Below are 46,871 nucleotides of genomic sequence, written 5' to 3'. Positions count from 1 at the left end.
AGTCGCCATTATTGCCTGTATAAGAAAGCTCGTAGTGATCATAAATTCGATGGTGAGAGATGGTGTCATGTGGAACCCTAAAATGGTTTAACATTAGGAATTGACACCATAGTCACTTGTTAGCTGAATTATAAATGGGTACTGATGACTTAAAGGTATTTTATCAACACTTGCCCCCCTTCATTCCGACCCCTTCATTCCTTCATGATTCTTTAAACTATTTCCTTTATGCAGTAAATAAAATCCAATTGATGTTATTGTTAAACCGAATATCCCCATTAAACTTACACTTTCTTTGAAAACAATGTAAGCAATTATCATTGTTGTGGCAGGGACAAAATATTGCAACGCGGAAACTCTTGTTGCTTCTCTAGTTCTAATTAGATAAAACATCATTCCATAAGCAAGGATAGAAACAACAATGGCAAGCCAAGCTACTGAAAATAAGAAATTAATTCCTAAATCCGCATAAAAGTTTTCAAATTTCCATGCTAGCGGAATGAGTAAAATAAGGGTAACAGTTGCTTGCCAAAATAACGAAACCATTATTGGTAATTCCTTTTTTTGTTTTGAGGAGTTTTTTCTTTCCATAATAGTTATAAGAGTTAGACTTACAGTTGCTGCCAATGGTAATAGATAGACCCACAAAGGAGTACCACTAAAAACTCTGTCACCGCTTACAAAAATACAAACTCCAACAAAACCAGTAAGTACCCCAAGCCATTCTAATTTAGTATTTTTCTCAGCAAGAACCCCCGCAGCAACTAATGCTGTCAAAATAGGCTGAAGGGCAGCAATTAACGCTGCTGAACCTGCATTCATTCCATACTCAAATGATTTTAATATACAAACTAACCAAAAAAAATGTGCTAAGAACCCTAAAGTGAGAGTATGTATAGTTGGTAATTGCCATTGCTTTTTGTAGCCTATAATTAAACCAACAATCAATACAACCAAGGCATATCTATAAAAGAGTATTGTAAATGTGCCTGATAAAGGAATGCCTATTTTAGCCCCGACGTAACCTGAACTCCAGAGAACAAGGAAAAGTAGCTCATCTCTTTTTAAAAAATTCATTTTATAAGCTCCTCCACTTAGCTTCAATGTCGTCAATTTCCAAATATACTTGCTGAAAGTGACGATTACCTGATGTAAGGTCGAATGATTTTCTTCCGTGTGTAATACGGTGATTATTTACTAGTAATAGTTCGCTAGGCATTAATTTTAACTCTATTTTGATTTTATTTAATATGTTCCCAAAGCAGGCGAGAGCTGAGAAGCACGCTTTTAAACCTTCATTGTCGATTCCAATAGTGTGGTTAATCGTCCAATTTGCATACCTGATAATTCCAATAGTCCCATCACCTAAAATTTCAATTACTGGTTTAATACTCCGTGTATCATGTGTTTTTGAAAATAATCGGAACCCAATTTGTTGTTCAGTTAGCGTTTTGTAATGATGAGGATAATTGTTTTTTAATATAAGTGCTCCTTTTAAGGCAATGAAAAGCAAAAACACTAGGTGGCCATCTATATCCCTAGCAATCAGTATGCAGAGGTAGATCTACCAGAGTAAAGCCTTGAGTATAGGCATCTTTTTTAATAACAATATCAGCTATTCTGTCAAATACAATCTCGCGAACACAACCAAGCTGGTAGGCAAATTGTTCTACAAAGTTTTTTTCTATGGGAGCATTGCATAACTTAACAATTCCTTGACTAAGAAAGGTTTCTAACATTTCCTTAAGGTATTTATTGTCTGATTCTATTTTTTCATAATCAAAAGAAAACAAATTATAATTATCTTTCCAGGGCTCTTCCTCTATAGTGTGAGATTGGAATCCCTTTATATTTTTTATTATTTCAACTGAGTAAGCTGAAGAGTGATCATCTGACCAATCGATATGTAATATTGTTTGGTCAGATGTTGCTTTTAGTGGATAAACATCAACATCGAAATTTTCAATTTTATGTTTTCGTTCAAAAGTTTCTTTTATATAGCATTCAGAACACTAGCATGCATCTCGTAAAAGAATAAATGGAAATTGATACAGCTGTCCTTTGATAGTAATAAGTATATTTCCTTCTTTTTTTGCTATTTGGCACTTCATAATAGGTAGCTCCTTTTAAGTTAGCGAGAGTTTAAAATTCAGTTAACGCTCGCATAAATTGCACAGTAAATTTGGCAACTTTTTTGTGGTTTTTTACAAAAAAGGTGACAAGTTTACGGAGTCAGATTTAATGCGCTTGTTAAACAAGCACTACGCACTGGCTAATAACAGTGTGTGTTGCCTGTTTAGATTAGTTTAAAACGGAAGGAGGATTTGAATACGCTTCCGTTGCGATTTGTCTAACGGCACACCATGCCGAATATGTTAATACTCAAGTTAACGCAAACCTTCTATTGGCACCAGAACAAAAACGCTGGTATGTGAATATTACACATAAATAGTAGCTGATAACTCTTTAGTGGCTTGATATTGGTATAGCCACTGGCCTCAATAAAATATAATTTCTAGTGCGATTTAACTACTAAGCGGTTATACAGTGGCGTAGCCATGGTTATAACCGTCTGTTGAACGGCCGCTTTATTTATAGGGAATTTGCTTTTTCAAGATCAGCGACGTCCCTGTTTATATCGCGGTGTTTTTTTGTACTCTCAGAGGTTTCTTTTCAAAAACCTTCGTGTTTTTAGATTTTTTTGTATTGCTTTTTTATACTTTTACTCGCATTCATGGAATTAGGCAAGACTCCACACTGCTTTTCGTGTTTCAAGAAGATGTCATTGAATCTAACCATTTATCCGGCCTAGCGGCCTAGTGAGCTTTACCCCTCCCTGACCCTTGAAAGACATAAGGGGAGGGAACATTACAGATTCAATTAATCAAAGAGGTAGATTTGTCGGCCTGAAGGCGCGACCTACAAAAAAGCGATGTTCAATTAAATTAAAAGGCTTCTGTCTTTTCTGCGCTGACGACGACAGTAACGCAAGCAGAAAAGACGAAGATTTTGCTGAGTATGATTGGTTGGGGCGTGACCAAGTGTGTTCTGAATTGAAAGGGGTTTCAAATTTTCCAGTCATCTATTGTTGCATACACCCTTACCATGTCGGAAGACGCCTACGGCTTTTCCAACCTACCTGCCGACGACAGTGACCCAAGCAGAAAAGGCGAAGGCTTTTCTGCGTGTGATTATTCGGCTTTGTGAGGGTTGCGGGTGTTGTCAGACTGACTACTGATATGGTTTTTTATGTAGGGAGGGGTAAAAAGCCGCTTGAGTAAGCGGCTTCCATGTATTTACTGTATGAATTAGTGTGATTTTTTCGTTTTCACATCCAACCATACAGCGAGTAATAAGATCGAGCCTTTAACAATCAGTTGCCAGAATGTAGGTACGTCTAGCATGCTCATGCCATTGTCCAAGCTTGCCATGATCAACGCGCCCATGATTGCGCCAAACACCGTTCCTATGCCTCCAGCCAAGCTGGTGCCACCAATTACACAGGCAGCGATGGCATCGAGTTCCGCCATGTTACCCGCAGAGGGGGAACCAGCGCCCAGTCGTGATGTCAGGATCAAGGCGGCGATGGCGACCATCATTCCGTTGAATCCAAAGACCCACATTTTATTCCATTCAACATTTACCCCAGACATACGAGCCGCTTCAATGTTGCCACCGATTGCGTACACTCGACGACCAAATGCGGTTCGCTTAGCAATGTACGTGGCCAATAAAATCAAGCCGCCCATTACCAGTATCGGAGTAGGAATGCCACGATAGTTCTCTAATGAAACCAACAACCCAAGTAACACTGCCACAACAATAAACGCTTTTGTGTACTCAAACTTTGCCTTGGTGTTTTCTAATCCATGGTTCACTCGCGCTTTACGACGGGAATACACCTGCGCTACAAGCCCAAGGCACAAAACGCCAATAACGCTAACACCCCAGCCCGATGGGATGTAACTCTGCCCAATAATAGACAAATCACTGGAGGTCGGTGCGACAGTCGCACCATCGGTTAACCCCACTAAAATACCTCGAAAAGCCAACATACCCGCTAACGTAACGATAAAGGAAGGCACTCTTTGATAGGCAACCCACCAGCCATTAAACAAGCCCAACACCAAGCCCGAGCACACCGTAATCAAGATGGTTAATGCAATCGGTAGATGCAACCACACATCCAATATGGCGGCGACGCCTCCTAATAGACCCATCATAGAGCCCACGGACAAATCAATTTCAGCACTGATGATAACGAACACCATGCCAATGGCCAGTACACCCACAATCGCGGTTTGACGAATTAAATTGGAAATATTACGCGGTGTAATAAAGGCACCTTCCGTTGCAATCGAGAAAAACACAATGATAAGCAGCATTGCCGTTATCATCGCGAGCAGTTGCAGCTGGCTTGTTTTGATTGTTTTAAACATTCTATACACCTTCTTTTATAGCGCAGTTCATTATCATTTCTTGAGTGAGCCCTTGATGGTCAAATTCACCTTTGAGACTTCCTTCGTGCATCACCAACACTCGGTCACTGATGCCAATAACTTCAGGCAATTCAGAAGACACCATAATGATGGACACCCCCTCTTTTACTAAGGCATACATCAATTTATAGATTTCATATTTCGCGCCCACGTCGATACCACGAGTCGGTTCATCCAGAATCAGAATCTTAGGGTTGGTTAATAGGCATTTAGCAATGATCGCTTTTTGTTGATTACCGCCACTGAGGTTTTTAATCGGTAATTCAGGTGATGCGGTTTTTACTTTTAATCGAGAGATGTAGTCAATGATGTCCTGAGATTCTCGGCTTTCATCAATGCTGCCAACGTTTATGCCGCCAAAAGACGTAACGTAATCACGTAACACGGACAAGCTGATGTTTCTGCCAACCCCCATAATAGGAACAATACCATGCCGTTTTCTGTCTTCAGGAACCATGGCGATACCAGCAGCTAACGCCTCTCTTTGAGAACGAATACTTAATGGTTTGCCATCCATTTCAATCGTCGCGTTATAGCGTCCGTCGTAACAACCATAAATGCATTGCATCAATTCGGTTCGGCCTGAACCAATCAAACCTGCGATCCCAAGGATTTCGCCGCGTTTAAGAGAAAAGCTGACGTCGTTTACTTGAGGAACCGACGCCCCCGCTTGCATAGCATGGGCGTGCTTTACCTCTAATACCACCTCACCAATGTCGTGCTCTTCTCTTGGAAACAGCTCTTCTAACTCACGCCCAACCATCATGCCGATAATGTCATTTTGCGTCAGTTCGTTGGCTAATTTGGTACCGATATGATCTCCATCACGGATAACCGCCACCCAGTTCGACAAAGATAAGACCTCATCCAACTTATGGGAAATGTAAACACAGGCGATCCCTTGTGACTTTAAATCCTGCACAATGTCTAAGAGTATTTGAATTTCATTGCGCGTCAGTGACGACGTAGGCTCATCTAAAATCAACAGCTTGACGTTTTTATTAAGGGCTTTGGCAATCTCTACCAATTGTTGTTGCCCAACGCCCAACTCCCGAATCAAGGTACTGGGCGATACATCCAGTTTCACCCGTTTCAATACATCCCGTGTAGTGCGATACATTTCTTCATCATTTAACCGAGTAAAGCCACCCAATTCATTGCCTAAGAAGATATTTTCCAAAATCGACATGTCTTTAACCAATGCCAATTCTTGGTGAATAATCACAATGCCTAGGGCCTCAGTGTCTCGAATCCCCGTTGCTTTAACAGGTTGGCCTTCAAAGAAAATCTCTCCTTCGTAAGAACCAAACGGCCAAACGCCACTGAGTACTTTCATTAACGTGGATTTGCCTGAGCCATTCTCACCACAAATAGATAAGACTTCTCCGCCAGACAATGTGATGCTGACTCCATTTAATGCTCGCACACCGGAAAAACTTTTCACGATGTTACGCATTTCTAATAGTGGTTGCGTCATATTGTTCCCCTATGAAAAATACAGGCATCCACTTGAATACCTGTATTGCGAATTAATTAAGGGTTATAAACGTCATCACGAGTATGGAAGCCGTCTGCAATGACTGTGCTGTCTAAATTGTCTTTAGACACAGCAACCGGTGCAAGTAACACAGCATCAACGTCTTTAGTGCCGTTGTTCACATAACCTGAGGATGAAATTGTTTCATTTCTCGCCAATTTCATCGCCATTTCAGCACTGGTTTTCGCCAGTTTTGCGATCGGTTTGTACACTGTCATGGTTTGCGTGCCTTTCACGATACGACGCATAGCGGCAAGGTCCGCGTCTTGTCCTGAAATTACAACCTTCCCATCCAGACCTTGGGCCGCAAGAGCTTGAATTGCACCACCAGCGGTTCCGTCGTTGGATGCAACGACCGCATCGATGTTATTGTTGTTGGCAGTTAAGCCATTTTCCATAATGTTCAACGCCGCTTCCGCTGACCAACCCATTGCCCATTGGTCGCCCACTACATTGATTGCTTTTGAATCGATTGCAGGTTGCAGTACGTTCATTTGGCCTTCACGAAACATCTTCGCGTTGTTGTCTGTCGGTGAGCCACCCATTAGAAAGTAGTTTCCTGTTGGTGTGCGTTTCAGTAATGCTTCTGCCTGCATTTCGCCTACTCGAACGTTATCAAACGACACATACAAGTCGATATCAGCAAACTTAATCAATCGATCATAGGCCAATACTTTGATGCCTTCGGATTTTGCTTCAGCTAAGACATTGCTAAGCACTTCGCCATTTTCTGGCACAATCACCAACACATCCACGCCGCGAGAAATCATGTTTTCAATTTGAGAGATTTGAGTTCTTACATCACCGTTAGCGGATTGGGTGTATACTTTTGCTCCCAGAGATTCAGCGGCTTCGGTAAATAAGTCTCGGTCTTTCTGCCAGCGCTCTAAACGTAGATCAGACATCAACAAACCAATTTTCTCACCAGACGCCATAGCAGGACCAACAGCGCACGTAGCAGCAAGCAAACCAATAGAAATTAACTTTTTCATTTTCATTCCTTTTATTCTTATTAAGTGAACGATTCTCCCAAAAGGAGTGATTAGAATGTAAAACGAAAGCGCGATGGGTAAAATTATCTTTTTTTTGTATTTGGTTAGTTTTTTTTGCAGCATTTTTTCTTTTTATTTATAAAAAACATTCTAAAAAACGGCTATTTAGCAACTTTTTTGTAATTTATTTCATTTGTTACATTTCTATTGAAAACCATTTTTTTCCCATTTTCAGTAAAAAAACCCATTTACACAGGGTTTAAAATCACTATACTCAATTCAGATCGAGTAAAAAGACTTAGCGAAATAGCGTTTTAAGTCTTTTTTTGAAGATAGAAATGTAATCGATTACATAAAATAAAACCTACACTAATAAAAATAATGATGAGGTTAACCTTATGAAAGCCTTAAAAGGTCCTGCGCTGTTTCTTGCCCAATTTGCCAGCGATGAAGCCCCCTTCAACTCATTTGAAAATATCATCGAATGGGCATCCAGAATCGGTTTTAAAGGTGTGCAAATCCCAACATGGGACCAAAGATTGTTTGATCTAGATCGCGCCGCAAGCGACCTAGACTACTGCCGTTCACTGCAAGACACGCTTGCAAAATACGACATGGTTGTCACCGAATTATCCACTCACTTACAAGGGCAATTGGTTGCAGTTCACCCTGCCTATGACGATATGTTTGATGGTTTTGCCCCTGATCATGTGAAAGGCCATCCCGATGCCAGGCAAAAATGGGCCGTTGATCAATTATTCAAATCTGCCCAAGCGTCAAAAAATCTTGGTCTTACTAATCATGTTACCTTTTCGGGGGCACTACTTTGGCCTTACCTCTACCCTTGGCCCCAAAGACCAGCTGGATTGGTTGAAGAAGGCTTCAAAGAACTGGCCAATCGCTGGCTGCCTATTTTGGACGAATTTGATCGCTGTGGTGTAAACGTATGCTATGAAATTCACCCAGGGGAAGATCTACACGATGGGGCAACGTTCGACTTGTTTCTCGAAGCCACCAACCATCACTCAAGAGCGAACATTTTATTTGACCCCTCTCACTTTGTGTTGCAACAACTCGATTATTTGGCCTTTATCGATATCTACCACGAACGCATCAAAATGTTCCACGTAAAAGATGCAGAATTTAATCCCACAGGCAGACAAGGTGTGTACGGCGGCTACCAGAGCTGGATAGACCGAGTGGGACGCTTTCGTTCTTTAGGCGACGGTCAAGTGGATTTCAAAGGCATTTTCTCCAAGCTTACTCAATATGATTTTGATGGCTGGGCAGTCATTGAATGGGAATGCTGCATGAAACACCCTGAAGCAGGTGCAGAGGAAGGCGTTAAATTTGTTAACGATCATTTGATTCGCATTACCGAACGCGCTTTTGATGATTTTGCCTCTAGCGGCATTGATCATGCCATGAACCGTCGCATTCTTGGCTTAAATTAGCTCAGAAAAAAACAATAGCATCAAGAATGAGAGAGACAATATCATGACATACAAACGCATTCGAATTGGTATGGTTGGCGGCGGAGACGGCGCTTTTATTGGAGCGGTACATCGCATCGCGACACGCATTGATGATGGCTTTGAATTGGTGGCTGGGGCGCTGTCTTCCAACCCTGAAAGAGCACTTACATCGGCGTTAAAATTGGGCATCAATAAAGAACGCTCTTACCCATCATTTCAAGCAATGGCGGTCGCAGAAAAACACCGTACCGATGGCATTCAGGCCGTTATTATCGTCACACCAAATCACATGCACTTCCCTGTAGCTCGTGCTTTTTTAGAGCAAGGCATTCACGTCATTTGTGATAAACCTGTCACGAAAGATTTAAGCGAAGCGCTAGCATTAAAAGAGTTAGTAAACCAATCTGGTGCTTTTTTTGCACTTACCCATAATTACACAGGTTACCCATTAGTAAGACACGCAAAGCACCTTGTTGATACGGGGGTACTGGGCGATTTACGCGTTATTCAAGCGGAATATCCTCAAGACTGGCTCACAAACAAGGCCGAAGATTCGGACAATAAACAAGCCAAATGGCGAACTGATCCAGAGAAGTCTGGTATGGCAGGTTGCTTAGGGGACATTGGTACACATGCCTTTAATTTAGCCTGCTTTATATCCGGCCAAAAAGTCCAAGAAGTCTCCGCCGATTTAACGGCATTTGTAAAAGGCCGTCGCTTAGATGACAACGTTCACACCATGTTGCGATTTGATCAAGGTGCCAAAGGCATGTTGTGGTCGAGCCAAGTGGCACCCGGTAATGAAAACGGTTTGAAAGTCCGTATTTATGGTGAAAAAGCCGGCATTGAATGGAGTCAAGAGTCACCAAATGAACTTTGGTTGTCGGTGTTTGGTGAGCCAACTCAAAAAATCACCCGTGCAGGCCATGGCGCTGGCGCTGAAGCAAACCGGTTATCTCGAATTCCTGCAGGGCATCCCGAAGGCTATTTGGAAGGTTTTGCCAATTTGTATCTCGACATCGCCCTTGCGATTAACGCCATTGAAGATGGCGCAGAGGTTAATTCGGTTCAAGGGCTTATTCCAAGTGTTAACGATGGAATTGAAGGCATGAAGTTCATTACGGCGGTACTGGATTCCTCTAAGAATAACAGTGCGTGGCGTACGCTTGCGAGCACCTGTACGTAGCCTGTTATTCCTTCAAACTACGTAAACGACTGAACACAGACAAGATACTGATTAGGTGAGACACTAATTAAAAAAAGAGGTAAGCCTGATGAATGTTCCCGTTATGCAAATCAAAGGCATAGTCAAAGAGTTCTCTGGCGTGAGAGTTCTGCACAAGATCACTTTAGATATTTTTTCTGGTGAAGTACTGGGTGTGCTGGGTGAAAATGGCGCAGGTAAATCGACTCTATTAAAGATCATCAGCGGCATTTACACCAAGACCTCGGGCAGTATTAAAATTGACGGCGAAGAAGTGGTAATCCAATCCTCTGCGGACGCCAAACGGTTAGGCATTGCGATGATTCCGCAAGAGTTTAATCTCATCAGCAGCCTCAATGTTTTTGAGAATATCTTCCTTGGCAATGAGATCAAGAAAGGCTTTTTACTCGATAAATCACTGATGCGCAATAAAGCAAACCAGCTATTAAAAGAATTAGAAACCGATCTCAATCCTGACTCATTGATTGAAAATTTGAGCGTCGCAGAAAAGCAAATGGTGGAAATTGCCAAAGCTTTAGTCAATGAATCGCGCATCTTAATTATGGACGAGCCAACGACCGTGCTGACTGATCATGAGGTGGACATTTTCTTTGGCCTTGTGGAGACCTTAAAACAACGCGGTGTGACCATTATTTTCATTTCTCATAAGTTGAAAGAGGTAAAACATCTGTGCGATCGCTTAGCAATTTTAAGAGACGGACATTTGATCAGTGTTGACGATGTGAGTGACATCAACGAAGAAGACATGGCACGTAAGATGGTTGGCCGTGAACTCAACCAAATCTATCCACAACGGGCAAAGCATGGAGAAGAGATCGTCCTTAAAGTTCGTAATTTATCGATTCATGGTTTGTTAAAGAACATCAATTTTGATCTTAAAAAAGGCGAGGCTTTAGGCTTTTCAGGCTTGATTGGCGCGGGTCGTACAGAAACCGCTGAGGCTATTATGGGGCTACGCAAAAAAGACTCAGGTGATGTGGAAATTGACGGACGTCCTGTCGAAATCAACACCATCTCCGATGCAGTGCAGCACAACCTTGCTTACTTGTCAGAAGATCGACAAGGCAAAGGGCTGATCATGAATTTTGATATCCCTAAAAACATCACACTGATCTCTCTATCGTCGTATGTTCGCGGACTTATTCAATATAAAAAAGAGAAAGCGGTCGCCCGAGACTACGTAAAACGCTTTGATATAAAAGCCGCATCAATTCATTCCAATTTAGCCAATCTCAGCGGTGGTAATCAGCAAAAAGTGTATTTGTCCAAATGGATGGACACACACCCAAACATTCTTATTTTAGATGAGCCGACACGCGGTATCGACGTGAATACCAAAAAAGAAATTTACCACTTTATCCGCACCTTAACAGAACAAGGGGTATCGGTCATCGTCATTTCTTCGGAGTTGGAAGAAGTAATGGGCTTATCCAATCGAGTCATGGTGATGCGATCCGGAGAGATAATGGGCGAACTTACTGGGAATGCAATCAATGAAAAAGAAATCATGTATTACGCGGCAGGCTTAAAAACCATGGCCAGAGCATAACAAAAACATTAGTAATGTACTAAAAAAACGAATGCCGACCATTATTAATAATAAATACGTAAAAACGAGGTTCCACTATGATCATGTCCCAGTTGTCGCCGATGATAACCCGCATGAAACGGCTTAACATTGCAGCTTACGCGCCTTTTATTGCCTTACTTATTCTGATCGTATTTTCTTCGATTGCGAGTGAGCATTTCCTTATGCCAAGAAACATTACCAATGTGTTAAGGCAGGTTTCCTATACGGGCATTATTGCGCTTGGCATGACCTTTGTGATCATCGCAGGTGGCATTGATTTATCCGTCGGCTCTATGGTGGCGCTGGTTGGCGTATTGTCCATTATGATCATCAACGGCGCTGGCGATGGCTGGTGGGCTGTGGCCATGGCCGTTTCATCTGCCATCGCATTGGGTGGCGTATTTGGGGCCATTAATGGTCTGATTATCACTCGTGGGAAGGTCGCTTCTTTTATTGCCACCCTCGCGACCATGTCTATTTTCCGCTCGATGACGCTTTATATCAGCGATGCGGGCGAAGTCGTTTCAGAAAACCAACACTTCTCTGACATTGGTGGCGGTTATTTATGGGCCATCCCCTATCCAGTCTGGATCTTCTTATTATTGGCTGTTGCTTACCATATTTTATTAAAACACAGCGCCTTTGGTCGTCATGTTTGCGCCGTGGGTTCCAACTCAAAAGTCGCATCCTATTCCGCTATTAAAGTTCGCTGGGTGTATTTTTTAACTTTTATGATCGCAGGGCTTTCTGTGGGTATTTCCGCGGTATTACTGGCATCAAGATTGAATTCTGTCAGCCCAGGTGATGCAGGGTTATTTTACGAATTGGACGCCATTGCCGCTGTTGTTATCGGCGGAACAGCACTTTCTGGTGGTAAAGGCACTATTTGGGGAACGGTCATTGGCGCTGTTATTCTCGGCATCATAAACAACATGCTGAACCTCATGGGCATCTCGCCCTACTTACAAGGCATGGTAAAAGGTCTCGTCATTTTAACAGCCGTTCTGGTGCAATTTAAAGGTGATAGATAATCACACGGTGCACTTTTACAGAGGAGTCGTTCTCTAAAAAAGACACAATGACTTCGTTTTTCTTTACATGTATCCCATAAAAAGAAAGGCAAGAAACCGAGCAAAATTCGCGTTTTGCTCATTACTAAATACGATATTCAACCATAGGTTCAACGGAGAATTTCCATGAAAAATAAAAATAACATCATGAGAGTGCTAACAGTGTTTACCATGCTGTTTGCCTTCATTAGTAGTAGCTATGCTGCAACATATAAAGTAGGAATCAGTGTACCCTCTGCGGATCACGGCTGGACAGCAGGTTTATTATGGTGGGCAAATAAGGCCGTAAAAGACTTAAAGAAAGAAGAAAAAGATGTTGAGTTTTATGTAGTCGCAGCAAGCTCAGGCTCTAAACAAGTCGGCGATGTGGAAGATTTGATGATCAAAGGCATCGACGCCTTAGTTATCCTGCCTCATAACCCTGCTACCTTACAAAAAGTCATTGAAGAAGCCTACAGCGAAGACATTTATACCGTGGTTGTGGACCGTGAGCTTGCCACTCCTGCTCAGCATGTTTTCATCGCGGGTGATAATCCAGGGCTAGGTCGTGTGGGTGCACAATGGCTTGCAGAAGAAATGTCAGGAGAAGGCAACATTGTTGTGATTGAAGGTCTGCAAATTCCGATCAATAAACAACGTGTTGATGCGTTTAACGAGGTAATGGCAGACTATTCAGACATTACCATTCTAGACTCTCAACCCGGTGACTGGTCTACACAGAAAGCCTTATCGGTAATGGAAAACTTTTTACAAAAACACCCTAAAATTGATGCGGTTTGGTGTCAAGATGACGACATGCTAAAAGGCGTTCTAAAAGCCATTGAAGAAGCGGGGCGTACAGACATTAAAACCGTTCTTGGTGGTGCTGGATCAAAAGACATTATTGATCTGATCCAACACGATAATAAACTGGTTCGTGCAACAGTAACTTACAGCCCATCTATGATTGCATCCGGTATTGCTCTGGCCGTACATGGCATTAAAGGCGAAAAAATAGGTCACCTATTCCATGAGCCTTCACGTGTAATTTTAGGTGCGGATTTAGTTACTAAAGAAAATGCAGCGGATTACTACTTCGCTGATGCCGCTTACTAAAAGCAACATCAACTTACTCAAGACAACATCCATTTAAGTTAAGTTAAGCTAAAAGCACATGTGTAAATCATTAGGGCTATCGCCCTAATGATTTCTCTGTTGAATCTGCCTTTTCAAATCCTGTAGCCAATATGTTTGTGTTTGGTTTTTTGTTAAGATACAGCAGATACTGATTTACCCTTATTTTCGTATATATTGACGCAAGGTAACTTCTTTTGAATTCTGTTATTCATTCATTCTTTTTGACTCTGGACTTTCATGGCAACGGTTAAAGATGTAGCAAAGCTTGCGGGCGTGTCCACAGCGACCGTTTCCAGAGCCTTAGCCAATCCAGAAATTGTCTCTCCTAGTACTCGTCAAAAGGTTGAAAAAGCCGCTTTGGACGTAGGCTATTCACCTAATGGACTGGCACGTAGTTTACGAAAAAGTGAATCGAAAACCATCGTTGTTGTACTCCCTAATATAGACAGCACCTTTTTCTCTGATGTAGTGCATGGTATTGAAGCCTTGGCTCACAAGCACGGCTATAAACTGCTCATTGGCGACACAGGCAATGAATCGTCTCGCATCGGTAGTTATTTTGAATTATTTGAGAGCAAACTGGTAGACGGCGTTCTATCCCTTTCATCGGATATTCCTGAATCCATGATCCTCAATTCACAGGGAGAGATTAAGCTTCCTATCGTCATTGCTGGTGAATACTTTTCCGACATTGCCGTACCTACCGTTCACATAGACAACAATTACAGCGCCAAAAAAGGCGTTGAATACTTAATTATGATGGGGCATCACAAAATAGCCTGCATCACAGAGAAACTTGAAAACCCCGTATTTAATGCGCGCACCAATGGCTATAAAGAAACCATGACAAAATGGAAACTGCCTATTCAAGATCATTACATCCTTGAAAGCGATTTGTCTTTTCTTGGCGGTTACAACTGCGGCAAGCAATTGCTCGCCCTCAAAAACCCACCCTCTGCGATCGTCTGCCACAGTGACGAAGCCGCTATTGGTGTATTGAAGGTTGCCCGTGAAATGAATATTAAAGTACCAGCAGACTTGTCTGTTATTGGCTTTGACAACCTTGCGTTAAGTGAATACTGCGTACCCGAACTCACCACAATCCATCAGCCACGCCAACTCATCGGAGAAACCTCTATGAAGTTGTTGCTGGACATTCTATCAGGCAAAAAACCCAACCCTGAAATGACTCTGCCAACACAACTTATTGTACGAGAAAGCTCCTGCCCACCGCCGATAGAACAACGTTTACAAGTCGACCTTTGATTAAAAATCATTACGAAAAAAACACATCATTCAAACCAGGAAATTAACCTAGAATATAACACTTTTATTAATTTTATCTTGACGTATACTTAAACAATGATAAATTTTATGAATGAATGACTTCATAAAAAAAAGGACGCTATTCTTTGAGGAACATTCTGTGCAATCTGATAATGCTATTTTTATTGAGTCTCAAATTGTTCGAAATATCAGTGTTCCTATTTGGGTTTTCGACAACGAATCTGCACGAATTATCTGGGCGAATGATGCGGCACTCGAAATTTGGGCAGCAAAGGATTTAGCAGAATTAAAACGCAGAGACTTTCAAAAAGACATGTCTACAGCCGTTAAAAAAAGGCTTAACCAATATACTGAAGATTTTATTGCGTCAAACAGTCGGTTTACCGAACAATGGACTTTGTATCCAAAAGGCAAGCCTGTTCATGTGAATATCCATTTTAGCGGTATTAGACTTGAGTCTGACCGAATAGTCACACTCTGTGAAGGGTATTTAATCGATAACATACCTCCTGAAGTCGCACGAGGATCGGATGCTCTACTTCATACTCGTTTAATGATTTCTCTCCACCAAATAGAGGGTAACACTCTCTATTTAAACCCCGCCGCAAGAAGTGCATTTATTTCAAATGAAAACGGATTAAAAGACCGTTTTGTTAATAAAATGGATTATGATCAACTCATACAAGAAATATCACAGAGTAGCGGAACAAATATTGTAACAGAAGTTCACACCGCAACAGGAAAAAGTTGGCACGATATAGAAGCTCGTCACTGCCATGATCCAGTCACTGGAAAGTTGTCGATTTTAATCAGCGCCACAGATGTTAGTAATTTAAAAGAAGCTGAAAAGTTAGCACAAACAGTGGCAATGCATGATTTTTTAACTAAGTTACCTAATCGGCATGCATTGCCCACCATTTTTCAAAAGTCCATGGCACTAGCTAAAGAAAAGAATGTACAAATTGCGTTAATGTTTATTGATTTGGATGAATTTAAAGCAATAAATGACACGTTAGGCCATTGTGAAGGCGATAAGGTTTTGATCACTGTAGCAGACAGACTGTCTCATTTATGTGGTCATAACGATTCTGTAATGCGACTTGGCGGTGATGAATTTTTATTAATAATAGAAGAAAGTCACTTTGAATCATTTAAAAAACGAGCATCACAGGTAATTCATTCTATTGCCAAGCCCATCGAATACAATAACGGCCATCTATCAATTACCCCAAGTGTCGGAATCTCTCTTTATCCTACACACTCAGATGATATACACATGCTTATGCAATATGCTGATCTTGCTATGTACGAAGCAAAATCAGCAGGTAAAAATCAATTTTTCTTTTTTGAAGAAGAGATTAAACAACACTTTGAATATGAATACGAATTGCTATCAGACCTTAAGCAAGCCATTTTAGAAAATCAACTGATATTACACTACCAACCAAGGTATTCTACAAAAACACGCAAAATTATTGCTTTAGAAGGGTTAGTAAGATGGAATCACCCGAAACACGGCCTGCTTTATCCCGACTCCTTTATCCCTCTGTGTGAACAAATTGGATTAATTGACGAGTTAGGTATTTGGGTGCTCAAGGAAGCAATACAGCAAATTACCATTTGGAGAGAAATGCAAATTGATGCTTTTGTCTCTATTAATGTCTCTATTCACCAGCTAGTAAAACCTCACTTTATTGATACATTAAAAAAAGCATTAGAGATCAATGTAGATCTAATGAATCGTTTGGAAATAGAGCTTACAGAAACAGCACTCTTTAAAAGCGATGATAAAATACTGAACAACATCAATGAAATTCGTGACGCGGGTATCAAGATCGCTGTAGATGATTTTGGCATGGGTTATTCGAACCTATCCAGATTAAAAGCACTCTCTCCTGATTACATTAAAATTGATCGCAGCCTTATTACTGACTTACCTATCAACGCTCAGTTAGCAAAAATAGTCATCGACATTTGTAAATTAATGGGCGCTGATATTATTGCCGAAGGAATCGAAACGGCTGAAGCAGCGGCATGGGTAAGTGAAAACGGATGCGATGAAATGCAAGGATTCTTTTTCAATAAAGCGTTGCCTGAAAAAGAAATAACCCCATTATTGATAAATTGAAATCGATGCCTTATTAACCAGCAGGAATATGATAACTCTACACTTTCTATCTGACTGCACACAAAAATAGGGAGCCATGTAAGCTCTCTATTTTTAGGCGACTCTGCCAATCTATAGCTATTGCGTTATGATGCAAGCTCTGGTGGCTTAATGCCTGCATTTGGCACATTTTCAAGATTTGCCATTTCTGATTGAGCATCTTTAACAGAATATAAGACAAACAAAACATTAATTATATGATGTAGAATAAGAAAAAAGGATTTAATATGCAGCATCCCTACAAATTTAAAATATTTTCGGCCTTACTATTAACTGGATCTTCGGACCTTATGGCCCAACCAATTAAAGCACAATTGAACATCGAAAGATTATCCCCTAAAGATAAAGAACTGGTTTTAGCTATGCCAGAGAGCGAAGTAAAGCAAATTTTCAAGACTGATAAAAAGAACGCTGAAAGTTTTGGGCCGATAGCGCATTTATTGACAGGGAAAAGCACAGTCAAGCCTTATTTTGGCATGTCCAGAGAGAAAAAACGCATTACAACCTTATAAACCTGAGGGAATACTTATATAAAATATCCAATGAATTAGATTCTGCCAATTCCATTGTAAATAGTCCGACAGGTAAGGGCGCTCTAATTGAGTTGAGCACTATAAAGCCAAGCTCCAGAAAAAACACTTGTACGACCAGCCCTACTGTATTTGCTGTCCAACCCAGAGAGCTTCATAAAATAGAAATGAAATGTTTCTACAATAAGAAACATACTCGGGAAATACATGCAGGCATGTTTATTGCTTACAGTACAGATTACGTAATACGCAATACTACTGGGCATCTATTAAAAGCAAGTCCATTAGGCCCTGTAACTACGATTAAGCAAACACAACTCTCTGTTGTCAGTGACTTTCTGTATGACGGTAAAAGACTCTCAATTGAGTCAATCTTAAACATCAAGTTGCGGTAAAATGGCAGCAACTATGGTTCCACCTTTAACCTTCAGGGTGACGAGTCATCTGGATGGCATTTCGCAATCGAAATTCGATATACCAATACAATAACTTCAGAATAAAGATAAAGAAACGTTTAAAAGGAATCTCAGATGTTTAAATTTTCATTACCACTATTAATTACGTCGTTTGCATTGACCGCTTGCGGTGGCGGTGGTGGCGATGGCGATGGCGGCGGTTCTAGCGATAACCATGAACCAGATCTAATCGTGAATGAACCAGATCTAATCGTGAATGAACCAGATCTAATCGTGAATGAACCAGATCTAATCATGAATGAACCAGTTACAAAACGTGTGCTTGAATATCAAAGTCAAGGCTTCGGCTGCGACGCATTAAATATTTGCGAGAAATTTAATGTCATAAGTATGAACTATGATGGTGACTACAATCGCTGTGATGCCAACACTGGAGAATGTTCAAAAAAGAGCATTTTACAACATACATTTGACAAAATAAGAGCGGATAATATTGACCAATTCGCCCATTCCAATCAAAGATATGTTGGAGCCGTTACTGAAAGCTGCAAATATTTTGGAAACGATAAAGCAGGTTGTCACTTTACTTATCAAGATGGTACTGAATCATTGTTTTTTGCCGATATGGACATAAGCCCAACGGCAGGCACCTTTTCCTATAGCTCCGCACCCACTGTTAGCGACCTTACGATAAAAGTTACGGCAAGAAACTTACTTACGGAATACAACCTATTAGACTTCACCCCTACATTGCCTGATAAACCTTATAAATGGGCTGGCATCATATCTGGCGTATCAGAGATATTAAACAACTCTTACGAACAAGACTGGGGGTTTGATTTAATCAATTTCGATAGGGTTTTTGTGGCAATGCGTACTCCTACTTGCTCAAAGACAAGCGCCTTTGAATATTCTTGCTCTTTCATAGAGCAAGTAGATATTGTGAAGCAATGTGACTTTCTAATGGGAGAAACAGATACTCCTACATGTAATGTGTATGATGAAGCAACACCATCACTTAAATCGATTATGCAGGACCAACTTAGCTTTATGGGATTCGATGCCGCGCAAGAGGTGGGTGCTAATTATTCAAAATCCTACCCTGTCACTGTTTACGACACAGCCTGTGAACCGAATCACTCTTATATTAAACACAGAGTCAACCGCATTTTATTTGATGATGGAGCACAAAAACGCCTGCTTAACCCAAATGATGCACAAGATAGAAATTTAATGAGGCTTAAAGGAAGTGATTGGGCTAATGTTGCAAGTACTCCTCACTGCTCTGGTGTTTCAAGTGTAATCACCTCTTCTAATGGGGCATATATTGATCTGCTTAACTACCCGCAGCAAGTGAAAGTGACTCCCGGAGAAACAGGTTTAGGTCTAATGAATGGTAGCTGGGGTTATTCTCTGGACAGAGGTACAGCTATAAGAGAACACATCGCAGATGGTAATTTTTATGTGTGGGCTGGTGGAAACTCTCAACAAAACCACTCCAAAGCCATAAAAGATTATCCAAATGTGGATTACATTTGGGGAACCAGTCTTGCTAAACATGCAATCATGGTAGGCAACATTGACTCTAAAAAAGAGTTATATTCGTCATCGTCTATACCTGGAGATAATGAAAAAGTTCAAGAGAGATGGATCATCGCACTGGGAACTGAGGTTCTATCCGCAGGCTCATTAGCTGGAACAGAAGATTCATATCTAAAATGGACAGGCACTTCTCTAGCAGCCCCTTTTGTATCCCGCGCTCTTGCACTAGGTAAAAGCTACTGCTCTGTATCTAGTTATGAAAACCTAGCCGACACGTTACTGGCTACAGCTGATAAATCAATTCCTAACTATGATCCTAGTATTCACGGAGTAGGGATGCTTGATGTCCGCGCTTTTTTGTATAAATTACAGACAAATTGCCCATAATCGTATTATAGTTAATGAATAGTTCTTATATAGGGCTATTAAATACGTATTAATCCATTTATTAAAAAGGAATGATTAATAGAATCTTAATACCTACCATATTGATTTTCGGGTGCACTCAAGCACTCTCAACCTAGATTGTTGCTCGGTAATTTATCATTACTGACAAGCCTAGCAACGGTCTTGGTCGCTCTGTTCTCTTCTCAGCTGATACAATAGTCCATCTTTACCCTTACCCTTACTGTCATTTGGTGGGCTATTATTGTTTTCCTCATTGATCTTTAGCGGCCACTTTTTCTCTTTTGTTTTTTTAGCGCCTAAAGAAAGACATTAGCATTCATTATTTATAAAAAACGCCACCAGCAAATAAAAAAAGATAATACCTCACGACAAACGAAGGCATTAGTATTGAGAAAGTATTCACTCAAATAAAAATCTAAATTCAAGTCAGAAGTGTGACACATCTGTTCCTTACCCATATACAGATTGAATTGAGTTAATTATTTTCTCTGTGATTTGATTATCCATGATTGTATAGGACTCGTTATGTATTTAGGCATCGACCTTGGAACTTCTGGGGTAAAAATCATCCTGTTGACGGAAGACGGGCAAGTAAAAGCCAGCCAATCCGCTCCACTCTCTGTTTCACGCCCGCACGAACTTTGGTCTGAACAAGATCCTGAAAGCTGGTGGCAGGCCACCGACACCGCTATGCTAGCCTTGGCAAAAGAACACCCATTAGCCGATGTCAAAGCCGCGGGACTTTCAGGGCAAATGCATGGTGCGACATTACTCGATAAACAAAACCAAATACTTAGACCCGCCATTCTTTGGAATGATGGGCGTTCACATGCGGAATGTCACTCATTGCAAAATGCCTGCCCTGAAGTTCAATCCATTACAGGCAATTTGGTGATGCCAGGCTTTACCGCACCCAAACTGCTTTGGGTTAAACAAAACGAGCCGGATATTTTTGCTCAAATCCATAAAGTACTGTTACCGAAAGATTATTTGCGCTTTCGCATGACAGGCGACTACGCCACCGATGTTTCTGATGCATCTGGTACATTATGGCTGGATATGGAGCAGCGCAACTGGAGTGAGCGCACGTTGCAAGCGACTGGGCTAGCCCTTGAACACATGCCAACCGTGTTTGAAGGTTCCGACATAACGGGCGCATTACACAAGGCAATAGCCGAACGCTGGAACATGCCCGTTGTCCCTGTTGTTGCAGGCGGTGGTGACAACGCCGCTGGCGCCATTGGTATGGGGATCATCAAAGAGCAGCAAACCATGCTGTCTCTAGGAACCTCTGGGGTGATATTTTCCGTGAGTGACGGCTTTACCGCCAATCCAGAGGCAGCATTACACAGCTTTGGTCACGCCATTCCAAATACATGGCACACCATGTCGGTGATTTTAAGCGCAGCAAGTTGCCTTGACTGGGTAACTAAATTAACACAATTCCCTTCTGTTGAAGCAGCACTGACTGCGGTAGAAAGCAATCAAAAAAGCAACAGCCAAGTGCTCTTTCTACCCTATTTGAGCGGTGAAAGAACCCCTCATAATGACGCCAATGCCAAGGGTGTTTTTTGGGGCATGACACATGAAACAACCCCTGTGGATTTGGTTTCGGCGGTGCTAGAAGGTGTCAGTTTTGCCTTATTAGATGGCTTAGACGCTGTGCGCTCTGCACAAAAGGTCAGTGACAGCATTGACGTTATCGGAGGTGGTGCAAAAAGCCAATATTGGCTACAACTGCTGGCGGATGTATGTAATGTCCCTATGGCGTATCGTGAAGGAGGAGAGATTGGTCCGTCTCTTGGTGCGGCTCGTCTCGCTGCATTGAGTGTGCACGGCAACGCCGTTTCTTTTGATACCGCATTAGATGACATTTGTGGCAAACCAAACCTAGTGAAAATGTATCAACCTAATCCACAAAAAACCGCCCTCTATCTTGATAAAAAAGAACGCTTTCAATCACTTTATCAAAGAGTTAAAGGCTTTTAACACGCTCAAAAATACAGTTTAAAAAGCCATACAACGACCACAGTGCTTCAGTCTACAAAAAAGTCTTGTGGTCGTTCGCCTTGCTCTAAAAAAATAGGTTATTACCGTTTATTCTTGCTTAACACTCAAAATCCCTTCAAGGTGATGATATTAAAAAGACACCACTAAAAACAAAAATTCGAGATGGTTTCGTATGTTTGAAAAACGCTATCGACTTAACTTAGTTTTCAATGCCAACAAGGTCTACGATCGACAAATAGTCAAAGGCATCGGAGAATATCTGCAAGCCGCTCAATGCGATTGGGACATCTACTTCGAAGACGATTTCCGCTACCGATTAGGCAGTCTTAAAAGTTGGAAAGGTGACGGCATCATTGCCGATCTGGATAACCCTGAAGTAGAGGCCATTTTAAGATCGACGGACATTCCGATGGTTGCTATTGGTGGGTCGTATCAGCACAAAGAGGACTACCCTCGCCTGCCCTATGTTGCCACCGACAATGCCGCTTTGGTGAAACTTGCCTACGAACATCTAAAACGCAAAGGACTACCACAGTTCGCTTTTTATGGAATGCCCAACAGTGACCACAGCCGTTGGTCAATGGAAAGAGAACACGCTTTCATAGAATACGTCAGTTCCGATGGTTATCACCCTCATGTCAATCAAGGGCTATGTACCACGGCTGAACTTTGGGAAACCGCTCAACAGAATTTAGAAAGCTGGTTACAAAACCTACCCAAACCCATTGGCATTATCGCCGTGACCGATTCTCGTGCCCGCCATTTATTGCAGGCCTGTGATCATCTCAATATTCTGGTACCAGAAGAAGTGGCAGTGATCGGCATAGACAATGAAAGCATGGCGCGTTATTTAAATCGCACCGCCTTATCTTCGGTGACCCAAGGCAGCAAACAAATGGGTTATGAAGCCGCCAAAATATTACACCGGATGCTGTTAGGCTACCCTGTTGAAAACTCCTTGGTTGTGGTTGATCCTATTGGGGTAGAAGAAAGACAATCATCGGATTATCGTGCTCTGCGTGACCCTTATGTAATTCAAGCCATGCATTACATTCGTCACAATGCTTGCAGAGGCATCAAGGTTGGTCAAGTGGTGGACAGTGTTGGCATTTCGAGAAGCAACTTAGAAACGCGTTTTATAGAAGAAGTGGGCTGCTCAATGCATGAACAACTGCACATGACCAAATTCCACCGATCTTGCGAGTTGGTCACCTCCACCAGTTTAGCGTTTGATGAAATTGCCCGCATTTGCGGCTACCCGTCGGTGCAATACATGTACACCGTCATGCGTAAAAACCTAGGCATGACACCAGGGGAATATAGAGTGTCTTCCCGACTAAAAACAGAAAATAACGAAAGAAGCTAAATCTTAAATTCAATGATCAATTAAAAACCTTAAAAAGGGCGATGTCACACAGACAATCGCCCTTTTAATTTATCTGTTTTTATGCAACCCAATGAGATTCATTAATGAAACGTATTAATGAAACCCATCCATTGCATAATGACGCTGTCAAAATTAACGGTAGATGTAACCATTCACCATATTTTCTAACATTTCCTGCTGACCAGAAACAGGTTGCGGGTCAAGATTATTCTTTGCTACGTACGCAGCTAACCCTTCAATTGACTGCTCTCCAGACAAAATCGTCTGACCTAGTGTGTCGTTCCATTTTGCGTAACGCTGATCCACATACTTGGCCAGTGCCTCACCTTCGATCATCTTAACCGCTCGCTCTAAAGACAATGCCAGCGTATCCATCGCACCAATGTGACCATGGAATAAATCTTCAAGGTCGGTAGATTGACGACGCAATTTGGTATCAAACATATAACCGCCGCTTTGGAAGCCACCCGATTTTAGAATTTCATACGTCACTAAGGTGTACTCTTCCACACTGGTTGGGTATTGATCTGTATCCCAACCTAATTGCGCATCGCCTTGGTTGGCGTCTACAGAGCCCAAAATACCTAACGAACAAGCTGTCGCAATTTCATGATGGAAGCTGTGTCCAGCCAACGTAGCGTGGTTTGCTTCAATATTCACTTTGATCTCTTTCTCAAGACCGAACTCTTTTAAGAAACCAAATACCGTTGCCGTATCGTAATCGTATTGATGTTTGGTCGGTTCAGCGGGTTTTGGTTCAATCAATAATGTGCCTTTAAAACCAATTTTATATTTATGCTCTACGACCATCTGCATAAAGCGACCCAGTTGAGCACGTTCACGCTTTAGGTCGGTATTTAATAAGGTTTCATAGCCTTCTCGACCTCCCCATAATACGTAGTTTTCACCTTTTAATACATGGGTTGCGTTCATAGCATGGAATACTTGAGTCGCTGCATAAGCAAAGATTTCAGGGTTCGGATTAGACGCCGCGCCAGACATGTATCTCGGATTAGAGAAGGCATTGGCCGTTCCCCATAATAATTTCATCCCTGTTGCGTCTTGCTTAGCTTGCAGCACATCGACCATTTCGGAGAAGTTATTGATGTACTCTTTAATCGACTTACCTTCAGGGCTCACATCCACATCGTGGAAGCTGTAATACGAAATACCCAATTTAGTGAAAAACTCAAACGCCGCATCGGCTTTCATTTTTGCCGATGCCATTTCAGAATCCGCGCGATACCAAGGTCGTTCAAAGGTATTACTCCCGAAGACATCACTGCCTTGCCAACAAAAATTATGCCAGTAACACGCGGCCATTCTTAAGTGTTCAGCCATAGTTTTACCCATCAGCACCTTGTTTGCATCATAATGTTTAAACGCAAACGGGTTCGTAGAATCCACTCCCTCGTATTTTACAAACGGAACCGTATCAAAAAAATCACTCATAGCCGTACCTCTAATCTGTTTTTAATTATTGTTTTTGCTCATGATTCATCATGATTTTTTTAAAGACAGGCATCAATTACGAAATTTCACGACGTGGTTATTGATTTTGAAAATGAAACACATAAAAGCACAGCAAACCTTATTATTCTTATGAGAGATATGAAGAATAAAATGAGTTTGGGCTTGTCGTCTGGAATTCGGTTTGGGAGGGTTCTGACTTGGCCTCTGGTTGGGCTTGGTTAAAGGCAGTAATCACCTCCAGACTGCAATTGGAACTGATCCTCATGGTGTAAGTTTTGACTGAACACAAATGTCTCCTAGTCAAAGTTTGAGTACGTATCTTATGGATATCTCTCCACTGATCGTTAAATCTAACCCTCTTTTTCATACCATCCGGAAATTAAGGCTTGAGCCACTTTTAGAAATGGCATATTTGACTTTATAGAGTGCGATCACACGGCCAGATTTCATTCGACGACGAGTCAGTAACAGGTGATTTTTAAAGGCATGGTATTGTTTGAGAATAGGAAACGTCAGCAATGTATTCGAAATGAAAAACACAAAAAAAGAGCTTACAAATCAATGTAAGCCCTTGTTTTTATTGCTTTATTTTGGTAGGGCTAGGCAGATTCGAACTGCCGACCTCATCCATGTCAAGGATGCGCTCTAACCAACTGAGCTATAGTCCTATAAACTTTGTGCTGCAAATTATACGCATAGTTTTTAGGTTGGCAAGCCCTGTTTTCCTTTTTTTAAACATTTTGAATTTATTAGACTTATTTACCGTGTGTCTCTTTATGATTAACTCAAATAATCAAATTAATCACATTTCTTGTCGTTTCGTTTAAGTCCATTACACTAGGGAAGGTGCGATTCTGCAGAAATGTTAACACCTTTCAAAGAGTCGTAACGAAATGTGGCGTTTTCTCTGAAAGACCCGCAGGGCATGGTCAAACGCCAGTATTCTTTGTTGAGTATCTCGAAAATAGGCCAGCTATTCACATTCAATACTCGCCTCGAATAGCCGGCTTTTATCCACATGCTGAGGCAAGAGGACTTATTCGCACCTTCCCTAGGTAACCAAAGTGATACTTTCGGAAAAAAGTAATCATTCAAATCCAACAAACCTTCTAGAATCCCATATTTTCTAATGCATAATCTGGCAACTCATCTTCAGATGGCACTGGAGTGGATTTGCCATCTTCCCCGAGCGCGACAAATTTGAAAATGCCTTCGGTGACTTTTTCACGAGTGCCGATCCGGCCCCGCCTTACCCATGCTTCTACGCCTATCTGCATAGAGGTTCTACCTATAGAGTGTACGTGTGTATAAACCCCTAAGATGTCCCCTACTTTCACAGGACGAATAAAACTCATTCGGTCAATTTCTACCGTTACCACTCGTGTTTGAGCACGTTGGCCAGCACAAATCCCTGCCGCAATATCCATTTGTGACATAACCCATCCTCCGAAGATGTCACCTGCTGGATTGGTATCGGACGGCATTGCAACGGTACGTGTAGTTAGTCGACCTTTCGTTTGGCTTTCTTCACTAGGCATAAATGACCTCTGATCACGTTAATTAAATAACACTCGTTAATAGTATGTGTTGCAAATAACGTGTTTGCAAAAGATACAGGTTAAAATGCGCCTACATCTTTCAGTTTTTTCTGTAATTGGCGGATTTGATCTCGATAACCCGCTGCCAATTCGAATTTAAGCTCTTCGGATGCAAGTACCATTTCTTTTTCTAAGGTTAATATGACTTTACGAACATCGGATACATCGTCCATTGTTTCAACTTTATAATCTGCTTCTATCTCAGCCACTTTTTTGGTTTTCTGACTGCGTCCTTTACCCGCACCAGGGTTGTAGGCCCCTTCCATAATATCTTCAACCGACTTAGAAATGCCTTTAGGCGTAATATTATGCTCTACGTTGAACGCTACCTGCACTTCTCGGCGACGATTGGTTTCGTTAATCGCCCTCTCCATTGAGCCGGTAATACGGTCTCCATAAAGAATAGCACGACCATTCAAATTCCGGGCAGCACGCCCAATGGTTTGGATTAAAGAGCGATCCGAGCGCAAAAAGCCTTCTTTATCGGCATCCAAAATAGCCACCAAACTGACCTCAGGAATGTCTAAACCTTCCCTTAATAAGTTAATGCCAACCAGCACATCAAATTCACCCAACCTTAGGTCTCGAATGATTTCGACCCGCTCTACGGTGTCAACGCCTGAATGCAAGTAACGCACTTGAATACCGTGTTCATGCAAATAATCGGTTAAATCCTCCGCCATGCGTTTTGTTAAGGTTGTTACCAATACGCGTTCTTTTTTCGGCAATCTTAGATTAATTTCTGAAAGGAGGTCATCAACTTGAGTTGCGACTGGGCGTATTTCTATTTCAGGGTCCACTAGCCCAGTTGGTCTCGCTATCTGCTCTACAACCCAATCTTGATGTTCTTCCTCATATTTTCCAGGGGTAGCAGACACTAAGATGGTTTGAGGCTTCATTTGTTGCCACTCTTCGAAACGCATCGGTCGATTATCCAGAGCGGATGGCAAACGAAAGCCGTATTCGACTAAATTCTCTTTACGGGAACGATCGCCTTTGTACATGGCACCCAGTTGAGGCACCGTCACATGGGATTCGTCAACGACCAGTAAGGCGTTATCAGGAAGGTAATCAAACAATGTCGGTGGTGGAGAACCTTCTGGTCGACCAGATAGATAGCGAGAATAATTTTCAATGCCAGAGCAATAACCTAACTCTTGCATCATCTCAAGATCGTATCGAGTTCGTTGTTCTAATCGTTGTAATTCAACCAATTTGTCGAGCGATTTTAACTGTGCCAATCTCTCGTCTAACTCCACCTTAATACGCTCTACTGCCTCAATAATCGTCTCTCTTGGAGTCACGTAGTGGGTTTTAGGATAGACAGTAATACGAGGCACTTTACGCAGTGTTTTGTTGGTCAGAGGGTCAATGTAAGAAAGCTGTTCAATCTCATCATCAAACAATTCAATACGAACCGCTGTGTCTTCAGAGTCCGCAGGGAATACTTCAATTACGTCTCCTCTCACTCGAAAGTTACCCCGCTCGAACACCATATCATTACGCACATATTGCAATTCAGCAAGGCGACGCAATATGTCTCGCTGGTCAATGCGCTCCCCACGATCCAAATGCAGCATCATTTTTAAATAGGATTCAGGGTCACCCAGCCCATAAATGGCCGAGACCGTCGCAACAATAATAACGTCTTCTCTTTCTAATAGGGCTTTGGTTGCAGATAAACGCATTTGCTCTATATGCTCGTTTACCGATGCATCTTTTTCAATAAAAGTATCCGATGCGGCAACATATGCTTCAGGTTGATAGTAGTCATAATAAGACACAAAGTATTCCACCGCATTGTGAGGGAAAAATTCTTTGAACTCCCCATACAGCTGGGCTGCAAGGGTTTTATTATGCGCCATTACAATGGTTGGTCGTTTCACCTGAGAGATCACATTGGCGATCGTATAGGTTTTACCAGAGCCTGTTACTCCCAATAACGTCTGATGCGCTAAACCAGATTCAACACCACTTACTAATTTTTTAATGGCAGCAGGTTGATCACCAGCAGGAGAGTAAGAAGAGACAAGATTGAACTCGTTAGACACAGTAGCTTCCTAATAAATAAATTTGACAATGAAATAAGCTTAACAAAAAATTTACTAGAATACTGTCTTTTTAAACAGTGAAAAAGTGTCGCCTCCCCCTTGAGAACATGTCTTTTGAACTCTCTATACAACAAAAAGTTCTCTTTTTTCTCTTTTAAAAACAAAACGTTCTAACCACTTTTGGGGATTTATTGAATGCAGAAAACGGTTTTTTACGAGATGGTTCACAATTCGATGTATTGGTCACAGAAGGAGACACATTACCCATTGGAGATTTAGCCTTTTCGATTCTTCACACACCGGGGCATACACCAGCTTGCGTGTCTTATGTTATCGGCGACGCGTGTTTTGTTGGCGATACCTTATTTATGCCTGATTTTGGCACGGCTCGTTGCGACTTCCCAGGAGGCGATGCCGCTACATTGTATCAATCCATTCAAAAAATATTGTCCTTACCTGACACCACACGCCTATTCACTTGTCATGACTATAAAGCCGCAAACAGGGACGTATTTGCGTGGGAATCGACCGTCGCAGAACAAAAACAAACTAATCTTCATATTAATCAAAGCATAGATAAAGACACATTTTGCACAATGAGGACACAAAAAGATGCCTCACTTTCCATGCCTAAATTAATTTGGCCTTCTGTTCAAATCAACATGAGAGCTGGCAACATGCCGACAGCAGAAGAAAACGGCGTCGCTTATATTAAAACCCCGATCAACCTTGTTTAATGATGATCGCGATTGATATTAAGACTGAACGTTTATGAATAATATCGAAAAATGGCTACCCGCGATTACGTGGTTAAAAACTTGTAACAAGCAATTCAATCTTTGACCCATTAAGCGTCTATTTGTAAAAATAATAAGAACAAAGAAAAGCATCCATCAGCTCTTCCAAGTTCCTATTATTTTATTTTCCTTAGTTTTACTGTTTCTTATAACCTTCTTATCTTTTAAGCCCTATTGTTTTCCAGAGAAAAGACCCCGTTTGAAGCGGTTATGAGTCTGTTGGTTGATTGCCTGTATTAATGACAGTATTTTGCTCATCGTTCACGGTAATAAAAGTTCTATTTTTATTCAATAACGCTCTGCCGATGCCTTTTACTTTTATGAGTTCTTCTACTGTTTCAAAGCGCCCATTCTGATCTCGAAACGCGACAATTGATTTTGCTTTAGCCTCCCCCACACCAGACAAAACAGCAGCAAATTGTTCAACGGTTGCTGAATTAATATCTAAAGGGGATACGGCATGAACATTTAAGAAAAACAAAGATAGGATCAAAACGCCCAAACGACATGTTTTTACTGCAAATTGCTGAAATACTGATTTTAGTTCTAGGATACTCATAGATAAACTCCTTTTATCTTACATTAGATTGCCCTTATTCACCTTATTGAAAAAGCCCCATTAAAAAGCTGTCACAAAGGAAAATAAAAACGATAAAACAACTTACTCCTTGTAAGTCGTTTATGAATCATAGGGAAGTTTCACCAGTGAAACAAGCCCTATCATTCATTTTGGAAGTACGCTGTTTACGCTATCACACCCAATTCCGAGTTTACACTGCGTAGAACACTAATAGGGTCAGTCGCTTGCGTAATAGGCCTACCCATTACTAAATAATGACTACCAGCTTGCATTGCTTCAGCAGGTGTCATAATACGTTTTTGATCGCCTTGAGCACTGCCTACAGGTCGAATTCCTGGAGTGACCAAACAAAAGTCTTTACCCAGCTCTTTTGACAATATGGAGGACTCTTGAGCTGAACACACAACCCCATCCATACCGGCATATTGGGCCAATCTCGCCAACCTCTGAACGTGCTCCTGTGGTGAAAAATCCATGCCTATTTCACTTAAATCTTGCTGATCCATACTGGTCAGAACGGTTACAGCAATAAGTAAAGTATTTGCACCTTGAATCGCTTGCAATGCATTCGCCGATGCTTCCATCATTTTACGTCCACCGGAAGCATGGACATTCACCATCCAAACACCGGAGCGAGCAGCTACTGATACAGCATTGGCAACAGTATTCGGTATATCATGGAATTTTAGATCAAGAAAAATGTCGAATCCTAATTTGTGTAAGTCGTCTAAAATTGCAGGACCAACACGAGTAAACAATTCTTTTCCAACTTTCACTCGGCACTGGGATGGATCAAGACGTTGTGCCATTTTCATTGCATCTTCTAATGTAGGGTAATCTAATGCAACAACGATGGGAGACTGGCAGGACATTATGTTTCCTCTGATTTTATAAAGGTGGTTTTTAACTGTATAACTATTTAAGCGGATAAACCGACTTGATTACTCGCCTTCCAATCCATGAATAGGCTTCACTGTTCCCCAATTTTTACAACTCGGACATTGCCAGTGCAATTGATGGCCGGAGAAGCCACATTGCCGGCATAAGTATTTGTGTTTCACTTGGGCTAAATGCTCAATCAATTCAAAAATAACTTGAAGATGCTCACTGCTCTTCCCCTGAGACGCATCTAGCTGCATACGAATTAATTCTTTAAAGCCTTTAATCGTAGGGTGCAATCGTAACTGTTCAATAAGAAAGGTTTCAGCGTAATGGAGATCATCACGCGCATAATGTTGAGCTATTTCCATCATTAAAGACGCAGAAGGCCTTAATTTATTTTGCTCCATTAAAAACTTTAAATAGCCCCCAGAGTTCCACACTTTGTCATAACACCCTTTCAGTTGAGGCAAAATAACAGGAATAAATTCTTTATCCTGAGTGGCGATTTGCTTTAAGTCTTTTATCGCCTCTCTAAAGCGTTGCTGTTCAATCAATATCTCAGCGGAACCAATGCCGGCTCGAACACACTTCGCATCAATATCTAGCGCTGAAATATAATGTTCATACGCTTTTTGAAATTGCTCTTTATCAAGCATTGATTGAGCAATTTCACAATGATAATGCGCAAGTCGTTTAGATACTTTTTCATTGTTTTTAATGATATTCAGCTGAGAACCTATCTGAATGGCTTTATCCCAACTTTGTTCAAACTCATACAAATCAACCAACAATGTTAATATCATTGGCTGTAATTCTGTATTAGATCCAGCAATGTTTAATAACAAGCGTTCTGCTCTATCCAACAGGCCGGCGGACATAAAGTCGCTGGCAAGTTCAAGTTGCACTAAACGCATTTCTCTTGGAGAAATTTCTGGTCGGGAAAGAAGGTTTTGATGAACATTAATGGCTTTTTGAATTTCACCTTTTTTACGAAACAAATTACCAATTGTAAGATGTATCTCAAAGGTTTCAGAATTGACGTGTAAAGAGTCGACAAAAGCATCAATCGCTTCAGAATGCTGGTCATTTAATAAATGATTCAGCCCTCTGAAATAATCTTTCGGTATTCCCTTATCTGTAACTTTTTTTGCTTCTTTTGGCTTGCGTTTGCCCAAAAGCCAGCCAAGGGCCAAGGCGATAAAAAGAACAGCAAATAAGCCAACATCAATCAATCCATTACTCCTCGCTCACATCAAGGTCTTTAGTAATTGAGTCTTTACGAATGTCATCCAATTCCGTTTGAGTTTTTGCAAGGCGTTTTTTAAGTAGTCGAACATTCCTGTCAGATCGTAATATAACAACAGAGCTAGCAACCAGAGCAACAATAGCCCCTAGAGCAAAAGCTAAAATTAAATAGAGAGCGATGCTAAATTCAGGAGATTGCCAAACAACAAAATCAAGGCGAATTAGCTGAGGGTTGCGAACAGCAAAAAAAACACCAATGACAAGTAAGGTAAAAAGAATTACTGCACCAATAATACGGTATAACCACTTTAACATGAGAAGACCCACCACAAAATTAATGAGGTCATTATGCCGCGATCAGCTTAAAAATTCGAGGTAAAAGGTAAATTTAGTTGAGTTCTGTCAGATCTGCATTCGGATCATTTACTAACTCTCGTAATTCTTTACCTGGTTTAAAGTGAGGAACGTATTTCGCATCCAATTCAACAGAATCGCCTGTTTTAGGATTACGACCGATTCGTGGCGCTCGATAATGTAAGGAAAAACTACCGAAACCGCGTATCTCGATTCTCTCACCATCCGCTAACGCCTCAGACATATGCTCCAGTATTGCTTTAACCGCTAACTCCACGTCCTTCACAGGAAGGTGTGACTGCTGATCAATAAGCAACTCTATCAACTCTGATTTTGTCATCTCAATCCTCACGCCTAAATTTTGATCATACTCTAAGACTAGCTAAATCTAGAAAGAAAGCAATAAGTTAAGTCGTTTCTAGGTACTTTTTTGCACTCTTTCTTAAGAAAAAATGCATAATATCTTCAAACTATAAACTCAACTACCTAGCATCGGCTTCAATGTGCTTTTATAATGCGTTAAATTTTTAAACCATTGGAAGAAAAATAATGAGCTATTCAAATATTCCTGCAGGCAAAGACGCGCCAAACGACATCTATGTAACCATCGAGATCCCAGCGCAAAGTTCACCTGTAAAATATGAAATTGATAAAGACATGGACGCTCTTTTAGTCGACCGCTTCATGGCTGCACCTATGTTTTACCCTGCAAACTACGGTTACATCAATAATACGCTAGCTGATGATGGCGATGCAGTAGACGTACTTGTTATGACACCTTACCCAGTTGTCCAAGGTTCGGTAATTCGTTGCCGTCCAGTTGCTGTGTTAAACATGACAGACGAAGCTGGCACAGACGCAAAATTGCTTGCAGTCCCGCATGACAAGCTAACGACAATTTATTCTGACGTTCAAGACGTAAACGACGTTCCTGAGTTGTTGCGTAATCAAATTGAGCATTTCTTTGAAAACTACAAAACACTTGAAAAAAACAAGTGGGTGAAAGTTGAAGGATGGGCAGACGCAGCAGCAGCAAAAGCCATTATTGTTGAAGGTATCGAAGTTTACAACGCTCAATAAGATTTTTCTCATACAAAAAAACCTCGTTATACGAGGTTTTTTATCTTTTATTTTCTACAACACTTTATTCCATAGAATCTAGAAAACGCTCCGCATCTAACGCAGCCATACAACCTGTACCCGCAGAAGTAACCGCTTGACGGTAAATATGATCACAAACATCACCTGCTGCAAACACACCCGGTATGTTTGTTTGTGTTGCATTGCCTTCCAATCCTGACTGAATTTTAATGTAGCCATCTTTCATGGTTAATTGACCTTCAAAGATATCCGTATTCGGTTTGTGACCAATAGCGATAAATAAACCTGCTGCGTCAATCTCTTTTAATTCACCCGTTTTATTATTTTTAACACGAACACCTGTCACACCTGCATCATCACCTAAGACTTCATCAAGCTCAGTAAACCACTCTATTTTCACATTGCCTTTTTCAGCTTTTTCTAGCAATTTATCGGACAAAATTTTCTCAGAACGAAACGTATCACGACGGTGAATAACTGTGACTGTTTTAGCAATATTTGATAAATACAGCGCTTCTTCAACCGCTGTATTACCGCCACCAACAACCACAACATCTTGATTTCGATAGAAGAAACCATCACATGTCGCGCAAGCTGAAACACCTTGCCCCATGTATTTAGCTTCACTTTCCATGCCTAAATATTGAGCGCTGGCACCTGTCGTAATAATCAAAGCATCGCATGTATATACCTTGTCACCTTCAAGACGAAAAGGACGGTTTTCTAAATCCACTTTATGGATATGATCAAAAAGAACTTCCGTTTCAAAACGCTCAGCATGCTTGCGCATACGCTCCATTAGTTCAGGGCCTTGAACGCCTTGGTCATCACCTGGCCAGTTATCCACGTCCGTAGTTGTTGTCAACTGCCCGCCCATTTGCATACCTGTAATCATCACAGGGTTCAAATTTGCACGAGCGGCATAAACTGCGGCCGTGTAACCCGCAGGACCAGAACCAAGAATCATTAGCTTAGCGTGTTTAACTTCGCTCATTTACATCACTCCTAAATTATTAAATGGATCAGAAAGTACAACTTGCTGGCTTTCCTATTTGATGCGCATTGTATCAAAAAGTAGTCAAAAACAGGACGAATTATTTCTATGGAATAAATAGGGGCTAACTATAAAGAATCAATGCTCTTGGCAAACCTTACATGCGGGGTCAGAGGTCAACTTTAACTCTCGCCATTGCCCACTAAAACCATCAAACAGTTTTAATAATCCATGTGCTACCTGCCCACATTCACTTAATATTTTTAGTGCCTCCAATGATTGCAATACACCAATGCTGCCTACAACAGGGCTAATAATGCCTGATTGACTGCAACTTAATGCTTCTGAAGAAAGATTAGGGTACAAACACTGATAGCAAGGAGACAATGCTTGGTCAAATCGAAAACTGATAATTTGCCCTTCCCAGCGAATCGCAGCCGCACTCACTAACGGCGTTTTATGAGAGTAACAAAGTTGATTAATTTGTTGACGAATCGTGAAGTTATCGGTGCAATCCATCACCAGACCTACTTTCTCAATTTGCTTAGACAACGCCGCTTCAGACAACCTTGTATCAATAACCTCTATATGAGTCGATGAGTTCAGCGCTTCGAGCTGTTGCTTTGCTGCATGCACTTTTTTCTGCCCTACATTCCTTTCTTTAAAAAGAACTTGACGCTGCAAATTGCTGTTTTCAACCACATCATCATCCACTAAAACAAGATGACCCACTCCAGCCGCAACCAAATATGAAGCGGCTATATTGCCGAGCCCACCAACACCGACCATCAATACACGAGCATCCAGCAGTTTTTGCTGTCCTATATAATCAAAATTGGCCAATAATATTTGTCGACTGTAACGATCAAGCTGAATTTCGTTCATAAATTTCACTTTTTATAACATCTTACTGTTTGTAGTAATCAATACTTTGATAAAATATTCCATTCTATTTTTAATGGGCGCCATCAATCAATGAAATTTCCCGGCCGAAGAAAACTAAAGCATTATTTTCCCGTTTCACAAGCAAAGCCTATCTTACCGCTTTCCGAGGTTCGGCCAGATAAAGACACCTACATCGTTGGTTTAGATGAAACCATTGTGGATGTCGTTGCAAGTGTAGGTGATGATTTTTTAGAACGTTATAATATCACCAAAGGGTTATCAAACTTAGTTGATCATCAAACCGCTACAAACATTTATAGCGGGCTGGTAGAAAAAGGCTGCATTTCAGATCACTTTGCTGGTGGGACCATTGGTAATACATTGCATAATTACTCTGTCTTAGCGGATGATAAATCCGTATTGCTCGGCGTGATGTCTTCCAACATAAAATTAGGTTCTCCAGCCTACCATTATATTTGTCATACCAGCAGCAAAGTAGACATGAACCACTTACAAGGGGTAGTAGGAGACATTGGTCGAGGCATTACACTTATTACGCCAGATGGCGAACGGACGTTTGCCATTGCTCCAGGGGACATGGACGAGTTAAATGAAGATCACATCCCTGAAGACATTATTGCAGGAGCGTCTGCTTTTGTCACTTGCGCTTACCCAATTAGGCATCATAGAAAACCCATCCAGAAAGCTCTAACTCAATCATTGCAATACGCTCAAAAACACCACATTCCAGTAGTCATGTCTTTGGGCACTCAACATCTGGTTACTGAAAATCATGATCAATTAATGGATATAATCAATCAATACGTTGATATTTTAGCGATGAATGAACTGGAAGCAGAAGCCCTAACCGGACACTCAGACCCATTACTTGCGGCCAATGCTGCATTAGAATACGTGGATATGGTTCTATTAACAGCAGGCCCTACTGGTTTATATCTATGTGGTTATGCTGATAACAACGCCAAACGTGAAACATCGAATCCAATAAAATCAGGTTCTTTAGAAGATTTTAATAAATACGAATTTAGCCGCCCTATTGCTAGAAAAGAATGCGATAACCCTATTAAAGTATTTTCCCACATTGACCCTTATATGGGAGGCCCGGAAAAAATCAAAAACACCAATGGTGCTGGGGATGGTGCTCTGTCTGCTTTACTGCATGACATTGCGGCAAATAACTTCCATAAAGAAGTCGTCCCACAGTCTAGTAAGCATAGGATCAACTATTTGGCTTACTCTTCATTTGCTCAAATTTGTAAATATTCAAATCGAGTCAGTTACGAAATCCTTGCACAAAACGCCCCTCGACTGTCAAAAGGCTTACCCGAAAAAGAGGACAGTCTTGAAGAAAGTTATTGGGAACGGTAGCCATAGAACAAGCTTTAGTCCTTTGTTTTATAAATGAATTCCTACATCGAAAGGGATGAAGCGTTGCCGTCTCATCCTTCTCACAGAACCGTACGCACGGATCTCGTATACGGCTCATGCAAGCTTCCACTCAACATGCACATGAACACATACTTCGCGCTCTCTTTTTCATAGCGCTTGGCCACAACATCCAACAACAATTTTGCTTCGTTAGTAGTAAATGATAGATAGCCAACTTCATCAATGGTCAATAACCTTAGAGCTTGAACAGCTCGTTGCATGGTACGGCCTCAGTCTGCTTACATTTGCTGCCCGACTTCTGTTTCGAAACGAACCACTTCAGAGCTTGGTTTACTTTCTTGATACTAATGTAAGTACTGCCGTGATAAAGATAAACTGCCTTTGCAACCCAAAGCCTTTATGCCTCTCAATAGAGCAACGGCTGATAAATGTCTGGTCTTAGCTTGAGCGATACAAGAGTGAAGAAAAGGTTGAAACGTATCCTGTATAGACTTTTTCGCTTTAGGGAGATTGGCCTGTCTGTTTTCTGCTCCAAATATTGTTTTACCATGTTACGGGAAATGCCAAGTTCTTTAGCAATGGCTTTTTGAGATTTACCTTATTGATGCAAAATCTAAATTTTCATAAGCTCTTCTTTTATGACCATAGAGTCTCTCAAAAGACTCTATGGTTATACAACTGGATCAGATTTCCATTGTTGATAACACTTCGCTATGAGACGAATAAACAATCGTCCAAGGACGTGTTTAGGATTCAAGCAGCCAGCCGTTATCTTTAAGCCGATGTGTTTAGCTGCTTAAAATAAAAAGTGTTGCACTACGAACTTGAACTCAGAAATATATAAAAAAGAGCATAAAAGGCAGGCCAAAAAAAACCGCTAAAACATTAGCGGTTTTTTATACATATCGAAACTATTTACAGCTCATCACTGCTTTCAGACAAGTAAGATGCAACACCTTCTGGTGTATTAACCATACCTTTATCGCCTTTATTCCAGCCTGCTGGACACACTTGACCGTTTTCTTCAAAGAATTGTAGCGCTTCTACTACACGTACCAATTCGTCCATATTACGACCAATAGGCTCATCATTAACAACTTGAGAACGAACGACACCCTTCTGATCGATTACAAATGAAGCACGCATTGCAACACCAGCTGGATAATAAGAATCACCTTCTTGCGCCTCTATTCCATAAGCTTTAGCAATGGCATGATCCATATCAGCAGCTAATGTATATTCTACAGCACCAATACCCCCCTCATTTACAGGCGTATTTCTCCACGCATTGTGAGTAAAATGTGAATCAATAGAAACACCTACCACTTCAACACCTAGTTTACGAAATTGCTCCATACGATGTGACATAGCAATAATTTCGGAAGGACAAACGAAAGTAAAATCTAGCGGGTAAAAGAAAACAATTGCGTATTTCCCTTTAATTGTTTCAGCTAAGTTGAAAGAATCAACTATTTGACCATCAGCTAATACCGCTGGAACTGTGAAATCAGGTGCTTGCTTGCCAACTAAAATTGTCATTCTAAGGTTCTCCGTTTTTAAAATTATAAGTTAAAAATAACTAAAAATATAAATTGTTACCTAACTATTATATAGTGAAAAACAAACGTTCAGGCGATTAAGAATATTTATAAAGGCAATATAGATTGCCTATTACCGTTTTCACATTCGCTTTATCGACAACGACTCTTAGTCGTCTGATGCAGCAACTGAATCAGTAATTAGAGTTTGAAGCTCGCCATTTCCAGCCATTTCCACCACAATATCACAGCCGCCAACTAGCTCACCTTTAATCCATAATTGCGGAAATGTTGGCCAATTTGCAAATTTAGGTAGCTCTGTACGAATATCAGGGTTTTCTAAAATATTAACAAACGCGAAACGCTCTCCACAAGACATCAGTGCTTGCACAGTTTGAGCAGAAAAGCCGCACTGAGGAGATCTAGGTGTTCCTTTCATGTACAAAAGGATAGGATTGTTGTCTATTTGTTCTTTAATTGTATCAAGTGTGCTCACGCAGAACCCCCTTATTCATAATCATTATTAATGACATCACTCGAAAAACTGACTATTCAGTCTATCTAACTTAATAACATCACACAGTGCTTTGATGGAGTTTATATGGGTTCTAGCACTAGAATACAAGCACTATATTAGGTTTTTGATTACTTTACACACTTTACTAACCTCCTCCAGTATATTACATTGGCCGATTCCCTTTTAAATAATACCTACTAGGAGCCTCATGTGTCGCCAAGGCATTTTTTAACATTAATGGATCTTTCTTCTGATGAATTAAAGCAGGTTTTGACTAGAGCGTCTGAACTCAAAAAAATGCATCGTGAAGGAACTCAGTATCAACCATTAAAAAACCGTGTTTTAGCCATGATTTTTGAAAAGTCCTCTACACGCACACGTGTATCTTTTGAGGCGGGTATGGCTCAATTTGGCGGACACGCAATTTTCTTATCTTCGAGAGACTCTCAGCTAGGCCGAGGAGAACCGATCGAAGACAGTGCTCGAGTTATTTCAAGCATGGTTGATGCGGTAATGATACGGACATTTGAGCATTCAAAGATTGCAGCTTTTGCAGCAAACTCCTCTGTACCAGTTATTAATGCATTAACAGATGATTTTCACCCATGCCAACTGCTTGCAGATATGCAAACCTATCAAGAGCATAGAGGCAGCATTGAAGGCAAAAAAGTAGTCTGGGTTGGTGATGGTAATAATATGTGCCACTCCTATATAAATGCAGCGGAGCTACTCAACTTTAACTTAGTTATTGCCTGTCCAGTTGGTTACGAGCCGAATCAACAATTAGTCGATAAGTATGCACATAGAGTTGCAGTATTAAACAATGCTCAGGATGCAGTAAAAAATGCCGATCTAGTTGTCACTGATGTATTTGCATCTATGGGGCAAGAAGACGAGCAGGAAAAACGCTTGCAGGATTTCCATTCTTTTCAAGTTAACAAAGCATTAATGTCATTGGCAAACCAAGATGCTTTATTTATGCACTGCTTACCGGCACATCGAGGAGAAGAAGTAACGACCGACGTCATTGATCATCCGGACTCGGTTGTGTGGGATGAAGCGGAAAACCGCTTGCATGCTCAAAAAGCATTACTTGAATTCCTTTTATGTTGAAATTTTCATTTTAATACTGGATATCTATATCACCGTTTTGCCACTTAGTTCAATGCGGTGATGATTGCCTTTTTACATAAGACCCCTCCATGAGCCTTATTGAAGTTAGACATTTAAAAACCTTAACGGCCCTTCGTGAAACAGGTAGCCTTGTAGAAGCAGCAGATCGAGTTCACTTGACTCAATCCGCCCTATCTCATCAGCTAAAAGACTTAGAAGAAAAGTTAGGCTGCCCACTCTTTATACGAAAAACAAAGCCAGTACGTTTTACCAGTGCGGGTTTACGCTTATTGCAACTTGCTGACGATGTCATTCCATCATTTAGAAGTGCTCGAAGAGACATACAAAGATTTGCAGAAGGAGAAAGCGGTCGATTACACATAGCCATCGAGTGCCATAGTTGCTATGAATGGCTAATGCCAACCATAGACCATTTTAGGGAACACTGGCCTGATGTTGAATTGGATTTATCAACAGCATTCAGCTTTATGCCTCTACCAGCCTTGGCACGAGGAGACCTTGACCTTGTTGTCACTTCAGATCCAATTGAAATAGTCAACATTGAATACATACCTCTCTTCCAGTATGAGTCTCAAATAGCAGTCTCTCGTCACCATAAGCTTGCTCAAAAAGAGTTTATAGAACCGCAAGACTTAAAAAACGAAATACTTATCACATATCCAATTGAATCTGAACGTTTAGATATTTTTAGACACTTTTTAGATCCAGCAGGCATTCAACCAGTAAAAATTCGTCATTGTGAGTTAACACTAATGATGATGCAGTTAGTTGCAAGTGGCCGAGGTGTGTGCTGTTTACCTAATTGGGCTTTAACAGAATACACAAACAGGCAATATGTGATCACAAAATCCCTTGGGGAAGAAGGAATTTGGTGCAAGCTTTATATCGCTATTAGAAAAGATCAAAAAGGCAGTCCTTTTATTCAAGACCTAATCAGCACAGCATCACAAACTTGCTTTAAAAACCTCAAAGGAATTTTATCTCCGGACTTATAAATTTCCCACTGTACTGACAGAACTTATCACTAGATGAAAAGTTAGAAATAAGTTCTGTTTAATTGTCCTCACTCTAACTCACATCTTTTTTATGGTAATTCCTTGACCATATAAAACTAAATTTAGCACCACCTAATGGACTATCATCGATGAGTACTGCACCACCGTGCCAAAATGCAATTTTTTGGACTATTGCCAGACCAAGACCATACCCGCCTGAAGCACGAGTACGACTGTTATCCAGTCTTTGAAAAGGTATAAACACCTTATCTCTGTCCTCAATCGCAATACCAGGGCCATCATCTTCAATGTCTACTCGCCAAGATTCAGGACAACTAAAAAAGCTAACTTTCACACTGCTTTTCGCGTATTTTGATGCATTCAATATCAAATTTTGTAGCGCTCTAGGTAAATGATGAGAGTCAGCCAGTACAATACTAGTCTCTAAATCAATCTCTATTTGAATATCAACCCCAGACAGCAGCGCTTCATTATTTTCTACGATGGAAGACATGACATGCGCCATATCAACCTTAGTAAAGTGAAGCGCTAATGCACCTTCTTCCAATTTACCGTAGGTAAGCACCTCATCAACCAATGTGTTTAACTCTTCGACATCGCCTTCAAGCCAATCGATAATCACAGATACATCATCAGACACATCATCTTTCAGTGATTCAAGGCCAAATCTTAATCTTGCAATAGGAGTCCTTAACTCATGAGAAATAGCATTAATCATCTCTCTTTGAACTTTAAGCAGTCGTTGTATATGCGAGGACATTGAATCGAAAGAATCAGCTAGCTCTTCTAAAGTACCATCACTATCTGAGATATTTTCAGGCAGAGAAACTTCGCCTCTTGCAATCTGCTTTGTGAATTTTTCAAACGTTTTCCTTTTTATTTCTAAACCGAGGAACTCTTTCCAAATTAATAACAACATCAACAGTATGGTGATCGCAACAACCCCTGTTACCAAAAAGGTTAAACTCCATCCAGTATAGCAAGGAATACCAATTGCCAGTTGAGGGTGATTTTTTTGGCTCCACACGAAAAAATCGCTTCCAGAACTTGAGTGCATAGACTGCAATCCCTCCATCACATTGCGAGGGTTTTCAATGTAATCTACGTTGATACATACTAAAGAATCTAGTAGTTGTTTTTTCTCATCCATATTATATAAAGAAGACTCTAGAAATTGCCTTAGTAGTAACTCTATCGAGTAGAACGCTGTTGAGTCCGAAAAAATGCCTGAAAATAAAACCCCCCCATCATGATAAAAAGCGACTTCATCATCGACCAATTGACTCACACTAACGACATTGTTCTTTAACACATTAAGGGATTGTTCAATCGTGAGAGGGGGCTCTATGTTATTTGTGATCCATTGATGATGGGAGGCAGAAACGCTTTCTCCGAGCATGATATTCAAAGCGCTTAGTTCAACATCGGAACACTTCAAACTACTTGAACGAGAAAACAAGTAGTTTGATTGCACAAAGTGGATAACAACAAAACTAAAAACCACAAGCGCTAACCCGCCTAATATGAGATTTCGGTAAAGTTGCCAGCAACCATTGCTCATCGATATTAGGCCTCTTTTACAAAAAGATAACCTTTACTTCGAATGGTTTTGATTTTTCTAGGGTGTATTGGATCATCTCCTATTTTGGATCGTATCCTTGAAATACGAACATCAACAGATCGATCTTGACCGTCATATTCTATTCCTCGTAATTCACCAAAAATTTCTTCACGGCTCAAAATACGGCCAGCATTACTTGCTAGTAGCCATAAAAGATCGAGTTCCGCACTGGTTAAATCAATTTCGTCACCAGAAACCCAAGCCTCACGCCTCGAGTTATCGATTTCTAAAGGGCCAAACGTCAACGTTTGACTGACTTTACCAGATGCTGAAGCAGAAATATTAGCATCCACATCTTGAGTACTTCGACGCAACAAAGACTGGATACGTGCTAATAAGACCCCTGGTTTTACAGGTTTAGAAACATAATCATCAGCACCTATTTCTAAGCCTAAGATTTGATCTACATCATCACTTCTTGCGGTTAGCATTAAAATCGGAGATTTGTATTCCTCTCGAATACTACGACATACGGTAAAGCCATCCGCCCCAGGTAACATCAAGTCAAGAATGACAAGGTCAGGTTTCGTTTCTATTATACGGCTGATAGCACGCTGGCCATCAGATTCAATTTCAACAATAAAGCCGTTCTTTTGTAGATACTCTTTTGTTAACAAAGCCAAACGTTCATCATCTTCTACTATAAGAATTGATTGAGTGCTATTTACTGTCATTTAATATCCTCTTTATAAATTTCTTAAAATAAACGTATAAGTTCACTTTTCAAAAGTAGAAAGGTACTCTTTCATTTTAAGAACACGATCTCTATTCACATTCATATCCGAATAGCCGACTCTTGATGCTGAACGAATATGAAAAACACTGTCAGCCTCAGGCCAATAAAGTTCTACATCATCAATATAGCCAAAAAACGAACTTTTAATTTCGACATAAAAGTAGCCTAACTCACTAGAAACAATACGAGCATCCCCTTGGTTTAAGAAGTATTGCTCTAACAAAAGTTGTGTCTCAAGAGCCGATTGTTTGTAAATAATAGATTCCACATAATGCATCTCATCAGATTCAAGCGCTTGTGAAGAAACACAATTTGGTGACGCTGGACAAGGCATTAAAAGCCCATCTGTCACACCTAAATTTTCAGGTCTGTCGTTATTTAAATCAACATAAAATAAAAAACCAACAAACAGCGCAATAATAAGCGCCAAAAACCAACGAATCATGTTTCAGTATCCTCCAAAGCACTCAGCTCTATTTATGCACTAACGGAATGTGCGCTTTCCAGATTTTTTAGGTTTGAATTCAGGTCTATCAGACGTTTGCCAATCAAACCCTTTTGGGCGCTTTTTAACACTTGTTTTAGATGATTGGCGTTTGGCGTCTTTTTTCTCTTGTGTTGTTTTTGCCGAAACAGGTTTCACAGGTAAGCTAACAAGAGAACATAAAGCATTTACTTCAACTTCATCCATTTCTACAAAACGACCGACTTTTGCCTTAGAAGGTAAGAATACCGGACCAAACCTAACGCGCTTTAAACGATTAACTTTTGCACCTTGAGATTCCCACATACGACGGACTTCCCGGTTACGGCCTTCCATCAAACAAACATAGAACCAACGATTGATCCCTTCACCACCACCATCAACAATATCGGTAAACTTCGCCATACCGTCTTCTAGAAAAACGCCTTTTTTGAGGTTTTTGATGTTTTCATCTGTGATTTCGCCCATGACTCGAACTAAATATTCGCGATCTATTTCTGTAGATGGATGCATCAATCGATTTGCTAATTCACCATCCGTTGTAAATAAAAGCAAACCAGATGTATTTATGTCTAATCGTCCAACAGCAATCCATCGCTCTCCTCGGAGTTTGGGCAAACGATCAAATACGGTAGGACGGCCTTCAGGATCTTTACGTGTACACACTTCACCTTCAGGTTTGTTATAGATAATGACTCGACGGCTTTCGCCTGCTTCAGATAATTTAACCGGATAATTATCCATTAAAATTTCATCTGAAACCTTAACACGATCGCCAAGCGTAGCGATTTCACCATTGACTTGAACACGACCTTCTCTAATTCGAGTTTCCATTTCACGTCGGGAACCCTGACCAGCTCGTGCTAATACTTTCTGTAACTTTTCGTCCATTACGACCTCTTTATGGGAATGCTTCTCAGCAACCCGTTTTTATGACTTGAATGCATTCTGTAAAAACTATTTCAGGCATTATAATCTGCAATCTTTGTCTTTACATCCCTCATTGAAAAATATACTTACTCCATACACTTAAATACGATGTTGTTTTCAATAAAGGCAGGTGAGTAATAGATATATGACAGCACTTTACAAAAGGCAAGAATTAAATTTAACAAACATTACAAAAAATGACGTTCAAATTGAGTTAAATGAAAAAGTGTCTTTTAGCTATTGAAAACGGTCTTAGCAGTAATCATCTAAGACCTTGTATCTATTCAAGTACAGGGCTTTTTATCCGCTATTGTAAGCACTTCCATCCTCTCGGGAATATGCCAACCTTAACACCCTATATTCCACTACTAAAAACAGCCGGATCTTGCGAGCTAACAACAAATGAACTCATTAGAATATGCCACGACAGAGGCCATTTTTATTCGGGGCTGGGACAATCAGCCTTGATTTCTACCCTCCTTTTCTGTTTTTAATTTCCTATCAAGTTCTTAAGAATGAATAGCGATTAATATAGTCTATGAATGCATTTTTTATTGTTTTGGTAACAAATATTTTTTATTGTTTTTGAGTTCAAGGTTGAAATGAAAAATATCACACCGAATAAACATAAAGAATGCATAGGTCATGTAAAAATACATTACACTCTCTATTTATTATTGAGGTATTACATTATTAATAAGAAGCGCTCAACTCCCACGTGCCCAGATTCGTTTGAACCGCCTGAGAACACCAATATGAAATACATTATTAGGTGGTCTATTACAATAGCCATTTCTACACTGGTTCTTTCTGCGTGCAGCACTTCGCCTAAAAGTGGTTTTACAACACAAGCAAATTTAGACAGACAAACTCTCATAGAAAACCAACGTCAATGGAACGAGCTATCAACACAGTCAAACAATCAGCAATCTCAACCGATTTATTTAAGCGATTTAATGAATGTTCCAAAACTGAACAATCTGATCGACATAGCCTTAAAAAACAATCCTAAAGTTTTGCAAGATTTATTAGCGTTTGAAATTCAAGCAGAGAAAAGCAATGTATCAAAAAATAATCACTTACCTACTGTAAATGCGAGCGTTGGTGCAACCAGAACAAAAAAGCAGATCACTAACTTCACGGCCAGTGCAAGTGTTCGATGGGAAGCAGATTTGTGGCAAGAATTAGCGTTAGACCAACAAGTCGAAGACACTTTATATTTACAAAGCTTTGCTTTTTTACAAGCAACTAAAGACAGCCTCACTGCTCGTATCATGCAAAATTGGTTGCAATTCATTCATCAAACTAAAATGCTTAACATTAATACTCAACTGCTCGCTTTATTAGAAAAAAATGAGTCTTTAATTTTAAATAAATTTCGCAACGGTCTAGGTAACTTAGAAGACATCAACACAGCAAGGATAGCGACCGAAAAAGTTAAATCCACACTAATAAACGATCAAGAAAACCTTGCCATTACCAAAAGATCACTTGCCACATATCTAGGTCAAAATAACCATGACGCTCTACTTGAATTAGAAAGCAACTTTGTTGCAGGGTATCCTGATGTGCTGTTTCCTTTAAGCACATTAACAGAACAAAACCTACAAAACAGGCCGGATTTAAAAGCCGCTTTTTTATCCATTAAAGCCAATGACTTAAATACCAAGGTTGCTTATAAAGCTCTATTACCTTCTTTTAGCCTTCAAGCAAGCCTAAATGATTCTGCCGAGTCGTTAAGAGATGCTCTATTTGCGTCTCCAATATGGTCTTTATTGAGCCAATTAACTCTACCGTTATTTCAAAAAGGTCAACTTAAATCCAATATAAAAACAGCAGAATTGAAAACAGCACAATCATATCAAGCCTATCGTGAGAATTTACTCAATGCAGTAACCGAAGTTGAAAACCGTTTAGGACAAGAAAAAGCCCTCTCCCAACGACACGACTTCATTCAAAGTGCGTTAGCGCACTCTCAAATAGATTTAAAACAGTATCAAAAAAAGTATCGATCAGGTTTGGTTGGCTTAAATGACTTAATTAGTGCACAACAAGCTACATTTAATCTTGAAGCCGACTTAGAAAACCTACTATTTCAACGGCTTTCTAACCGAATAGGTTTAGGCTTGGCTCTTGGACTAGGTGCAAAAAATGATTCTAAGTCAACTCACCTAACAAGTGACTATGGTGTCAATTCCTAATGTTAAACCATTTTAGGGTTCCACATGACACCATCTCTCACCATCGAATTTATGATCACTACGAGCTTTCTTATACAGGCAATAATGGCGACT

Annotated in this window: 40 protein-coding genes, 1 tRNA gene and 1 pseudogene; 18 read left to right on the top strand and 24 right to left on the bottom strand. The window is 40.7% G+C overall.

Translation table 11 applies throughout. The features are described from left to right. Window positions 1–180: 180 nt before the first annotated feature. The 6 genes from ACMUMJ_RS14715 to xylF form a co-directional block, all read right to left on the bottom strand. The gene (locus ACMUMJ_RS14715; RefSeq protein WP_414679613.1) at window positions 181–1,077 is read right to left on the bottom strand and encodes a DMT family transporter; all 897 of its coding nucleotides are present in this window, start codon (window positions 1,075–1,077) and stop codon (window positions 181–183) included. A 1-nt stretch (window position 1,078) separates the two neighbouring features. Then, window positions 1,079–1,519: a TauD/TfdA family dioxygenase gene (locus ACMUMJ_RS14710; protein WP_414679612.1), complete on the bottom strand. Its 441-nt coding sequence runs from the start codon at window positions 1,517–1,519 to the stop codon at window positions 1,079–1,081. Window positions 1,520–1,538: 19 nt separating this feature from the next. Continuing rightward, window positions 1,539–1,793: a hypothetical protein gene (locus tag ACMUMJ_RS14705; protein WP_414679611.1), complete on the bottom strand. Its 255-nt coding sequence runs from the start codon at window positions 1,791–1,793 to the stop codon at window positions 1,539–1,541. A gap of 1,515 nt (window positions 1,794–3,308) precedes the next feature. Beyond that, window positions 3,309–4,439, bottom strand: a complete 1,131-nt coding sequence (locus ACMUMJ_RS14700; RefSeq protein WP_414679610.1) for a sugar ABC transporter permease — start codon at window positions 4,437–4,439, stop codon at window positions 3,309–3,311. 1 nt (window position 4,440) lies between these two features. Beyond that, entirely contained in the window at window positions 4,441–5,976 is a 1,536-nt protein-coding gene (locus ACMUMJ_RS14695; protein ID WP_414679609.1) for a xylose ABC transporter ATP-binding protein, read from the bottom strand. Between the two features lie 56 nt (window positions 5,977–6,032). After that, on the bottom strand, window positions 6,033–7,028 hold the full coding sequence (xylF, locus tag ACMUMJ_RS14690) for a D-xylose ABC transporter substrate-binding protein (RefSeq protein WP_414679608.1): 996 nt from the start codon (window positions 7,026–7,028) through the stop codon (window positions 6,033–6,035). A gap of 398 nt (window positions 7,029–7,426) precedes the next feature. Between xylF and ACMUMJ_RS14685 the strand changes: the two genes are divergently transcribed. The 12 genes from ACMUMJ_RS14685 to ACMUMJ_RS14630 all read left to right on the top strand — a co-directional run bounded on the left by ACMUMJ_RS14685 (window position 7,427) and on the right by ACMUMJ_RS14630 (window position 23,210). Further along, window positions 7,427–8,482, top strand: coding sequence for a sugar phosphate isomerase/epimerase family protein (locus ACMUMJ_RS14685; protein WP_414679607.1), 1,056 nt, complete (start codon window positions 7,427–7,429; stop codon window positions 8,480–8,482). 43 nt (window positions 8,483–8,525) lie between these two features. Then, complete coding sequence (locus tag ACMUMJ_RS14680) at window positions 8,526–9,689, top strand: Gfo/Idh/MocA family protein (RefSeq protein ID WP_414679606.1); 1,164 nt, start codon at window positions 8,526–8,528, stop codon at window positions 9,687–9,689. 88 nt (window positions 9,690–9,777) lie between these two features. Next, a complete protein-coding gene (locus ACMUMJ_RS14675) occupies window positions 9,778–11,277 on the top strand; it encodes a sugar ABC transporter ATP-binding protein (RefSeq protein ID WP_414679605.1) in 1,500 nt (499 codons plus the stop codon). A gap of 113 nt (window positions 11,278–11,390) precedes the next feature. Further along, window positions 11,391–12,329, top strand: a complete 939-nt coding sequence (locus ACMUMJ_RS14670) for an ABC transporter permease (RefSeq protein WP_414679604.1) — start codon at window positions 11,391–11,393, stop codon at window positions 12,327–12,329. 165 nt (window positions 12,330–12,494) lie between these two features. After that, entirely contained in the window at window positions 12,495–13,463 is a 969-nt protein-coding gene (locus tag ACMUMJ_RS14665; RefSeq protein ID WP_414679603.1) for a substrate-binding domain-containing protein, read from the top strand. A gap of 258 nt (window positions 13,464–13,721) precedes the next feature. Next, window positions 13,722–14,750 (top strand): LacI family DNA-binding transcriptional regulator, encoded by a 1,029-nt coding sequence (locus tag ACMUMJ_RS14660; protein ID WP_414679602.1) that lies wholly within the window; start codon window positions 13,722–13,724, stop codon window positions 14,748–14,750. 160 nt (window positions 14,751–14,910) lie between these two features. Beyond that, complete coding sequence (locus tag ACMUMJ_RS14655) at window positions 14,911–16,899, top strand: EAL domain-containing protein (RefSeq protein WP_414679601.1); 1,989 nt, start codon at window positions 14,911–14,913, stop codon at window positions 16,897–16,899. A 329-nt stretch (window positions 16,900–17,228) separates the two neighbouring features. Next, window positions 17,229–17,450, top strand: a complete 222-nt coding sequence (locus ACMUMJ_RS14650) for a hypothetical protein (protein ID WP_414679600.1) — start codon at window positions 17,229–17,231, stop codon at window positions 17,448–17,450. A 92-nt stretch (window positions 17,451–17,542) separates the two neighbouring features. After that, window positions 17,543–17,863: a hypothetical protein gene (locus ACMUMJ_RS14645; protein ID WP_414679599.1), complete on the top strand. Its 321-nt coding sequence runs from the start codon at window positions 17,543–17,545 to the stop codon at window positions 17,861–17,863. 135 nt (window positions 17,864–17,998) lie between these two features. Further along, window positions 17,999–19,813, top strand: coding sequence for a S8 family serine peptidase (locus tag ACMUMJ_RS14640; RefSeq protein WP_414679598.1), 1,815 nt, complete (start codon window positions 17,999–18,001; stop codon window positions 19,811–19,813). Window positions 19,814–20,359: 546 nt separating this feature from the next. Beyond that, entirely contained in the window at window positions 20,360–21,823 is a 1,464-nt protein-coding gene (gene xylB / locus ACMUMJ_RS14635; RefSeq protein ID WP_414679597.1) for a xylulokinase, read from the top strand. Window positions 21,824–22,016: 193 nt separating this feature from the next. Beyond that, a complete protein-coding gene (locus ACMUMJ_RS14630; protein WP_414679596.1) occupies window positions 22,017–23,210 on the top strand; it encodes a XylR family transcriptional regulator in 1,194 nt (397 codons plus the stop codon). Window positions 23,211–23,363: 153 nt separating this feature from the next. Here the strand turns inward: ACMUMJ_RS14630 and xylA are convergent, their stop codons facing one another. The 4 genes from xylA to uvrB form a co-directional block, all read right to left on the bottom strand. After that, window positions 23,364–24,683, bottom strand: coding sequence for a xylose isomerase (xylA, locus tag ACMUMJ_RS14625; RefSeq protein WP_414679595.1), 1,320 nt, complete (start codon window positions 24,681–24,683; stop codon window positions 23,364–23,366). Between the two features lie 612 nt (window positions 24,684–25,295). Continuing rightward, window positions 25,296–25,372 (bottom strand) — tRNA-Val (locus tag ACMUMJ_RS14620). A 441-nt stretch (window positions 25,373–25,813) separates the two neighbouring features. Further along, window positions 25,814–26,242, bottom strand: a complete 429-nt coding sequence (locus tag ACMUMJ_RS14615) for an acyl-CoA thioesterase (protein WP_414679594.1) — start codon at window positions 26,240–26,242, stop codon at window positions 25,814–25,816. Between the two features lie 80 nt (window positions 26,243–26,322). Beyond that, entirely contained in the window at window positions 26,323–28,353 is a 2,031-nt protein-coding gene (gene uvrB, locus ACMUMJ_RS14610) for an excinuclease ABC subunit UvrB (protein ID WP_414679593.1), read from the bottom strand. A gap of 167 nt (window positions 28,354–28,520) precedes the next feature. Between uvrB and ACMUMJ_RS14605 the strand changes: the two are divergent. Continuing rightward, a pseudogene (locus tag ACMUMJ_RS14605) lies at window positions 28,521–29,090 on the top strand (MBL fold metallo-hydrolase); the annotation flags it as partial. A gap of 268 nt (window positions 29,091–29,358) precedes the next feature. On the opposite strand, the gene ACMUMJ_RS14600 reads toward ACMUMJ_RS14605, so the two are convergent. The 5 genes from ACMUMJ_RS14600 to ihfB form a co-directional block, all read right to left on the bottom strand. Then, window positions 29,359–29,709 carry a ComEA family DNA-binding protein gene (locus ACMUMJ_RS14600; RefSeq protein WP_414679592.1) on the bottom strand — a complete coding sequence of 117 codons (351 nt, stop codon included), beginning with the start codon at window positions 29,707–29,709 and terminating at the stop codon, window positions 29,359–29,361. A gap of 185 nt (window positions 29,710–29,894) precedes the next feature. After that, window positions 29,895–30,602, bottom strand: a complete 708-nt coding sequence (gene pyrF, locus ACMUMJ_RS14595) for an orotidine-5'-phosphate decarboxylase (protein WP_414679591.1) — start codon at window positions 30,600–30,602, stop codon at window positions 29,895–29,897. Window positions 30,603–30,671: 69 nt separating this feature from the next. After that, window positions 30,672–31,844, bottom strand: coding sequence for a lipopolysaccharide assembly protein LapB (lapB, locus tag ACMUMJ_RS14590; RefSeq protein ID WP_414679590.1), 1,173 nt, complete (start codon window positions 31,842–31,844; stop codon window positions 30,672–30,674). A 4-nt stretch (window positions 31,845–31,848) separates the two neighbouring features. After that, the gene (locus ACMUMJ_RS14585) at window positions 31,849–32,172 is read right to left on the bottom strand and encodes a LapA family protein (protein WP_414679589.1); all 324 of its coding nucleotides are present in this window, start codon (window positions 32,170–32,172) and stop codon (window positions 31,849–31,851) included. A gap of 73 nt (window positions 32,173–32,245) precedes the next feature. Then, entirely contained in the window at window positions 32,246–32,551 is a 306-nt protein-coding gene (gene ihfB / locus ACMUMJ_RS14580; protein WP_414679588.1) for an integration host factor subunit beta, read from the bottom strand. Window positions 32,552–32,760: 209 nt separating this feature from the next. Between ihfB and ppa the strand changes: the two genes are divergently transcribed. Beyond that, entirely contained in the window at window positions 32,761–33,291 is a 531-nt protein-coding gene (gene ppa, locus ACMUMJ_RS14575; protein ID WP_414679587.1) for an inorganic diphosphatase, read from the top strand. Between the two features lie 64 nt (window positions 33,292–33,355). Here ppa and trxB read toward each other — a convergent pair whose 3' ends face one another. Beyond that, window positions 33,356–34,306: a thioredoxin-disulfide reductase gene (trxB, locus tag ACMUMJ_RS14570; protein WP_414679586.1), complete on the bottom strand. Its 951-nt coding sequence runs from the start codon at window positions 34,304–34,306 to the stop codon at window positions 33,356–33,358. A gap of 138 nt (window positions 34,307–34,444) precedes the next feature. After that, window positions 34,445–35,191, bottom strand: a complete 747-nt coding sequence (locus tag ACMUMJ_RS14565; protein WP_414679585.1) for a HesA/MoeB/ThiF family protein — start codon at window positions 35,189–35,191, stop codon at window positions 34,445–34,447. Between the two features lie 90 nt (window positions 35,192–35,281). On the opposite strand from ACMUMJ_RS14565, the gene ACMUMJ_RS14560 reads away from it, so the two are divergent. Next, window positions 35,282–36,580, top strand: coding sequence for an inosine/guanosine kinase (locus ACMUMJ_RS14560; RefSeq protein ID WP_414679584.1), 1,299 nt, complete (start codon window positions 35,282–35,284; stop codon window positions 36,578–36,580). A gap of 80 nt (window positions 36,581–36,660) precedes the next feature. On the opposite strand, the gene ACMUMJ_RS14555 is transcribed toward ACMUMJ_RS14560, so the two are convergent. The 3 genes from ACMUMJ_RS14555 to grxD all read right to left on the bottom strand — a co-directional run bounded on the left by ACMUMJ_RS14555 (window position 36,661) and on the right by grxD (window position 38,635). Beyond that, window positions 36,661–36,861 (bottom strand): ATP-binding protein, encoded by a 201-nt coding sequence (locus ACMUMJ_RS14555; RefSeq protein ID WP_414679583.1) that lies wholly within the window; start codon window positions 36,859–36,861, stop codon window positions 36,661–36,663. Window positions 36,862–37,516: 655 nt separating this feature from the next. Continuing rightward, window positions 37,517–38,140, bottom strand: coding sequence for a peroxiredoxin (locus tag ACMUMJ_RS14550; RefSeq protein WP_414679582.1), 624 nt, complete (start codon window positions 38,138–38,140; stop codon window positions 37,517–37,519). A 168-nt stretch (window positions 38,141–38,308) separates the two neighbouring features. After that, window positions 38,309–38,635: a Grx4 family monothiol glutaredoxin gene (gene grxD, locus ACMUMJ_RS14545; RefSeq protein ID WP_414679581.1), complete on the bottom strand. Its 327-nt coding sequence runs from the start codon at window positions 38,633–38,635 to the stop codon at window positions 38,309–38,311. A gap of 231 nt (window positions 38,636–38,866) precedes the next feature. Here grxD and argF point away from each other — a divergent pair, with 231 nt between their 5' ends. Both argF and ACMUMJ_RS14535 read left to right on the top strand, forming a co-directional pair. Further along, a complete protein-coding gene (gene argF, locus ACMUMJ_RS14540; protein WP_414679580.1) occupies window positions 38,867–39,769 on the top strand; it encodes an ornithine carbamoyltransferase in 903 nt (300 codons plus the stop codon). A gap of 89 nt (window positions 39,770–39,858) precedes the next feature. Further along, entirely contained in the window at window positions 39,859–40,785 is a 927-nt protein-coding gene (locus tag ACMUMJ_RS14535; protein WP_414679579.1) for a LysR family transcriptional regulator, read from the top strand. A gap of 73 nt (window positions 40,786–40,858) precedes the next feature. Here ACMUMJ_RS14535 and ACMUMJ_RS14530 read toward each other — a convergent pair whose 3' ends face one another. From ACMUMJ_RS14530 to rluB, 4 genes are read right to left on the bottom strand one after another with little or no spacing between them, the layout of a single operon-like run. Further along, entirely contained in the window at window positions 40,859–42,367 is a 1,509-nt protein-coding gene (locus ACMUMJ_RS14530; RefSeq protein WP_414679578.1) for an ATP-binding protein, read from the bottom strand. Window positions 42,368–42,372: 5 nt separating this feature from the next. Further along, window positions 42,373–43,101, bottom strand: a complete 729-nt coding sequence (locus tag ACMUMJ_RS14525) for a response regulator (protein ID WP_414679577.1) — start codon at window positions 43,099–43,101, stop codon at window positions 42,373–42,375. Window positions 43,102–43,143: 42 nt separating this feature from the next. Further along, a complete protein-coding gene (locus ACMUMJ_RS14520; protein ID WP_414679576.1) occupies window positions 43,144–43,608 on the bottom strand; it encodes a DUF1499 domain-containing protein in 465 nt (154 codons plus the stop codon). 39 nt (window positions 43,609–43,647) lie between these two features. Further along, window positions 43,648–44,538, bottom strand: coding sequence for a 23S rRNA pseudouridine(2605) synthase RluB (gene rluB / locus ACMUMJ_RS14515; protein ID WP_414679575.1), 891 nt, complete (start codon window positions 44,536–44,538; stop codon window positions 43,648–43,650). 794 nt (window positions 44,539–45,332) lie between these two features. Between rluB and ACMUMJ_RS14510 the strand changes: the two genes are divergently transcribed. After that, complete coding sequence (locus ACMUMJ_RS14510; protein ID WP_414679574.1) at window positions 45,333–46,778, top strand: TolC family protein; 1,446 nt, start codon at window positions 45,333–45,335, stop codon at window positions 46,776–46,778. The last annotated feature ends 93 nt before the right edge of the window (window positions 46,779–46,871 follow it).

It is taken from the genome of Marinomonas phycocola, assembly GCF_047525455.1.
Taxonomy (GTDB): Bacteria; Pseudomonadota; Gammaproteobacteria; order Pseudomonadales; family Marinomonadaceae; genus Marinomonas.
This window is presented reverse-complemented; position numbering and strand designations above follow the sequence as displayed.

Excerpts from the sequence above, each read along its gene's own strand:
- ACMUMJ_RS14715 (WP_414679613.1), bottom strand. The coding sequence starts at position 1,077 with ATGAATTTTTTAAAAAGAGATGAGCTACTTTTCCTTGTTCTCTGGAGT.
- ACMUMJ_RS14700 (WP_414679610.1), bottom strand. The coding sequence starts at position 4,439 with ATGTTTAAAACAATCAAAACAAGCCAGCTGCAACTGCTCGCGATGATA.
- ACMUMJ_RS14695 (WP_414679609.1), bottom strand. The coding sequence starts at position 5,976 with ATGACGCAACCACTATTAGAAATGCGTAACATCGTGAAAAGTTTTTCC.
- xylF (WP_414679608.1), bottom strand. The coding sequence starts at position 7,028 with ATGAAAAAGTTAATTTCTATTGGTTTGCTTGCTGCTACGTGCGCTGTT.
- ACMUMJ_RS14685 (WP_414679607.1), top strand. The coding sequence starts at position 7,427 with ATGAAAGCCTTAAAAGGTCCTGCGCTGTTTCTTGCCCAATTTGCCAGC.
- ACMUMJ_RS14680 (WP_414679606.1), top strand. The coding sequence starts at position 8,526 with ATGACATACAAACGCATTCGAATTGGTATGGTTGGCGGCGGAGACGGC.
- ACMUMJ_RS14675 (WP_414679605.1), top strand. The coding sequence starts at position 9,778 with ATGAATGTTCCCGTTATGCAAATCAAAGGCATAGTCAAAGAGTTCTCT.
- ACMUMJ_RS14670 (WP_414679604.1), top strand. The coding sequence starts at position 11,391 with ATGAAACGGCTTAACATTGCAGCTTACGCGCCTTTTATTGCCTTACTT.
- ACMUMJ_RS14665 (WP_414679603.1), top strand. The coding sequence starts at position 12,495 with ATGAAAAATAAAAATAACATCATGAGAGTGCTAACAGTGTTTACCATG.
- ACMUMJ_RS14660 (WP_414679602.1), top strand. The coding sequence starts at position 13,722 with ATGGCAACGGTTAAAGATGTAGCAAAGCTTGCGGGCGTGTCCACAGCG.
- ACMUMJ_RS14650 (WP_414679600.1), top strand. The coding sequence starts at position 17,229 with ATGGCCCAACCAATTAAAGCACAATTGAACATCGAAAGATTATCCCCT.
- ACMUMJ_RS14640 (WP_414679598.1), top strand. The coding sequence starts at position 17,999 with ATGTTTAAATTTTCATTACCACTATTAATTACGTCGTTTGCATTGACC.
- xylB (WP_414679597.1), top strand. The coding sequence starts at position 20,360 with ATGTATTTAGGCATCGACCTTGGAACTTCTGGGGTAAAAATCATCCTG.
- ACMUMJ_RS14630 (WP_414679596.1), top strand. The coding sequence starts at position 22,017 with ATGTTTGAAAAACGCTATCGACTTAACTTAGTTTTCAATGCCAACAAG.
- xylA (WP_414679595.1), bottom strand. The coding sequence starts at position 24,683 with ATGAGTGATTTTTTTGATACGGTTCCGTTTGTAAAATACGAGGGAGTG.
- ACMUMJ_RS14615 (WP_414679594.1), bottom strand. The coding sequence starts at position 26,242 with ATGCCTAGTGAAGAAAGCCAAACGAAAGGTCGACTAACTACACGTACC.
- ACMUMJ_RS14600 (WP_414679592.1), bottom strand. The coding sequence starts at position 29,709 with ATGAGTATCCTAGAACTAAAATCAGTATTTCAGCAATTTGCAGTAAAA.
- pyrF (WP_414679591.1), bottom strand. The coding sequence starts at position 30,602 with ATGTCCTGCCAGTCTCCCATCGTTGTTGCATTAGATTACCCTACATTA.
- ACMUMJ_RS14585 (WP_414679589.1), bottom strand. The coding sequence starts at position 32,172 with ATGTTAAAGTGGTTATACCGTATTATTGGTGCAGTAATTCTTTTTACC.
- ihfB (WP_414679588.1), bottom strand. The coding sequence starts at position 32,551 with ATGACAAAATCAGAGTTGATAGAGTTGCTTATTGATCAGCAGTCACAC.
- ppa (WP_414679587.1), top strand. The coding sequence starts at position 32,761 with ATGAGCTATTCAAATATTCCTGCAGGCAAAGACGCGCCAAACGACATC.
- trxB (WP_414679586.1), bottom strand. The coding sequence starts at position 34,306 with ATGAGCGAAGTTAAACACGCTAAGCTAATGATTCTTGGTTCTGGTCCT.
- ACMUMJ_RS14565 (WP_414679585.1), bottom strand. The coding sequence starts at position 35,191 with ATGAACGAAATTCAGCTTGATCGTTACAGTCGACAAATATTATTGGCC.
- ACMUMJ_RS14560 (WP_414679584.1), top strand. The coding sequence starts at position 35,282 with ATGAAATTTCCCGGCCGAAGAAAACTAAAGCATTATTTTCCCGTTTCA.
- ACMUMJ_RS14555 (WP_414679583.1), bottom strand. The coding sequence starts at position 36,861 with ATGCAACGAGCTGTTCAAGCTCTAAGGTTATTGACCATTGATGAAGTT.
- ACMUMJ_RS14550 (WP_414679582.1), bottom strand. The coding sequence starts at position 38,140 with ATGACAATTTTAGTTGGCAAGCAAGCACCTGATTTCACAGTTCCAGCG.
- ACMUMJ_RS14535 (WP_414679579.1), top strand. The coding sequence starts at position 39,859 with ATGAGCCTTATTGAAGTTAGACATTTAAAAACCTTAACGGCCCTTCGT.
- ACMUMJ_RS14530 (WP_414679578.1), bottom strand. The coding sequence starts at position 42,367 with ATGAGCAATGGTTGCTGGCAACTTTACCGAAATCTCATATTAGGCGGG.
- ACMUMJ_RS14525 (WP_414679577.1), bottom strand. The coding sequence starts at position 43,101 with ATGACAGTAAATAGCACTCAATCAATTCTTATAGTAGAAGATGATGAA.
- ACMUMJ_RS14520 (WP_414679576.1), bottom strand. The coding sequence starts at position 43,608 with ATGATTCGTTGGTTTTTGGCGCTTATTATTGCGCTGTTTGTTGGTTTT.
- rluB (WP_414679575.1), bottom strand. The coding sequence starts at position 44,538 with ATGGACGAAAAGTTACAGAAAGTATTAGCACGAGCTGGTCAGGGTTCC.
- ACMUMJ_RS14510 (WP_414679574.1), top strand. The coding sequence starts at position 45,333 with ATGAAATACATTATTAGGTGGTCTATTACAATAGCCATTTCTACACTG.